This window comes from Sphingopyxis italica (assembly GCF_011926545.1).
Taxonomy (GTDB): domain Bacteria; phylum Pseudomonadota; class Alphaproteobacteria; order Sphingomonadales; family Sphingomonadaceae; genus Sphingopyxis; species Sphingopyxis italica.
Genome location: NZ_JAATIT010000003.1, coordinates 451459 through 503111, shown reverse-complemented (window position 1 = coordinate 503111; position 51653 = coordinate 451459). Strand labels below are relative to the sequence as shown.

At 65.9% G+C, this 51653-nt stretch carries 71 protein-coding genes and 1 tRNA gene (2 of these 72 only partly in view); 40 read left to right on the top strand and 32 right to left on the bottom strand.

What is annotated here, in order from left to right:
• Both GGR90_RS13740 and GGR90_RS13735 read left to right on the top strand, forming a co-directional pair.
• Nucleotides 1-682, top strand: the 3' portion of a protein-coding gene (locus tag GGR90_RS13740; protein WP_167922006.1) for an acetyl-CoA carboxylase carboxyltransferase subunit alpha. 266 nt of this gene lie to the left of the window's left edge; 682 of the gene's 948 nt are visible here — the last part of the coding sequence; its start codon lies off the left edge, out of view; its stop codon occupies nucleotides 680-682.
• A gap of 194 nt (nucleotides 683-876) precedes the next feature.
• Nucleotides 877-2373, top strand: coding sequence for a M48 family metalloprotease (locus GGR90_RS13735; protein ID WP_167922154.1), 1497 nt, complete (start codon nucleotides 877-879; stop codon nucleotides 2371-2373).
• 82 nt (nucleotides 2374-2455) lie between these two features.
• Here GGR90_RS13735 and GGR90_RS13730 read toward each other — a convergent pair whose 3' ends face one another.
• The gene (locus tag GGR90_RS13730) at nucleotides 2456-2617 is read right to left on the bottom strand and encodes a Flp family type IVb pilin (protein WP_037554190.1); all 162 of its coding nucleotides are present in this window, start codon (nucleotides 2615-2617) and stop codon (nucleotides 2456-2458) included.
• A 144-nt stretch (nucleotides 2618-2761) separates the two neighbouring features.
• Nucleotides 2762-2911: a Flp family type IVb pilin gene (locus GGR90_RS13725; RefSeq protein WP_342449940.1), complete on the bottom strand. Its 150-nt coding sequence runs from the start codon at nucleotides 2909-2911 to the stop codon at nucleotides 2762-2764.
• A gap of 86 nt (nucleotides 2912-2997) precedes the next feature.
• Here GGR90_RS13725 and GGR90_RS13720 point away from each other — a divergent pair, with 86 nt between their 5' ends.
• Nucleotides 2998-3426: a (deoxy)nucleoside triphosphate pyrophosphohydrolase gene (locus GGR90_RS13720; protein ID WP_167922004.1), complete on the top strand. Its 429-nt coding sequence runs from the start codon at nucleotides 2998-3000 to the stop codon at nucleotides 3424-3426.
• Here GGR90_RS13720 and GGR90_RS13715 read toward each other — a convergent pair.
• On the bottom strand, nucleotides 3423-4274 hold the full coding sequence (locus GGR90_RS13715; protein ID WP_167922003.1) for a methyltransferase domain-containing protein: 852 nt from the start codon (nucleotides 4272-4274) through the stop codon (nucleotides 3423-3425). The genes GGR90_RS13720 and GGR90_RS13715 overlap by 4 nt on opposite strands.
• 24 nt (nucleotides 4275-4298) lie before the next feature.
• On the opposite strand from GGR90_RS13715, the gene GGR90_RS13710 reads away from it, so the two are divergent.
• From GGR90_RS13710 to GGR90_RS13690, 5 genes are all read left to right on the top strand, one after another.
• A complete protein-coding gene (locus tag GGR90_RS13710; RefSeq protein ID WP_245198662.1) occupies nucleotides 4299-5177 on the top strand; it encodes a ComF family protein in 879 nt (292 codons plus the stop codon).
• Nucleotides 5178-5181: 4 nt separating this feature from the next.
• The gene (grxC, locus tag GGR90_RS13705) at nucleotides 5182-5442 is read left to right on the top strand and encodes a glutaredoxin 3 (RefSeq protein WP_167922002.1); all 261 of its coding nucleotides are present in this window, start codon (nucleotides 5182-5184) and stop codon (nucleotides 5440-5442) included.
• Between the two features lie 3 nt (nucleotides 5443-5445).
• Nucleotides 5446-5907, top strand: coding sequence for a DUF1178 family protein (locus tag GGR90_RS13700; protein ID WP_167922001.1), 462 nt, complete (start codon nucleotides 5446-5448; stop codon nucleotides 5905-5907).
• 49 nt (nucleotides 5908-5956) lie between these two features.
• Nucleotides 5957-6033 (top strand) — tRNA-Arg (locus GGR90_RS13695).
• A gap of 207 nt (nucleotides 6034-6240) precedes the next feature.
• Nucleotides 6241-6492, top strand: a complete 252-nt coding sequence (locus GGR90_RS13690; RefSeq protein WP_167922000.1) for a hypothetical protein — start codon at nucleotides 6241-6243, stop codon at nucleotides 6490-6492.
• Between the two features lie 11 nt (nucleotides 6493-6503).
• Here the strand turns inward: GGR90_RS13690 and GGR90_RS13685 are convergent, their stop codons facing one another.
• Together GGR90_RS13685 and GGR90_RS13680 are read right to left on the bottom strand one after the other, a co-directional pair.
• Nucleotides 6504-7010 (bottom strand): hypothetical protein, encoded by a 507-nt coding sequence (locus GGR90_RS13685; RefSeq protein ID WP_167921999.1) that lies wholly within the window; start codon nucleotides 7008-7010, stop codon nucleotides 6504-6506.
• Nucleotides 7011-7025: 15 nt separating this feature from the next.
• Nucleotides 7026-9485 carry a hypothetical protein gene (locus GGR90_RS13680; RefSeq protein WP_167921998.1) on the bottom strand — a complete coding sequence of 820 codons (2460 nt, stop codon included), beginning with the start codon at nucleotides 9483-9485 and terminating at the stop codon, nucleotides 7026-7028.
• Between the two features lie 112 nt (nucleotides 9486-9597).
• On the opposite strand from GGR90_RS13680, the gene GGR90_RS13675 reads away from it, so the two are divergent.
• The gene (locus GGR90_RS13675) at nucleotides 9598-9924 is read left to right on the top strand and encodes a hypothetical protein (protein ID WP_167921997.1); all 327 of its coding nucleotides are present in this window, start codon (nucleotides 9598-9600) and stop codon (nucleotides 9922-9924) included.
• Here GGR90_RS13675 and GGR90_RS19290 read toward each other — a convergent pair.
• The 17 genes from GGR90_RS19290 to GGR90_RS13590 form a co-directional block, all read right to left on the bottom strand.
• The gene (locus GGR90_RS19290) at nucleotides 9881-12259 is read right to left on the bottom strand and encodes a hypothetical protein (protein ID WP_209023749.1); all 2379 of its coding nucleotides are present in this window, start codon (nucleotides 12257-12259) and stop codon (nucleotides 9881-9883) included. The two genes, GGR90_RS13675 and GGR90_RS19290, sit on opposite strands and share 44 nt — an antisense overlap.
• On the bottom strand, nucleotides 12256-14283 hold the full coding sequence (locus GGR90_RS13665; RefSeq protein ID WP_167921996.1) for a hypothetical protein: 2028 nt from the start codon (nucleotides 14281-14283) through the stop codon (nucleotides 12256-12258). The genes GGR90_RS19290 and GGR90_RS13665 overlap by 4 nt, the downstream gene beginning before the upstream one ends.
• A 3-nt stretch (nucleotides 14284-14286) precedes the next feature.
• A complete protein-coding gene (locus tag GGR90_RS13660) occupies nucleotides 14287-14892 on the bottom strand; it encodes a hypothetical protein (protein WP_167921995.1) in 606 nt (201 codons plus the stop codon).
• Nucleotides 14889-15044: a hypothetical protein gene (locus GGR90_RS13655; RefSeq protein WP_167921994.1), complete on the bottom strand. Its 156-nt coding sequence runs from the start codon at nucleotides 15042-15044 to the stop codon at nucleotides 14889-14891. The genes GGR90_RS13660 and GGR90_RS13655 overlap by 4 nt, the downstream gene beginning before the upstream one ends.
• On the bottom strand, nucleotides 15041-15337 hold the full coding sequence (locus GGR90_RS13650) for a hypothetical protein (RefSeq protein ID WP_167921993.1): 297 nt from the start codon (nucleotides 15335-15337) through the stop codon (nucleotides 15041-15043). Before GGR90_RS13650 ends, GGR90_RS13655 begins: the two co-directional genes overlap by 4 nt.
• Nucleotides 15337-15852 (bottom strand): terminase small subunit-like protein, encoded by a 516-nt coding sequence (locus GGR90_RS13645; protein WP_209023748.1) that lies wholly within the window; start codon nucleotides 15850-15852, stop codon nucleotides 15337-15339. Before GGR90_RS13645 ends, GGR90_RS13650 begins: the two co-directional genes overlap by 1 nt.
• 24 nt (nucleotides 15853-15876) lie before the next feature.
• Entirely contained in the window at nucleotides 15877-16227 is a 351-nt protein-coding gene (locus GGR90_RS13640; RefSeq protein WP_167921992.1) for a hypothetical protein, read from the bottom strand.
• Complete coding sequence (locus GGR90_RS13635) at nucleotides 16224-16541, bottom strand: HNH endonuclease (RefSeq protein WP_167921991.1); 318 nt, start codon at nucleotides 16539-16541, stop codon at nucleotides 16224-16226. The genes GGR90_RS13640 and GGR90_RS13635 overlap by 4 nt, the downstream gene beginning before the upstream one ends.
• Nucleotides 16538-16990 (bottom strand): hypothetical protein, encoded by a 453-nt coding sequence (locus tag GGR90_RS13630; protein WP_167921990.1) that lies wholly within the window; start codon nucleotides 16988-16990, stop codon nucleotides 16538-16540. The genes GGR90_RS13635 and GGR90_RS13630 overlap by 4 nt, the downstream gene beginning before the upstream one ends.
• Nucleotides 16987-17157 carry an excisionase family DNA-binding protein gene (locus tag GGR90_RS13625; protein ID WP_167921989.1) on the bottom strand — a complete coding sequence of 57 codons (171 nt, stop codon included), beginning with the start codon at nucleotides 17155-17157 and terminating at the stop codon, nucleotides 16987-16989. Before GGR90_RS13625 ends, GGR90_RS13630 begins: the two co-directional genes overlap by 4 nt.
• Before the next feature lie 147 nt (nucleotides 17158-17304).
• On the bottom strand, nucleotides 17305-17520 hold the full coding sequence (locus GGR90_RS13620; protein ID WP_167921988.1) for a hypothetical protein: 216 nt from the start codon (nucleotides 17518-17520) through the stop codon (nucleotides 17305-17307).
• A 12-nt stretch (nucleotides 17521-17532) separates the two neighbouring features.
• Nucleotides 17533-18354, bottom strand: coding sequence for a hypothetical protein (locus GGR90_RS13615; RefSeq protein ID WP_167921987.1), 822 nt, complete (start codon nucleotides 18352-18354; stop codon nucleotides 17533-17535).
• Nucleotides 18354-18554 carry a hypothetical protein gene (locus tag GGR90_RS13610; protein WP_167921986.1) on the bottom strand — a complete coding sequence of 67 codons (201 nt, stop codon included), beginning with the start codon at nucleotides 18552-18554 and terminating at the stop codon, nucleotides 18354-18356. The genes GGR90_RS13615 and GGR90_RS13610 overlap by 1 nt, the downstream gene beginning before the upstream one ends.
• Entirely contained in the window at nucleotides 18551-18907 is a 357-nt protein-coding gene (locus tag GGR90_RS13605) for a hypothetical protein (RefSeq protein ID WP_167921985.1), read from the bottom strand. Before GGR90_RS13605 ends, GGR90_RS13610 begins: the two co-directional genes overlap by 4 nt.
• On the bottom strand, nucleotides 18904-19164 hold the full coding sequence (locus tag GGR90_RS13600; protein WP_167921984.1) for a hypothetical protein: 261 nt from the start codon (nucleotides 19162-19164) through the stop codon (nucleotides 18904-18906). The genes GGR90_RS13605 and GGR90_RS13600 overlap by 4 nt, the downstream gene beginning before the upstream one ends.
• Complete coding sequence (locus tag GGR90_RS13595; protein WP_167921983.1) at nucleotides 19161-19580, bottom strand: hypothetical protein; 420 nt, start codon at nucleotides 19578-19580, stop codon at nucleotides 19161-19163. Before GGR90_RS13595 ends, GGR90_RS13600 begins: the two co-directional genes overlap by 4 nt.
• A gap of 68 nt (nucleotides 19581-19648) precedes the next feature.
• Nucleotides 19649-19831, bottom strand: a complete 183-nt coding sequence (locus GGR90_RS13590; RefSeq protein ID WP_245198661.1) for a helix-turn-helix domain-containing protein — start codon at nucleotides 19829-19831, stop codon at nucleotides 19649-19651.
• Nucleotides 19832-19928: 97 nt separating this feature from the next.
• On the opposite strand from GGR90_RS13590, the gene GGR90_RS13585 reads away from it, so the two are divergent.
• The 4 genes from GGR90_RS13585 (at nucleotide 19929) to GGR90_RS13570 (ending at nucleotide 24797) form a co-directional block, all read left to right on the top strand.
• The gene (locus GGR90_RS13585) at nucleotides 19929-20864 is read left to right on the top strand and encodes a hypothetical protein (protein ID WP_167921982.1); all 936 of its coding nucleotides are present in this window, start codon (nucleotides 19929-19931) and stop codon (nucleotides 20862-20864) included.
• Nucleotides 20857-22014 (top strand): tyrosine-type recombinase/integrase, encoded by a 1158-nt coding sequence (locus GGR90_RS13580; protein WP_167921981.1) that lies wholly within the window; start codon nucleotides 20857-20859, stop codon nucleotides 22012-22014. The genes GGR90_RS13585 and GGR90_RS13580 overlap by 8 nt, the downstream gene beginning before the upstream one ends.
• Nucleotides 22011-22214 carry a hypothetical protein gene (locus GGR90_RS13575; RefSeq protein WP_167921980.1) on the top strand — a complete coding sequence of 68 codons (204 nt, stop codon included), beginning with the start codon at nucleotides 22011-22013 and terminating at the stop codon, nucleotides 22212-22214. The genes GGR90_RS13580 and GGR90_RS13575 overlap by 4 nt, the downstream gene beginning before the upstream one ends.
• Nucleotides 22215-22619: 405 nt before the next feature.
• The gene (locus GGR90_RS13570; RefSeq protein ID WP_167921979.1) at nucleotides 22620-24797 is read left to right on the top strand and encodes a TonB-dependent siderophore receptor; all 2178 of its coding nucleotides are present in this window, start codon (nucleotides 22620-22622) and stop codon (nucleotides 24795-24797) included.
• Between the two features lie 51 nt (nucleotides 24798-24848).
• On the opposite strand, the gene GGR90_RS13565 is transcribed toward GGR90_RS13570, so the two are convergent.
• Entirely contained in the window at nucleotides 24849-24995 is a 147-nt protein-coding gene (locus GGR90_RS13565; RefSeq protein ID WP_167921978.1) for a hypothetical protein, read from the bottom strand.
• Between the two features lie 252 nt (nucleotides 24996-25247).
• On the opposite strand from GGR90_RS13565, the gene GGR90_RS13560 reads away from it, so the two are divergent.
• The 12 genes from GGR90_RS13560 (at nucleotide 25248) to gp17 (ending at nucleotide 34007) form a co-directional block, all read left to right on the top strand.
• Complete coding sequence (locus GGR90_RS13560; protein WP_167921977.1) at nucleotides 25248-25727, top strand: hypothetical protein; 480 nt, start codon at nucleotides 25248-25250, stop codon at nucleotides 25725-25727.
• A complete protein-coding gene (locus GGR90_RS13555; protein ID WP_209023747.1) occupies nucleotides 25724-27040 on the top strand; it encodes a DNA-packaging protein in 1317 nt (438 codons plus the stop codon). Before GGR90_RS13560 ends, GGR90_RS13555 begins: the two co-directional genes overlap by 4 nt.
• Before the next feature lie 157 nt (nucleotides 27041-27197).
• Nucleotides 27198-27836: a hypothetical protein gene (locus GGR90_RS13550; RefSeq protein ID WP_167921976.1), complete on the top strand. Its 639-nt coding sequence runs from the start codon at nucleotides 27198-27200 to the stop codon at nucleotides 27834-27836.
• Between the two features lie 58 nt (nucleotides 27837-27894).
• Entirely contained in the window at nucleotides 27895-29013 is a 1119-nt protein-coding gene (locus tag GGR90_RS13545; RefSeq protein WP_167921975.1) for a phage portal protein, read from the top strand.
• A gap of 110 nt (nucleotides 29014-29123) precedes the next feature.
• Nucleotides 29124-29450, top strand: coding sequence for a DUF6127 family protein (locus tag GGR90_RS13540; RefSeq protein ID WP_167921974.1), 327 nt, complete (start codon nucleotides 29124-29126; stop codon nucleotides 29448-29450).
• 77 nt (nucleotides 29451-29527) lie between these two features.
• Entirely contained in the window at nucleotides 29528-29953 is a 426-nt protein-coding gene (locus GGR90_RS13535) for an HK97 family phage prohead protease (RefSeq protein WP_381449379.1), read from the top strand.
• 5 nt (nucleotides 29954-29958) lie between these two features.
• On the top strand, nucleotides 29959-31098 hold the full coding sequence (locus GGR90_RS13530) for a phage major capsid protein (RefSeq protein WP_209023746.1): 1140 nt from the start codon (nucleotides 29959-29961) through the stop codon (nucleotides 31096-31098).
• A gap of 103 nt (nucleotides 31099-31201) precedes the next feature.
• Nucleotides 31202-32623 carry a tail fiber domain-containing protein gene (locus GGR90_RS13525; protein ID WP_167921972.1) on the top strand — a complete coding sequence of 474 codons (1422 nt, stop codon included), beginning with the start codon at nucleotides 31202-31204 and terminating at the stop codon, nucleotides 32621-32623.
• The gene (locus GGR90_RS13520; RefSeq protein WP_167921971.1) at nucleotides 32620-32775 is read left to right on the top strand and encodes a hypothetical protein; all 156 of its coding nucleotides are present in this window, start codon (nucleotides 32620-32622) and stop codon (nucleotides 32773-32775) included. Before GGR90_RS13525 ends, GGR90_RS13520 begins: the two co-directional genes overlap by 4 nt.
• A gap of 16 nt (nucleotides 32776-32791) precedes the next feature.
• Complete coding sequence (locus GGR90_RS13515; protein WP_167921970.1) at nucleotides 32792-33073, top strand: phage fiber-tail adaptor protein; 282 nt, start codon at nucleotides 32792-32794, stop codon at nucleotides 33071-33073.
• Nucleotides 33073-33618: a head-tail connector protein gene (locus GGR90_RS13510; RefSeq protein ID WP_167921969.1), complete on the top strand. Its 546-nt coding sequence runs from the start codon at nucleotides 33073-33075 to the stop codon at nucleotides 33616-33618. The genes GGR90_RS13515 and GGR90_RS13510 overlap by 1 nt, the downstream gene beginning before the upstream one ends.
• Nucleotides 33615-34007 (top strand): tail completion protein gp17, encoded by a 393-nt coding sequence (gene gp17 / locus GGR90_RS13505; RefSeq protein WP_167921968.1) that lies wholly within the window; start codon nucleotides 33615-33617, stop codon nucleotides 34005-34007. Before GGR90_RS13510 ends, gp17 begins: the two co-directional genes overlap by 4 nt.
• Nucleotides 34008-34020: 13 nt before the next feature.
• Here the strand turns inward: gp17 and GGR90_RS13500 are convergent, their stop codons facing one another.
• A complete protein-coding gene (locus tag GGR90_RS13500) occupies nucleotides 34021-34359 on the bottom strand; it encodes a hypothetical protein (protein WP_167921967.1) in 339 nt (112 codons plus the stop codon).
• A gap of 47 nt (nucleotides 34360-34406) precedes the next feature.
• Here GGR90_RS13500 and GGR90_RS13495 point away from each other — a divergent pair, with 47 nt between their 5' ends.
• The 12 genes from GGR90_RS13495 to GGR90_RS13445 all read left to right on the top strand — a co-directional run bounded on the left by GGR90_RS13495 (nucleotide 34407) and on the right by GGR90_RS13445 (nucleotide 44009).
• A complete protein-coding gene (locus GGR90_RS13495) occupies nucleotides 34407-34814 on the top strand; it encodes a phage major tail protein, TP901-1 family (protein ID WP_167921966.1) in 408 nt (135 codons plus the stop codon).
• Nucleotides 34811-35122, top strand: a complete 312-nt coding sequence (locus GGR90_RS13490) for a GTA-gp10 family protein (RefSeq protein WP_167921965.1) — start codon at nucleotides 34811-34813, stop codon at nucleotides 35120-35122. The genes GGR90_RS13495 and GGR90_RS13490 overlap by 4 nt, the downstream gene beginning before the upstream one ends.
• A gap of 1 nt (nucleotide 35123) precedes the next feature.
• On the top strand, nucleotides 35124-35327 hold the full coding sequence (locus GGR90_RS13485) for a phage tail assembly chaperone (protein WP_167921964.1): 204 nt from the start codon (nucleotides 35124-35126) through the stop codon (nucleotides 35325-35327).
• On the top strand, nucleotides 35320-35883 hold the full coding sequence (locus GGR90_RS13480) for a tail tape measure protein (RefSeq protein WP_167921963.1): 564 nt from the start codon (nucleotides 35320-35322) through the stop codon (nucleotides 35881-35883). Before GGR90_RS13485 ends, GGR90_RS13480 begins: the two co-directional genes overlap by 8 nt.
• The gene (locus GGR90_RS13475; protein ID WP_167921962.1) at nucleotides 35883-38222 is read left to right on the top strand and encodes a DUF2460 domain-containing protein; all 2340 of its coding nucleotides are present in this window, start codon (nucleotides 35883-35885) and stop codon (nucleotides 38220-38222) included. Before GGR90_RS13480 ends, GGR90_RS13475 begins: the two co-directional genes overlap by 1 nt.
• The gene (locus GGR90_RS13470) at nucleotides 38222-39037 is read left to right on the top strand and encodes a DUF2163 domain-containing protein (RefSeq protein ID WP_167922149.1); all 816 of its coding nucleotides are present in this window, start codon (nucleotides 38222-38224) and stop codon (nucleotides 39035-39037) included. Before GGR90_RS13475 ends, GGR90_RS13470 begins: the two co-directional genes overlap by 1 nt.
• Before the next feature lie 34 nt (nucleotides 39038-39071).
• Nucleotides 39072-39431, top strand: coding sequence for an NlpC/P60 family protein (locus tag GGR90_RS13465; protein WP_167921961.1), 360 nt, complete (start codon nucleotides 39072-39074; stop codon nucleotides 39429-39431).
• Between the two features lie 10 nt (nucleotides 39432-39441).
• On the top strand, nucleotides 39442-41442 hold the full coding sequence (locus GGR90_RS13460; protein ID WP_245198660.1) for a phage tail protein: 2001 nt from the start codon (nucleotides 39442-39444) through the stop codon (nucleotides 41440-41442).
• 1 nt (nucleotide 41443) lies between these two features.
• Complete coding sequence (locus GGR90_RS19510; RefSeq protein WP_245198659.1) at nucleotides 41444-41620, top strand: hypothetical protein; 177 nt, start codon at nucleotides 41444-41446, stop codon at nucleotides 41618-41620.
• 9 nt (nucleotides 41621-41629) lie between these two features.
• On the top strand, nucleotides 41630-42082 hold the full coding sequence (locus tag GGR90_RS13455) for a DUF2793 domain-containing protein (RefSeq protein ID WP_167921960.1): 453 nt from the start codon (nucleotides 41630-41632) through the stop codon (nucleotides 42080-42082).
• 130 nt (nucleotides 42083-42212) lie between these two features.
• On the top strand, nucleotides 42213-43328 hold the full coding sequence (locus tag GGR90_RS13450; protein WP_167921959.1) for an OmpA family protein: 1116 nt from the start codon (nucleotides 42213-42215) through the stop codon (nucleotides 43326-43328).
• 243 nt (nucleotides 43329-43571) lie between these two features.
• Nucleotides 43572-44009 (top strand): ExbD/TolR family protein, encoded by a 438-nt coding sequence (locus GGR90_RS13445; RefSeq protein WP_167921958.1) that lies wholly within the window; start codon nucleotides 43572-43574, stop codon nucleotides 44007-44009.
• Nucleotides 44010-44030: 21 nt separating this feature from the next.
• On the opposite strand, the gene GGR90_RS13440 is transcribed toward GGR90_RS13445, so the two are convergent.
• The 3 genes from GGR90_RS13440 to GGR90_RS13430 all read right to left on the bottom strand — a co-directional run bounded on the left by GGR90_RS13440 (nucleotide 44031) and on the right by GGR90_RS13430 (nucleotide 46776).
• Entirely contained in the window at nucleotides 44031-44567 is a 537-nt protein-coding gene (locus tag GGR90_RS13440) for a DUF1993 domain-containing protein (protein WP_167921957.1), read from the bottom strand.
• A gap of 30 nt (nucleotides 44568-44597) precedes the next feature.
• Nucleotides 44598-46397 (bottom strand): ABC transporter transmembrane domain-containing protein, encoded by a 1800-nt coding sequence (locus tag GGR90_RS13435; protein WP_167921956.1) that lies wholly within the window; start codon nucleotides 46395-46397, stop codon nucleotides 44598-44600.
• A 121-nt stretch (nucleotides 46398-46518) separates the two neighbouring features.
• Nucleotides 46519-46776 (bottom strand): YjhX family toxin, encoded by a 258-nt coding sequence (locus GGR90_RS13430; RefSeq protein ID WP_167921955.1) that lies wholly within the window; start codon nucleotides 46774-46776, stop codon nucleotides 46519-46521.
• A 275-nt stretch (nucleotides 46777-47051) separates the two neighbouring features.
• Here GGR90_RS13430 and GGR90_RS13425 point away from each other — a divergent pair, with 275 nt between their 5' ends.
• A complete protein-coding gene (locus GGR90_RS13425; protein ID WP_167921954.1) occupies nucleotides 47052-48272 on the top strand; it encodes a polyhydroxyalkanoate depolymerase in 1221 nt (406 codons plus the stop codon).
• Between the two features lie 16 nt (nucleotides 48273-48288).
• Here the strand turns inward: GGR90_RS13425 and GGR90_RS13420 are convergent, their stop codons facing one another.
• Entirely contained in the window at nucleotides 48289-48684 is a 396-nt protein-coding gene (locus GGR90_RS13420) for a YkvA family protein (RefSeq protein ID WP_167921953.1), read from the bottom strand.
• A 24-nt stretch (nucleotides 48685-48708) separates the two neighbouring features.
• Between GGR90_RS13420 and GGR90_RS13415 the strand changes: the two genes are divergently transcribed.
• The gene (locus GGR90_RS13415; protein ID WP_167921952.1) at nucleotides 48709-49707 is read left to right on the top strand and encodes a dipeptide epimerase; all 999 of its coding nucleotides are present in this window, start codon (nucleotides 48709-48711) and stop codon (nucleotides 49705-49707) included.
• On the opposite strand, the gene GGR90_RS13410 is transcribed toward GGR90_RS13415, so the two are convergent.
• The gene (locus tag GGR90_RS13410; protein ID WP_167921951.1) at nucleotides 49704-50168 is read right to left on the bottom strand and encodes a pyridoxamine 5'-phosphate oxidase family protein; all 465 of its coding nucleotides are present in this window, start codon (nucleotides 50166-50168) and stop codon (nucleotides 49704-49706) included. The genes GGR90_RS13415 and GGR90_RS13410 overlap by 4 nt on opposite strands.
• Before the next feature lie 64 nt (nucleotides 50169-50232).
• Nucleotides 50233-50628, bottom strand: a complete 396-nt coding sequence (locus GGR90_RS13405) for a VOC family protein (RefSeq protein WP_167921950.1) — start codon at nucleotides 50626-50628, stop codon at nucleotides 50233-50235.
• An 85-nt stretch (nucleotides 50629-50713) separates the two neighbouring features.
• Here GGR90_RS13405 and soxR point away from each other — a divergent pair, with 85 nt between their 5' ends.
• On the top strand, nucleotides 50714-51184 hold the full coding sequence (soxR, locus tag GGR90_RS13400) for a redox-sensitive transcriptional activator SoxR (RefSeq protein ID WP_167921949.1): 471 nt from the start codon (nucleotides 50714-50716) through the stop codon (nucleotides 51182-51184).
• A 149-nt stretch (nucleotides 51185-51333) separates the two neighbouring features.
• Here the strand turns inward: soxR and GGR90_RS13395 are convergent, their stop codons facing one another.
• Both GGR90_RS13395 and GGR90_RS13390 read right to left on the bottom strand, forming a co-directional pair.
• Nucleotides 51334-51624 carry a putative quinol monooxygenase gene (locus GGR90_RS13395; protein WP_167921948.1) on the bottom strand — a complete coding sequence of 97 codons (291 nt, stop codon included), beginning with the start codon at nucleotides 51622-51624 and terminating at the stop codon, nucleotides 51334-51336.
• Nucleotides 51625-51638: 14 nt separating this feature from the next.
• Nucleotides 51639-51653, bottom strand: partial view of a carboxymuconolactone decarboxylase family protein gene (locus tag GGR90_RS13390; protein ID WP_167921947.1) — the 3' portion only. The gene runs 582 nt beyond the window's last position; only the last 15 of its 597 coding nucleotides appear in the window; its start codon lies beyond the right edge, outside the window; its stop codon occupies nucleotides 51639-51641.

The window sequence follows — 51653 nt, the reverse complement described above, 5'->3', positions numbered from 1 at the left end:
CAATTTCGCCGACGATCAGGCGATCCTCGGCGGGCTCGCGCGCTTTCGCGGCCGCCGGGTGATGGTGATCGGCCATGAAAAGGGCGACGATATCCCGTCGCGCATGAAGCATAATTTCGGCATGGCGAAGCCCGAGGGCTATCGCAAGGCGATCCGCCTGATGCAGCTCGCCGACCGCTTCGGCCTGCCGGTGGTGACGCTCGTTGACACTTCGGGCGCTTTTCCGGGCATTCAGGCCGAGGAGCGCGGGCAGGCCGAGGCGATCGCGCGCTCGACCGAACAATGCCTCGCGCTTGGCGTGCCGATGGTTGCGGCCGTGGTCGGCGAGGGCGGTTCGGGCGGGGCCATCGCGCTGGCCGCCGCCAACCGCGTGCTGATGTTCGAACATGCGGTCTATTCGGTGATCTCGCCCGAAGGCTGCGCTTCGATCCTGTGGCGCACGTCGGACAAGGCGGCGGATGCCGCCGCGGCGATGAAAATGTCGGCGCAGGACCTGCTCGGTCTCAAGGTCATCGACCGGATCGTCGCCGAACCCGTCGGCGGCGCGCACCGCGCGCCCGAAGCCGCGATCGCTTCGCTGGGCGATGCGATCGAACAGGAGCTGGCCGCGCTGGCGGGGTTGCCGCGCGATACGCTGCTCGCCGCGCGCGAGGAAAAATTCCTCGCGATGGGACGCGCCTGACCGGCCGGAACCAGAACACGGAAGCTGGCGTTTCCTTCCTGGCTATGGCTATTTCTATCCACCGTTCGCCCTGAGCTTGTCGAAGGACTGTCCTTTCCCTTTGGCTTGGCCGAAAAAGGACGGTGCTTCGACAAACTCAGCACGGGCGGTATGGTTGAATGACGGTAAGGCAGGGAGGTGCATTGATGGCCCGGATGACGACGACGATGGCGCTGGCACTGGTTCTGACGGGCTGCGCGATGGCAGGGGGCAGCAGTCCCGCCGACGCGCAGCTGAAGGCGATCAAGACCCAGACCAATATCTCGCCCGCCGAACGCAAGCAGGGCGACGAGGCGCATCCGCAGCTGCTCCAGGAATTCGGCGGCGCGTACAAAGGGCCACAGGCCGCTTATGTGAACCGCGTCGGACAGAATATCGCGATGCAATCGGGCCTGTCGCGGTCGCCCAGCGATTTCACCGTGACGCTGCTCAATTCGCCGGTGAACAACGCTTTCGCGATCCCCGGCGGCTATATCTATGTCACCCGCCAGCTGATGGCGCTGATGAACGACGAGGCGGAGCTTGCCGGCGTCCTCGGGCACGAAGTCGGCCATGTCGCTGCGCAGCACAGCAAGAAGCGCCAGTCGGCGGCGACGCGCAATTCGATCCTCGGCGTGCTCGGCGCGGTGCTCGGCAGCGCGATCGGCGACAATGGCGGGCTGCTCGGCGGGCTGGGCGGGTTGCTCCAGAATAATTCGATGCGCGTCGCGCAGCTCGCGACGCTGGGCTTCTCGCGCAGTCAGGAGTTGCAGGCCGACCAGCTGGGTGTCCAATATCTCCGCAGTGCGGGTTACGATCCGCTCGCGCTGTCCACGATGCTCGCGAGCCTCGCCAATCAGACGAACCTCGACGCGCGCCTGTCGGGCGGCGATGCGCGGTCGCTGCCCGAATGGGCGAGCACGCACCCCGACCCCGCCTCGCGCGTGCGGAACGCGCAAACGCTGGCGAGCCGCGTCGGTGCGCGCGGCGGTAACCGCAACGCCGACGCCTTTCTCGCGTCGGTCGACGGCGTGCTGTACGGCGACGACCCGGCGCAGGGCGTTATCGAAGGACGCGATTTCCTGCACCCCGATCTCCGGCTGCGCTTCACGGTGCCGAACGGCTACGGGATGCAGAACAGCGCCGATGCGGTGTCGATCAGCGGCAATGGCGGACAGGCGCAATTTTCGACCGGAGCGTATAGTGGCGACATGAACGCCTATATCTCGGCGGCTTTCCGGGCGGTCGCCGGCAATGCGTCGATCAGCCCGAGCGCGATCCAGCGGACGACCGTGAACGGCATCCCGGCGTCCTATTCGACCGCGCGCGTGAACAGCCAGTCGGGTCAGGTCGACGTCACCGTCTTCGCCTATGAATTTTCGCGCGGGCAGGCGTTCCACTTCGTCGCGCTGACACAGGCGGGCCGGGGCAGCGCCTTCAATTCGATGTTTACCAGCGTGCGGAGGTTGAGCTCGGCCGAGGCGGCGGCGATCCGGCCGCGGCGCGTCGACGTCGTCACCGTCGGCCGCGGCGATACCGTCGCCAGCCTGGCGCGGCGGATGGCGTACAGCAATTATCAGACCGAACGGTTCCAGGTGCTCAACCGGCTGACCGCTTCAAGCCGGCTGACGCCGGGGCAGAAGGTCAAGGTCGTGGTCTACGCGAACCGATAAGTCCGAAACCACGAAAAAGGGCGGTGGGATGACCCACCGCCCTTCCGTTTTCGTTGCGCGCGAAGCGCGCAAACCAACGCGATTAGTCGAGGTTCGACGCAACCGAATTGAAGGTGTTGCTGACGCTGTTGCCGACGAGGCCCATGGCCGAGATGCCGGCGACGGCGATGAGAGCCGCGATCAGGCCATATTCGATGGCGGTGGCGGCTTTGGTGTCGCGGACGAACTTTTTGATGAACTTCATGACTGGTCTCCTGATTTCACTTACCCTGTTGACGGTCTGGTCTGGGTCAACATCTGCGGTTTAGGGCGAATAGGTTTTGAAAATCTTAATGTCGCGCGAGGGGACGGGCCCCATGGCCGCCCCGAAAAGGGACAGCCGCCGCGGCTACATATTCGCGTCCGCGGCGGTCGAAACCTTGCCCCACATATTGCCGGTGGAGTTGGCGACGTTGCTGACCGCGACGACGGCCGCCAGAAAGACGAGGGCCAGGATCAGCCCATATTCGACGGCCGTGGCGGCCCTGGTCGACCGCATCAGCCTGTAAAAGTTTCGCATTGTTCCACCCCCGACTGAAATATAGTTCCCGAGGAATCCAGCATTCGCATAGGAAGGTTAACAATTTGTCCGCGCTCATCCCCGGAAAACCGCCAAAAACATCGCTGGTTGTCGTCGCCGCGGCGCTGGTCGACCGCGACGGGCGGCTGCTCGTCCAGCAGCGCCCCGAAGGCTTGGCGATGGCGGGACTCTGGGAGTTTCCGGGCGGCAAGCTCGAGCCGGGCGAAACGCCCGAGCAGGCGCTGATCCGCGAACTGGCCGAGGAACTGGCGATCGATGTCGATCACGCCTGCCTCGCGCCCGCCTGCTTTGCGAGCGACATGCTGGGCGACCGGCATCTGCTGCTCTTGCTTTACGTATGCCGCAAATGGCACGGAACGCCGGTCGCGCAGCATGCGAGCGCGCTTCGCTGGGTGCGCCCGGTAGAACTACACGGCCTCGACATGCCGCCCGCCGACAAGCCGCTGATCGGGCTGCTCGAGGCACTGATCTAGCCCTTCGGCTTGAGGGCCTCCGTCAGCGAAGCGGTGCCGCTGCCGCGTCGCGCGGGCTGCGGTTGATCGGGATGCGGCGCCCAGCCGCTGAAATGGACGAGGCGAAAGCTTTCGCCGATGCGGCCGTCGGGGTCGGCTTGCGCCGCGAACGCCGCGGCGATCCGCGCCGCCTCGTCGCGGGTCAGCGGCGGCGGTGCGGGATCGAGGCGGCTCGACAGGCCGGTTGCGCGCAAGTCGCGTGCGAGCGCGAACCAGTCGCCATAGCGCACGATCAGCGCCTCGACATCGACGACGGGAAGCGCGAAGCCGACGCGCTGGAGCAGATTGCCCATCGCCGCGAGATCGATCTGCGGGTGCAACCGCGCGATCGACCGCACGCCGTCGGCCATCACCGCGCGGCGCAGGCGCGGCAGGCTGCCGTCGCCGACGAAGGCGCCGAGCAGCAGGCCGTCGGGCGCGAGCAGCGCGCGCAGTCGTACGAGCGCGCCGGGCACGTCGTTGACGCTGTCGAGCCCGCCCGGCCAGACGATGAGGTCGAAGCTGCCGAATGGCAGGTCGACCGCATCGGCCTCGACCGCGATCGCCGCAGTCCGGCTTGCGAGCCGGGGCGCCGCCTCGATGATTATGAGGTCGGTGCCGGTAGCGCGAAGATGGTCGATCAGCGCGGGGTCGTGCGCGCCGACGAGCAGGGTTCGGGGAAATTCGCGCGTCACCATCGTCAGCCGGTCGAGCAAGGTTTCGGCGATGATCGGCGCGAGGAAATTGGCGGCCGCGGGCAGGCGCGCCATGCGGTCGCGCTGGGCGCGGTGGCGGGCGGGCGAGAAAAGCGAACGTGGGGCTTGCGACATGCGCCGCTTGTGCAGCCCCCGGCGATGCTTCACAACCCGCGGATGGCAAAGGCGACGGGGGAAGCCGAAAAAACCGACGCGCCGGCCGAGGCATGGCTGGGCGGTCTGCGCGCCGCGACGCGCGCGATCGTCGACTATGCGCTGCCCCCGCGTTGCCCGGGTTGCGGGGTGATCGTCGGCGACGATCGCCAATTCTGCCTCGCCTGCTGGTCGTCGCTCGATTTCCTAGGCGGGCCAGGATGCGCCCATTGCTCGATCCCTTTGCCTACGGCCGCGCCTGGCGTGGCGCTGGCGTGCGGGGCGTGCCTTGCCGATCCGCCGCCCTTCCAGGGCGCGCCGTCGGCGCTCGCCTATGGCCCCGTCGCCCGCACGGTCGCGCTGCGGCTCAAATATGGGCGGCGGACCGGGCATGCGCGGCTGATGGCGCGGTTGATGGCGCGCCAACTCGTCGTGCTGGGCGATATCGATGCGGTCCTGCTCGTTCCGGTGCCCTTGCACCGCTGGCGGCTGTGGTCGCGCGGGTTCAACCAGGCCGCGCTGCTCGCCGACGAACTCGCGCGGCTGACGGGTGCGCCGCGCGATCATCATCTGCTGCTCCGCGTCAAGCCGACCGCATCGCTGCGCGGCAAGGGGCGCAAGGAGCGCGAGCGCATCGTTGCTGGCGCCTTCGCGCTGGCGCCCGATGCCAAGGCGCGCGCGGCGGGAAAGCATCTGGTGCTGGTCGACGATGTTCATGCGAGCGGGGCGACGCTGCGCGCCGCGGCGCGGGCGCTGCGACGGAGCGGCGCGATGCGGGTGTCGGCGCTGACCTGGGCGCGCGTCGTCCCCGACGCGGTGGGGGGCAACATATTTGACTTTGCTTCGTTGGATTCCGATATGCAGACCGAAAGGATGACAGGATAGCCGCATGGCCCAGATCGAAGTTTATACGAAGGCTTTCTGCCCCTATTGCACGCGGGCGAAGATGCTGCTCGACGGCAAGGGCGCCGATTTCCGCGAAATCGACGTGACGATGGACCGCGCAGGGTTCGACGCGATGGTCGCCCGCGCGAACGGGCGCCGCACCGTGCCGCAGGTCTTTATCGGCGGAAAGCATGTCGGCGGCAGCGACGACCTCGCCGCGCTCGACGCGAAGGGCGAACTCGACGCGCTGATCGGAGCCGCCTGACCCATGATCGTGTTCGATCTTTGCTGCGCGGCCGGCGATCACCGGTTCGAGGCCTGGTTCGCGAGCAGCGACAGCTTCGCCGACCAGCAGGCGCGCGGCCTGATCGCCTGTCCGGTCTGCGGCGACAGCGCGGTGACGAAGGCGGTGATGGCGCCGCGGGTCGGCGCGAAGTCCAATCAGGCCTCGATCGTGCCCGTTTCGGCGCCGGCGGAGCCCGAGCCCCGCCCCGAACTGGTGCGCAAGCTGCTCGCCGGCATCGCGGCAAAACAGGCCGAAATGCTGCCGCAATCGCGCTGGGTCGGCCGCGATTTCGCCAATGCCGCGCGCGCGATGCACGAGGGACGCGCGGCCGAGGACCTGATCCACGGCCAGGCTTCGCCCGACGAGGCGGAGGCGCTCCGCGACGACGGGATCGCCGCGATGCCCTTGCTGGTGCCGATCGTACCGCCCGAGGCGGCCAATTGATCCAAGCCGATTGACGCTCCGCGCGCTCCGCCGCTACACGAGCGGCGGCGCACCCGTAGCTCAGCAGGATAGAGCATCAGATTCCTAATCTGGGGGCCCCGCGTTCGAATCGCGGCGGGTGCACCATTTTTCAATGACTTAACGTGGGTCAGTGGAATTTTCGTGTTCCATCCTGTTCTCCCTGTTTCTCGCTGTTTCCCGTCCGTTCCCCGGCATTACCGGCGAATCCATGCAACACGGATGGAACACCATTGAGGGTATCGCGCGCTGCAATAGACTTGCTCTCGCAGTCGGCTTATCGTCCCGTCGATATTCCATATGAAAGGAACTGACTTGGACGAAGATGCTCTCGCTCGGCGATTTGGCCACGAGATGGCGATCCGTTATTTAGTCGCAGACCTATACACCGAGATATGCCGAACCAAGGACGACCCGCGAGCTTATGCGGAAAAATGGCGAAATCGCAGCATCGACGCCGTTGACGCTTTACTCGACAAGGGCGGGCATCCGGTGCTGAGCCACGCGGCACTCCACGAGGTAGAAACCTTCTGGAAGACAGTCCTGCACGCCTTTCCCGCAGAATAACGTTTCGCTGCCTACCCGAACTGCTGGCTGCGATACCGCGAATATTGCGTCGCGGACCCGAGCAGGGTTGAAGCGACCGCGAAGCCCGCGGCAACCTTGGCCTGCTTGCTTTCCGCCCGCGCGGCACGGCTCTCGCTTTCGTAATTCCACGCATCCATCGCCCGAGCGCGAACCTCGCGGCGGTTGTTCTCCGACAGCGCCGCCGAATCCTCCGCGCCGATCATCTCCGTATCGAGGATCACGCGGCTCGCGCTGCCGAATGTGGGATCGATGTTGTTCGCCCCCATCCGTGCCTCTTGCGCACCAACCCGCGCGGCCACATCTCGCCCGAGCTGGCGCTGTTGTTCCTGCCCTCGCACGATAGCGTCGTTCGCCGCCTCGCGGGACGCCTGCTTGTTCTGCTCGGCGACCTGCGCCTTGTATCGGGACATTTGCGAGGCATAGATACCGCCCTGGATTTGGCCTGCGGAGGTGACAGCCGCCGAAGCGATCGTCAGCCCTAGAACCGGATCACACATAGATATTTCCTTTCGTCATTCGCCGCCCAAGGCGTTCTCAAGATCGGGACCGCGAGACGGCGCATCCGCCCCCGGTTCCCACCAAAGGCCTTGTCCATTCTCGGCGGCCCATTGTTCGACACGCGCGCGGCTCGCGCCATATTCGGGGTCATAGGCCTCCGAGAGTTGATCGAGGATCATCCGCTCGTAGGCGGCGCGCAGATACCAGATGTTCCCACCGGGGGAGTAGCGCTTGAGCATCCGCGTTGCCTGCCGTGCGGGGTTCGCCGGTTCGCCGGTTTCCTCATTGTCGAACATGCCCGAGACGGCGGAGCGCGTGTCCTTGACCAGCCCATAGAAGGGGCCGAGCGCGAAGCCCGCAAGGCTGTCGATACGGTCGCTTTTGAAGCTGCCGACGATGTCACCAAAGATGCCCAGCCCGCCGCCCTGCAAAGCCGCGTCCGCCCAAAACTCGGGATCATCCATCGGGCGCGGGTCGCGGCCCTTGGCGATCTCGCGCAGTTGTATCGCGGCGGCGCCGAATAGCGACATGCCGATGAACAGCTGCGCCCCGTAGACACCGGCCCGATACGGGCCAAGCTCGCGCAGCACCTGCGCTTGCGACATCAGCATGGAAACCGCGAAGCCCTTGAACTGGAAGCTGTTGCGCAAGGCCTCGCCGGTCAACGTTCCCGGCCGCGTGCCGCCCTGCATCAAGGCCCTGGCGCTCGCGGTATTCTCCTGCACCGCGCGGGACGTCTCGGCGAGCACCATTTCCTGCACCTGATCGGCGATCCGGCGATCGGCAATGTTCCGCGCGTTCACGAATGCGGCGCTGCCCCGGCGCTCGGGTTCGGCCTTGCGGATGGCATTCCATTCGGTGACGCCGATGCCGTAGCGGGTCATCGTCCCCCGGATCGCGTCGGGGAGGGCGTCGAACGTCTGCCCCCGCAAGTCGCCGAGCGTGCCAAGGAAATCCAGCCCGAACGCCCGCTGGCCTGCCTCCGTCCATTTGTTGAGGCCAGCCAGGCGCAGCACGTCGTCGGCAATAACCTGCGTCAACTGCGGGCCGTGCGTCTCGCCATAGAAGCGGGACATGCCAAGGAGCGAATGGCTGGCGTCGCGCATCCCGAGCCCGAGCCGGATCGCGAGCTTGCGGTCTGCCGAACTCGCCGGGTTGAGCTGCTTGAGATAGGACCACAGCACCTTCGTCTGCGGTAGCCCGCTGAGTTTGCGCGTCATCAACTGGGTATTGACGTCGCTGATCGCCGAGATCGGAGACGAGCCAAGCAGCGCCGACGTCAAAAGGTCGCGCGTGCCCGCAATCCCCCGGATCGCATAGTAGCTCGGGCGCTCAAGCCAGCCCTCGGCAAACACCGGCACCGACGTCTCGCCGTTGAGATAAGCCCACAGTCGTTCGGTCGCTGCCCGCCCGCCCGACGAGCCGGTGACGGCACCGGGCGCGACCTTGTCTGACTGCGCCTCCAGCCGGTCGACCGAATCGAGCAAGAACTTAACGGTCGCGTCGGGATTGGGACCGAACCGCTCCAATGAGGCAATGTCGTGCGACATGCCCCGGATATGGCCCATTACCGTCGTGAAGGCGTCGCCGCTGCCATATTTGGCCTGATATTCCAGCCACGCATCGCCATCCTTGAAGACGAACACGCGATGATAGGCGCGGGCGTTCGCGAGTTTCGGCTGCGACATGAAGGGATCGAGCGGCTCGGCGCTGAGCCCGTTGGTGCGGATCGACTCGTAACTGCCGCGCAGCACTTCCTCCAGACGGGCAGGGGTCATGCGAAGGCCGGTGTCGGGATCGCGCATCGCCGCCGTGTCTAGCCCCTCGCGCAAATCCTCGCGCCATTGGGGATAGCCTGCACGGCGGACCTTGATCGCGTCATGGCGGTGCGTGATGCCCCAGCCCCGCAGCTTGCCGATGTTGCCCCCGGCCGCGTTGAAGCGAAGGCGCAAGCTGTCCAGCGTATTCGCCAGCGCGTCGGCGTAGGTCTTGGCGCGCGGGTTGCCGCTGCCGTGACCGTGCAATTCTTGGATGACCTCGCGCAGCCCCGCGCGGTTGGTGGCCTTACCGAGAAAATTGCGGCGGTGCGTCTGGATGAACTCCGAAATCTCGGCTTGTGCCTGAAACTCGATATTCTCGGCGCGGGTGACGACATTCTCATAGGGCGCTTGCAGATCGCGATCCATCATGGCGCGGATCGCCGCATAGGGCGAGCTGCCCCGATATTTCCCGATGTCATCGCGGGCACGGCGCTGCGAAGCCGCCTGCAACAGTGTCTGTCGGCGCTTCAATGCCGCCGCATCGGCCATCTGGCGTAGCGTCTGCTCGCTCGCTTCGGCCGCCGCCGTCTCTGGCCCCATATTTTGCCGATAACCGCTCTCAAGCTGGTCGAACAAATCGGACATGCGCTTGGCCCGTTGCGGGTCAATCTCGCCGCGCTCGACCATGCCGGGAATGCAATTTCGGAGAGACATTTAGGGCCTTTCGTGCGATGAGCCGCCTATGGGCAAATCAGCTTCGTGGATGGAATTGGAGCGGCGGCGCGATCGATGGACCGCCGCTGGGCTTGCATGGGCTTTCCTCGGCGTGCCGCTGGTCGCTATTGCCGCGAGCGTCGACAAGGAGCTTGGCAAATGGCTCCTCATGATCGCGATATCCCCGATCCTGCTCGCCGGTATTGCCATCACCGTATTTATCGGTGCCGCCCCGCTGTTCGTGCGCAAGCCGATGGCGCGCCTCATTGCCGTGCCGATCATCGCCTTCATCGCATATGCGCTCGGCGGCGAAACCTTCGCGCTGGCATATATCGCCGCTCTGCTGGTCGCGTGGGCCGCCGTCTCGGCGTGGCGGGCGCTAATGCCGGGCAAGATCAAGCCCCCCGCTTCGGCGCCATACAGGCGCGCGCAGCAATAAGAGCGGCGTCGTCGGCGTCGAGATCGTCGAGCACATCGGCAAGCCGCACGTCACTTTCATCGACCCGCATCAGCTCGTTGGGATTCTCCGCGACAACCATCCGTAGATCGTGCTCAAGGCTGTCCGTCACCGAACGGGCACCGGGACCGTTGACCCCATCGTCAAACCGCTCGGCACCTTCCGCGCGCAGCGGGGCGGAGCGTTCCCGCCATGCGCTGACGAATGCAGCGCCGTCCGGTGTAAGATCACCGCGCCCCGCCATGTTGTCGATCGGCAAGCCAGCTTCCCGCGCGATGTTATACATTCTCGTCGCGATGCCCTTGCGGCGGATATCTGGCGAGACATAGCTGATCACGCCGCCGAAATTCTCGACCGCCTCGGGGTGCGTCGGGATCAAAAGGCCCGCCTTGGCCCTGCCATCGTGACCGCGCAGCACGACGGTAGCAAAGGAGCCGTCGTCCGCCTGCTCGATCCGGTAGCCCGATGGGCCGGTTTCGGGGAGCATGTGGCGCGAGATAATCCAATCGTCGATCGCATCGGGGGCCACCGTCGCCCTTGGCGCTGGTTCGACGCGCTGCTCGATCGCGTCGGCAACCTCGTTCGCGATCCGGCGCTGTCCCGAACGCAGCGGGGCCAGCTCGGCGAGACGTGAGGCGGGAACGTCGACCGAGTAGACCGCCCCCGCCTCACCGGCAGTAGCACGTGCTACCGCTTCATCTTCGACGTAAGCGCGCGATGCTGCCCGGCGCCCGGGGGTGTCCGCGCGGAACAGCCGGACAGTCTCGCCCTCGGGCCAGATATCGAATTCCATCGGCTCGGCGTCGTCGAACTCGGTTCGCAAGGATGCTTCAATCTCGCCTTCCTCGCGCGCCCTGATATTCGACAGCGCAGCCTCGGCCGCATCGACCTCGCGCTGCGCTGCCGCCCATTCCTCATCGCTGCCGAACTCGTCGCGGCGCAGCGAAGGGCCATCGGGATCGCCGCCGACCTTGCGGTGCGCCCAGCGAATCACGTCATCGGCGGTCATATCCTTAAGGAACGGGTTTGCCGCGACTGCCCGCTTGCCGAGAATGCGCGATACCGGCGTGTCGGGGGCTGCGCGCAAGATCGCTTTCGCCCCGCCCGATCCGGCGAAATGCGCGAGATAGAGATTCCCCGGCGTGGCGCGGGCGCCGATCGAGGCGAGGGCGCGTTCGTTGTCGCGGATGAGATCGTCCATCAACGCTTCTTGAAGCTGCCCGTCGCTGCGCTTGGCGAGGATCTGATCGTCGCTCAGTCCCTGCGAGCCATAGCGGCGCTTGTAATAGGTCAACCACGTCTTCGAAACGAACTGATAGCGGCCATATGCCGATGACGTCGCCGCCTGAGCCGTATCGTCGCCGCTGGACTCGGCACGGCGGATGCGGGCTTTCAGGGCTTCCCGCGACACGACAGGGTCGACAGGGCGGGCAGGGCGGGGCGGCTGCTCGCCGTTCAATACCCGCTCTGCTTCGGCCACGCGCTCGCGGTGAGCCTCCGTTGCTGGACCGGGACGGAAGGGGCTGGTCGCGTCGACTTCGGCCTCGCGCTCGACGACGTTGACGGCGGCGCGCTCGGTCGGGGTCAATCGTCCCTCGCGGCGGCGTTTCAGGAAGGCGCTCGCAGGCTCGACGATACCGCCCTGGATCACAGCACCCGCCACACCGGCAACAGCCACATTGGTGACAGCCTCGCCGGTCGTGAGCGTCTCGCCGCGCTTGGCGCGTTCGGCCGCAATCATCGGCTGCTCGACGGCCTCGGTAGCGACGTTGACGGCGGCTTCACCGATAATGCGGCGCGCCACCGTCGAACCCATCCCGCCAGCGGGGAGGGTCATCAGGTTTATGGGGTCAAGCGCGGCCCCCGCGAAGCCGCCCGCATAGCCTGCAATACCTTCGGTGCGTTCAAGGGTCTGCGCGTCGACCGCTCGGCGTTCCTTCGTCCGCGCGGTGACGCTGGCGCGGAACGCATCGGGGGTGTCGGGAATGTCGGGCAGGAAATCGGGATTGCGCGCGCGGACCTTGGCGAGATCGGCGAACACGGCGGTTTCGTTGATGCCGCCCGAATTATGCCCGACCCAGACGTAGGAGCCTTCGTCCTTACCGGTTTCAGGCTTGAGCGCGGCGAGGATCGGGCCGTAGGCGGCAATCAGCTCGTCATTGCTCTGCCCCGGCCAATCATCGCGGGCGGTGCGGAAGCCCGCCTTGAACCCCTCCCAGCCGGAAGCCGCGGGCATGTCGTCGACGTCCTGCGCCACCGGAAGGGCGGGCGGGCCTTCAAGCTCGTAAAAGCTGGTAGGGTCCTGCTCGTTCCTCATTTCGCCGGAACCTTGGCGAGGTCGAGGGTATACGGGCGCCCCGACTTCGTGCCGACGAGCCGACCGGCGCGCGTCTGAAACCCATAGCGCGTGCCGCCGAGCCGAACGGGCACAAGATCACGCAACTGGCCAACCGTGACCGTGCTGCCATCGGGCCACACCGCCGCATCGCTAACCGCCGATTTCTTCGTGTCGGGCCCGGTGAGGCTGGCAACACGCCGGAATACTCCCTCGCTGGTCCAGCCGGGGGGCAGGGACACCCACTTGTCCTTGTAGCGAACAAGGCCGCCATACTGCCGGCCGCCCTTCGTCTCGCCGCCAAGGGCCGCGTTGATCGACGAGCGCCACAGATTGGCATCCCACGCGGTTTGTCCCTGTTGGCGGGCACGCTCGGCATAGACGGCCTTCGCCGCATCGAAAACGTCTCGCGTGTAGTCGGGGGGCAGGCCAGCCAAGGCGCCGGCCGATCTGTTGAACTCATACTGCGCAAGGCTGGTGCTGAACGCCTTCTCGCTCGTCGCGAGCGCATCCTTGCCGCGCAGCACTTCAAGGGCCAGCTTCTCGCCGCCGGGCGAGGTGATGAGAGTAGCAGCCACGCGGAAGGCGCCGTCGCTATCCCCGGTCAATTGGCGAGCTGCACCCTCGATCGCGCGGGGGTCACGGAACAGGGAGATCGTGCGAAGGGCCTTCAACCGTTCCGCGCTCTCCCCGGCCACGCTGCCTTCCAGCTTGCGCAATTCCTCGCCGAACAGCGGCTCGACGCGCCCGCCCTGCCGCGATGCCGCCGCCACTGCGAATTGACCGCGAGCGCGGAAGCTGTCGGGATCGTTGAAATCGAGCGCGGCAACGGGCTTCCCGGTCGCATACTGTTCCTGCGCCATCGCCCCGCCTGGCTGTTCCAGCCGCGAAGCCGTCTGCTGCCGCACGCTGCGAAGGCCATTCAGACGCGATGCCTGATCGGGCGAGAGTTTCCCCTGCTTGGCCTCCAGCGCGGCGATATCCTGATCGATCTGGGTGAGGGGAGCACCACGGTAGCCCTCGGCTGCCCGCGTCTCGCCCGCCTTGGCGCGGGCAGCCGCTGCGTTCGACGTGTCACCGATCGCACGGTAGCCTTCGGACAGGGCAATCCAATCGGCGGACGAACCGGCGCCGGTGTCCAGTTGAACCCGCATGGTTTCGAGCCGCTCGCGTTCCTCTGACTTCGCTGCCGCAGCTTGGGCGCGTGCCTCTGCCGCCACCCTGCGTTCGTCGGCGGCGATGGCCTCCCGACGAACGCGGATGGCACCTTGCACCGCGCGCGCATCGTCGGGGTCGAAGGCGGCCTCATGCTTTTTGAAATACGCCTCACCGGCATCGGGACCAAGGTTCGCCACGCGGGCGAGGGAGACGTCGCGGCGGGTGTTGGATTCCCCCCGCTCGATTTCATTCTGCGCCCATACGACCGACTTGTCGCGGTTCGCCATACGCGCGATGACGCTGGCGGCGGTCGCAATGCCGATTTCGATCTGCTCGTCGTCATCCCAAGCGCGACCAGCATCCCTGAAACTCGTCTCGACCAGCGCCTTGTCGGTCGTGTCCTCATAGGCTTGCCGCTCGCGAACAACGAAACCGCCCACCTGCCGACGTAGGGTTTCCATGCGGGCAGCCGCGTTGTCGTCGAACATGCGTTTTGCCAGCGGCGATTGCAGTCCCGCCGACAGCTTGGACGCCTCCTTGCCGAGATCCTCAAGCGTGCCTTCATACGCGTCGAGCGCGGCCTTCCCCTGCAATCGAAACAGACCTGTCTCGGGGTCGTGGACGCGCTCGCCCTCCAGCGCGGCAAACTTTACCGCGGCATCTTTGGCGGAGTATTCGGCCTTCCGGGTCGACAGGTCTTGCAGTCCGTCCGCAAGGCCCCCGAGCGACTGCCCGAAACGCTCGACCGCATCGCCAACGAAATTGCGGGATTCGGTGTAGCGCAGCGGGCGCGCGTCAAGCGGCTGGACCTGAACGCTGCGACCAGCGGGGATCGGAACCCTCGCCACCGATCAGTCCGTTTCCGCAACCGCGTCGACAACCGCGGCGACCTTCTGCAAAGCTCGGTCACGGTCCTTCGCAACACGGCGCGCAAAGTCGATTACTGTCTGCAAGCTCTCGCCCACGTCTGGTGTCTGAAGAACGCCAGCACCCACCAGAAAGGACTCCTGGGGCGTAAACGACGCAAGGATGCCTGTCGGGATCGGTTGCGCCGGGAACACTCTTGCCGACGCACTGCCGATGTCGTCGGCAAGCTGCCCGATCTGATCCCAAACGGGCAACATCTTCGTCGCCATTGCTTCCAACTCGGCGAGGGCAGAGACGTGACTCTCCATGAGCGAGCGGACCTCCTCCGCCGCCGCCCTCCGAGCAGCCACACGCGAGGCGCTCTCGGCCGCTCGCTCGTTTTGTTCGACCTTAAGGGAACCGTAGCCGAGCCCCGCCAGCTTCGCTTCGATGCGGTCGATCTTGGCCATTTCGTCCAGCATCGGTTGCTCGTCGCCGCCGAGCGCCGCCTGGAGCTGAAACTCCTTAAGCCGGTGCCGAGCGAACTGGAGACCGTCGAGAAGCTTTTCCTTGGCCTGCTCGATTTCGGCGCGGGTGATGTCGTCGCTCATCGCTCTTCCAATTCTGCATAAGGGTCGTGCTTGGGAACGGGAATATGCAGCGCCGGCTCATACCTCTGGCGGTAGTATGGCTTGATGCCGACCTTCTGCATGTCGTCCAGAAACTGCTCTCGCCACGCGATCTCTCTTTCTTCGTTCGTCATGCTGCGATCTCCTCTTTCTGTAGTCCGCAGGAGGCGCAGCACCCATTTCTGAGGCGCTCCCGCGCTTGCTTCAACTGACCTGCGTAATCACCCAACCCGGGCGAGACATACAGCTCGGCGACGTCCATCAACCCCGGCGGGTCGGGAAGCGCGTTGATGTGATCCTGCAACAGTGCTTCCTCGGCAGCGTCTCGCTGATCGCGCCCCTTCATGCGGGACAACAATGCGACCATTTCCGCGATCTCGGCGGCCTTCATCCCGGCGTAAAACTGCATCCACTGCTTCGTAACCATCATGACTCTCCCGCCGAAAATTTCTGCGCCGCCGCACTAAGCGACGCGAGACGCACGAACATCTCTTCGTCAGTATAATCTCGGCGCAGCCTACCGCCGTCCGCGTTGGCGTGGCGGAGGCGAATGTCATCGCCGTATTTCTTCGGTGCGAGCTTGCTGGAGACCCACTTGCGGGCATCAACGCGGAGGCGCGACCGCTGAACGTGCTCGGCGTCGAATGCCGTATCTTTCTCACCGTCCTGCCGCAGCTTTTCGACATAGTCGTTCCTGCCGTCGTCGGCGATTTCGATGATCTCGTCGAAGATCGCATCGGCCTGCGCCTCGCGCGCGCGCGCGTATTGCTCCGAAAACGCCAGCGCCTCGTCACTGTCCTCTGCCAACCAGCGAAATACCGTGCTCATCGCAGGCATGTTATCGGCAGCGCAGATCGTGCGCAGACTGTCCCCCTCGATCAGTCGCTCGCAGATCGCGGTCTGGACTGCTTTTCGTTCGGTTGCTTTGAATTGCTTGGCCATCACAGGCTACCAAATGACACATCATCACGCGGCGCGGCGCGAACCTGCACAGATATTTGCAATGCGATCGCTGAACGCGCGAAAGGCCGGGTCCTCCGCGTGCATGGCCTTGGCATCGGCGAGCCATCGCTGAACGGTGGAATGGTCCCGGTTGAAGGCGCGGCCGAGCTGCTCCAGCGTGGCCGATGTGTGCCATTTGGCTGCCGTGATGATGGCCCTGCGAAGCCACATCGTTTCGCGGTCAATGTCCGCGCTTCGCAGGAGCCTCACCGTCTCGGCGTCGTTCTCGGCCGCGGCAAACATCAATCGCACCACCGGCAAGGGCACGTTGGCATGTTTAGCCAGGTCGTGCGGATCGAGCGGTGGTGCCGTCACGCATCCGCCTTCATCTTTGCCCGAGCGCGACGACGGGCGTTGCGGATCATGGCACCTTCCCGGCCCGTCTTCGACCGGGCGTGCGCGACACATAGCGGCTGGTAATTGGTGCGCTCGTCACCGCCGCCAAGGCATTTCGGCTTGATATGGTCGGCGTGCGACGCCTTCGTCGTCCTGCCTTCCTTGGCGCATTCCCGGCAGTTGGGTTCATCCCGAAGCATGGCGCGGCGGATGCGACGGTGGAGCGTCCCGTAGCCGCGAGATTCGGGCGAGCCGATCGGGCGCCAGCGGTGCGATTTCGCCGGGGCGGTCATGCTGCCGCCTCCGGTCCATACTTCTCCGCTAGCGGGTGCGGGGACGACGTGACGCCCGCGAGGTCCGCGATGGGTATTCCCATATTGGCAGACAACGCCTCTGCACGCTGCACGACAACCGCCGCGTCGGCGAGCGGGTATGTCGCCATCCACTGCCAAGGCTTCCGCTCGCCGCCCTCGTGCGGGGACGCCGTCCACGGTCCCGCGACCGACAGGAGCAGCAAGTTTTGCCCATACTTCTCAATCGGAAATATCTCGACGAGTTCGAAGGGGTGCGGCTGCCCGCGCAGGAACGGACGGAAGGGAACGACATTCGAAACCTCTGGCGCATCCGCCTCCCCGCTGGTATCGTCAGCGCCGGAACCGGAAATCGCAGTCCATTCCACATCGATGCCCAGCCCGGTAGCGACCCCGGTGCTGGGCATTTCGTCATCAGGCGGGCCGCTCATGCCGCTTTCGCCTTCAAGAAATCCCGCAGACTGTCCGCATAGACAAGCCGACGTCGACCGATTTTCAGCGATCGAACCTCGCCGCTCGCCGCCATTCGCTCGATCGTGCGGAGCGATAGCGAGGTGATTTCGCTCGCCCGTTTGATGGATAACGTCAAATCTTCCATGGTCTTCTCCTTTGCCGAATCAGCCTACGCCGGTGGGTATCGACGCTCAAAAATCTGGCGGTGCTGGTGCCGTCAGGGGCCGTCCACACCCGCCACCCTAAGACCAAGGCTATCGACACTCGGAATCGGAACTCAAAATCGCCGGGGTCAGTCGCCTTCGGCCTCCAGGCTGCCCGCTTCGTGCAACTCGGCCGTCGCGACGATGCGCAGCGCCGCGACCATCTGGTTCGCATCCTCGGGCGGCATTTCGCGGCGGGCGGCGATCAGTTCCGCGACGGTCCACTCTGTCTGATAGCCGACGCGATCGAGCACGGCCTGAGCCTCGGCGAGCGTCATGGGGTGAATGTTCGATACGTTTTGCATTGTGTTTCTCCTTCAAAATGGTGCGATCTCGCCGAACAGGCGGGCCGCCTGCTGGCCAGTCGGTTCGCCGGCGAATGCTTCGGATATGGCGTCGAGCAGCGATGCGATCTCGGTGCGCTCGGGCGTCGGGATGCGGTCAGGATCGCCGCCCATGGCTTTGAATGCCCGCTCGATGGCAGGCACCTGAGCGTAGGAGGCTAACTTGTCGAATAGCTTGGGAAGGTGCTGTTTGAGGCTGACCATTGGTAGCCCGCGTTCACGCGGGTCTAATTCCGAAAAACCAAAGTGCGCACCTTCAGGTGAATTTAATTCCTTTGCTTCAGCAACATCTAATCCCTCTCTTAGAGAACTATAATGGTGACGCTGATCCGGTAGGAATTCTGCGGGCGGCAGCGCATTCGAACGTGCCGTTTGGTCATATTGACCATCATCATTTATGTCGGTTCGGTCATATTGACCGGCGCCCAAAGTTGCAGCCTCGTCATATTGAACGTCGCCGCGGGGGACATTGTCGGGCGGATCGTATCGAACGCGGATGGCTGTCAGACCTTTGCCCCCGCGTCGATCTTGCTTCTCGATCAGGTCGAGCCGTTCCAGCTTGGTGATGGATCGGCAGAGGGCGGCGTAGCTGCACTGCGCCTCCCTCGCCAACGTGACGTTGCTGGCCGTGCAGCCGGCCCCCATAGATTTGCCCTGGGCCGCTTTCAGCAATGTCATGCCGTCGTGAAGCCCGATCAGCCCGAGCACCCGCCAATCAAGCGCGGTGAGCTCGGGCATGAACAGTGCCTTCGTTGCGACTGTGGCGAACAGTCTCTTTTCGAGGCCCTTCGCCATCAGCCACCGACCCCGGCGAGATCGGTGACGGGAAAGCCGGTCGCGTCCGAAAGCACCTTCGCCGACATTTTCGCCATCGCGTGCGAGACGAACGTCGAAGGCACGACGACGGCGGTCGGGCCAGCCTCGGGCGGGATGATCTGAACGCGAAAGATCGGGCCGTCCTTGCGGACGTGGATCGCAGGTTCGGGCGCGCTCATTGACCGCACCTTTCAAGCGCGTTCATCACGTCCATATTCAGTCCGACGCCGCCCTTGGCCATTTGCAACAAGCCCCGGATCGCCGGATTCCCATGCACCCCGAATGCCGTCAGCTTCTCGAACTGCTCGGCGGGCATGACGTGGAGCATGGCGAGCAACAGCCACCGTTCCGGCGTCATGGGGTGGATGGCGCTGGCGATCCCCTCGGCCTCCCGTTCCGTGGGGAACCGATAGTCGAATGCAATGCCCTGCTGCTCGCGAAGGGCCGCCCGCGAGGCGCGACCCTCCTTGTTCATCGGCTGGCGCACCATGCGACGGGCTGCCGTGGGCAGCTTCACGACGGCGGCGCTCACGCTGCAACTGCCTTCATGACTTGCTCGATGCGCTTTTCGGCGCGCTCGATCCGGCAGATCATCTCCGAAAGCAGGGTTTCAGCCTTGTGCAGATCCCAGAGAAGAACCTTGTTCGGCGCGTCGCCGTCCGGTCGCACCACGCTCTGGGCGCCCTCTAGAAAGAGGTCCGCTGCATCCTTGAACGTCCGTGCGACCTCAAGGTCGGCGAGCGCCATTTCCAGTTCGGAATCGTCGATGCGCTTAGCCGGGACATTCATGCCACACCCCCTTGCGCGCGAAGCGAGCGCAGGGCCGAAAGCAAGAGGCGGTCGCTCCAGTCGCGATCGGCGCCTTGCGAAATGAAGTGATCAAGGTCCGCGCTATAATAGTGCGGCTCATCGTCGAAGCCGTCGAACAGGGCGCTGTCGAGCACGTATGCCGCCGCCGTCCACAGTTGCAGCTCGGCACCGCGGGCGGTGATGGCAACCGCGCTGCAAATTTCCTCCTCGGCTGCGTCGATTATATCCCATTGCGCCGCCTGTTCGGGGGTCATGCCGTCCGTCGACGGCCGGTCGGGCAATCCACGCGCTATCTTGAAGGCTGCCGATCTGCGATCAAATGCGGCTATAATCGCCGCGTCGGGATTGAGGGCAGGGGATTTGCCTGCCGGTGTGTTCGTGGTAATGGTGTCCATGTCGAATTTCCTTCCAGGTTTTCGATGTGGCCGGGATGAGGTTGCACCCTCGTTCCGGCCTTTTCTTTTCAGGCGGCCTCCGAACGGAAGGCGGCTTCAAGCTCGCTCTTGCGAAAATAGAGCCGATTCCCTTTGCGCACGACGGGCAGTTCGCCGCGTTCCACCATGTGATAGATCGCGGTTCGACTGCGGCCGATGTAATCCCCAGCCGCTTTCGCGCCGGTCAAAAGATCGTCTTTAAGCATTGCCATTACTCCCTTCTTGAATAAGAATGACCTTATCCTTCTCGCAGATTCGCGTTGAAGTTGCAATAGGAGAAGATCGACCTTCTCCTTCAAAGGAGATTTGATGCCCCGCTGCTCATTCACATTCGGCCAAATTGAAGAGATCTTGGCGGCTGTGCATCATATCGCGCCCGAGCGGCGCGTCGCATTCCAGGGCCGACTAAAACATTTTCAGCGCGAGAATTTTCCCACCGGACAGAAGCCGGGAAAGGGCAAGGCATTAAAATATGGCGCTGACCATTTGTTCAAAATGGTGATCGCTATGGAGCTGGTGCAATCAGGGATGACGCCGAAGCTCGTTGTTCAAATTGTAGAACACAATTGGTCCCTCCTTCAGACGACAACCTATCTGAGCACCGGATCGCGCGAGGAGCGGCGGGCGGCTGGCGGAGATGAAGAAGATTGGTGTTGGCTAATTCGCCCTGAAGCGATGCGGGAACTCACTGTTGAGGGGATCGGGGAATATGACCAATATGAAGCTGTAATGCCCGCCAAGACAGACGACCTCGGGAAATATCTGGGCGAGGGGTTCGGCGCAGCAACGGGTTCACCGTGGCGCACGCTCGTCATTAATGCTGGTTCGCTGGTGCGCGGCGTCCTCGGTGTCATCGACCTGAAAATGAACTTGGCGTCGGCCGGCGACATCAAGGCTGATCTCATGGACCTGATATCCGACCAGCAACGCGCCGCCGAACAAGCTATGGCTTCGATAGACGACACGATGAAGAACTGGACGCCCCCGCCGCCAAAGCCGCTTCGCGAACGGTATCCTCCAGCGATAATAGAGAGGGCGGAGAATCTTCTCGCAAACCACCGCGAACTTCTCGCGACCATTTTTCCGGGCGGTGACGTCGGCGAAGGCGTGACGGTCGAGCTATCGGCTGATGATGTGCGCACTCTTAGGGATAGCGGCATCATGGAAATTGCCGCCGAAGGGATGTTTCTGACAACAATCGGCGCTCTCGCTGTCGAGCTTTCGAAAGAGCCCTATTATGGCTAGCATCCGTAAACGAACCTGGACGGCTCCCAACGGCGAGGAAAAGACCGCGTGGCTCGTCGATTATCGAGACGGGGCGGGAAAGCGCCGGTTCAAGCAATTCGCCCGCAAAAAGGATGCCGATGCGTGGATCACGCAAGCGGCTTGGGAAGTCAGCAAGGGCGTTCATACCGCCGACTCGCAGAGCGTCACCGTCGCAGCCGCCGCTGACATCTGGATCAAGGTCGCGGAGAGCAAGAACCGCGAGCGCGGGACGATCGACCAATATAAGCAGCTTCGCGATCACCACATCGTGCCGCTGATCGGCGCTGAGAAACTGTCGAAGCTGACAACTGCCAAGGTCGTGTCGTTCGTGGACGACCTGCTCGCAACCCGCTCGGATGATTTGACGCACAAGGCTCTTCGCGCGCTCTCGCGAATCCTGATCGAAGCACGACGCCGCGGCCTGGTCGCTCAGAATGTCGCCGCCGACGTCAAGGTCGAGCGATCCGGTCGAAACGAGGAAGTCGTCATCCCGACCAAGGAAGAGTTGCGCGCGCTGCTCGCCGCCGCCGATGATCGGTGGAAGCCTCTGGTGCTGACCGCTATTCTTACCGGCCTTCGCGCGTCCGAACTTCGCGGCCTCCGCTGGAAGGACGTCGATTTCAAAGGCGCCACGATTTCGGTAGCGCAGCGCGCCGACAAATATTGCGATCTTGGGCCGCCGAAATCGAAGGCCGGCCGCCGCACAATTCCCGTAGGCGATGCCGTCGTGACAGAGTTGAAGAAATGGAAACTCCGCTGCCCGAATGGAGATGCGGGGCTGGTCTTTCCCAATTCAGTCGGTGCGGTGCAGGACTATGGCCATATGCTGCGCCGGGGGTTCTATCCGCTCCAGATCAAGGCGGGCGTCTGTGACCCGCAATTGAAGGATGGAAAGCCGGTGCTCGATGCGAAGGGCAAGGCGGTTATGGTGCCCCGTTACGGCTTCCATGCTTTGCGTCATGCCGCTGCCAGCGCATGGATCAAGCAGAAGATCGATTTGAAGCGCCTGACCACTTGGCTTGGGCATTCGAGCGTAGCGATCACCCTCGATATTTACGGACACCTTATCGTCGACAAGGATGAAGACGCTCGGCTCGCCGCCGAGGCGCAAGCGGAGTTGCTGGCATGACCATCAACTGGATACCGATCGCGGAGCTTCCACCGGCCTTCCTCGACGGACGCCCGACGCTGCTTTGGACCAGCATCGGCCCCTATGTGGGCGGGATGGAGCGTGCGACCGCCGGCGGCGAAAAGTCGTGGCACACCCTTCCGGATGGATTGCAAATTGAAGGCGTGACTCACTTCGCGGCGATTAACACGCCGTCCTGACGAAAACCCTGATGCAACACAGATGCAACACGGTGGCCGCAACCAGCGCAAAACCGTGCCTCCGAGAAACTTCCTAATCTGGGGGCCACTGGTTCGAATCCAGTCGGGTGCACCAAATCGTCCGGATACCCTGTCGGGACCGTATCGCCTCTTCCAGAACTTTCAGGTTTTCGCGTCGATGAACCGGTTGCGGTGTGTCGCCATTCGCGGTGATATTCCAGACCCACGCAGCAAAATGCCCGCTCGATCTCCGCGTCAAGAGTGAACAGCGGGCCGGCCCGGGGCAGATGTGGGCATAGCGCGCTTTCGTCAAAAGACGTGGCGAGCGACCATGGATTCACCTCTATTGCGTCGCAGTCGCAATTAATCTAGACGCCCGGTCATTGCAGAACAGCCGGGGGCATCATGTTTCGTTCGTTTCGTCCAGTCTTCAAATTCGCGCTGCTCGCTGCCAGCGCCCTTTCGGTTCCGGCCTTCGCGCAGGACGCCGCTTGGGCGCCGGAGGAGGGCGAGGCGAGCGGCCGCAAGGACGACACGATCGTCGTTTATGGCAGCGGCATCGACCGCAATACCGCCGCCACGGGGCTCGACCTGACCCCGCGCGAGACGCCGCAGTCGATCACGATCATCACGCGCGAGCAGATCGACGACCAAGCGGCGTCGACGGTGGCCGACGTTCTGGAATATACCACCGGGCTTTCGGTGAAGCGCGTCGATCGCGGGCGCAACCTCCTGTCGGCGCGCGGCTTCGACATCACCGCCTTCCAGCTCGACGGCCTGCCCTTCGCGACGGGCAATGTCGGGCTCGAGGAAACCAGCACCGCCATCTACGACCGGATCGAGGTCATTCGCGGCGCGACCGGGCTGCTCCAGGGCGCGGGCGAGCCCTCGGCGTCGATCAACATGGTCCGCAAGCGCGCCGACGCCCGCGAGCTGACCGGCGAAGTGAATGTCGAAGCGGGTTCGTGGAGCCATGTTTCGGGGCTGATCGACATCGGCGCGCCGCTCACCGCCGACGGATCGGTGCGCGCGCGGCTGGTCGCCGAAGTCTATTCGCAGGACGCCTTCGTCGACATCGAAAGCAGCAACGGCTTCACCCTTTATGGCACGATCGCCGCCGACCTCGGTCCCGGCACGCGGATCAATGCGGGGGCGAGCTATCAGCGCGACGAGCGCGACGGGGTGATGTGGGCGCAATTGCCCTATTGGTATGCCGACGGCTCGCGCCCCGACTGGTCGCGTTCGAAGACCACCGGCGCCGACTGGAACGAGTGGGACACGACGGAAAAGGCGGCCTTCGTGTCGCTCGAGCAGGATCTGGGCGGCAGCTGGCAATTGCGCGGCGATGTTTCCTATTTCGAGCAGGTCGAGGATTCGAAGCTGATCTGGCTGTCGGGCAACCCCGACCGCGAGACCGGGCTGGGCATGGAAATATGGCCCTATTGGTATCTCACCAAGCCGAAGCAATGGAGCGCCAATCTGCGGGTCAAGGGCGACTATCAGCTGTTCGGCCGCCGGCACGAACTGGTCGTCGGCGCGATGTACAGCCACCAGAAGGGCGGCTGGACCAATCGCGATCCCGACCCCGCGAGCGTCGCGCCGGTCGGCGATTTTCACGCATGGGACGGCAGCTATCCGGAACCCACCTGGGGCGACCGCTATCGCATGAGCGGGTTCGGCACGACCGAACAGACCGCGATCTATGGCGCGACGCGCTTCCAGATCATCGACCGGCTCAAGCTGATCGCCGGCGGGCGGTTGAGCAGTTGGACGCGCGACGAGGAGGAGGCGCTCTACACGCCCGAGCCCTATCGGATCGAGCACAAGAATATCTTCACGCCTTATGCGGGGTTGATCCTCGACTTCAATAATTTCCTCTCGGCCTATGCGAGCTACACCAGCATCTTCAATCCGCAGACCGCGCGCGACCGCACCGGCCGCTATCTCGACCCGGTCGAGGGCGACAATTACGAAGCGGGGCTGAAGGCCGACCTGATGGACGGCCGGCTGCGCGCGTCGGCCGCGGTGTTCCGCGTCGAGCAGAGCAATTTTGCGGTTCCCGACATCGACCCCGAAACGGGCGATCCCTATTTCATTCCGGGGACGACCGACGTCGCTTCGCGCGCCGCCAAGGGCGTCGTGTCGAAGGGCTATGAACTCGAAATGCAGGGCGAGCCGCTTCGGGGCTGGGACATCAGCGTCGGGTGGAGCCATTTCAAGGCGAAGGACCCCGACGGCATCGACGTGCAGGCGCATCAGCCGCGGCGCGTGTTCCGCATGGCGACGAAATATGAATTCGGCGGCGCGCTGGGCGGCTTCAGCCTTGGCGGGTCGCTGCGGTGGGAAAGCCGGCCGCCGCAGACGGCGAAAAACCCCGCCACCGAAGCGATCGAACCGGTAGGGCAAAAATCCTATGCCTTGGTGAACCTGATGGGTGCCTATGATCTGACCGAGGCGCTGTCGCTTCAGGTCAATGTCAACAATGTCTTCGACAAGGCCTATTATAACACCAATAGCTGGTTCGGCGGCTTCATCTATGGCGAACCGCGCAATGCGCGCGTGACCTTGCGCTACGGGTTTTGATCGCGAAATAGTCGCCGCTTGGCGCAGCCGTCGACCCTGCGCCAGCTCGTCCTAGAGGTCCTTGAGGTCCTTGCGATACCGCCCACGCATGATGTCACGACGCCGCGCCCGCTCGCGCCTGAACCGGGCGATGAGATAGATTGCGGCGCCTACCATGATGGCGATGATGGCATAGGCGGCGAGGATTCTCGGTTCCACGGTGGTTACTCCAGTCTGGAATGATCGAGACCCCGCTTCGATACGCCCGCCATCCCATTAGGTTCCGCCGCGATGGTTCAGGAAGCCGGAGAGCATCCCGCCTTCCTTCGGTATAACCATATTGGTTATTTTAACTTGACATCGTCACGCTGATATGGCACAAGTATCACATCATGAAGAATTGCGAGTCGGGCCGGCGGCCTTCCGTTTGCGGGAGGGCGTTCCGGCCCGCATCTTTCCGGGAGAAGCGCGATGGGACGGATCGGCAAGGCGGCCGAAGGTGGCAAGGCGCGTCCGAGCGGACGGCAGATGGACATTTTTCTCGATGCGCTCGCCGAATCCTCGAACGTTGCCGCCTCGGCCCGCGCGGCGGGAGTATCGGCGAACGCCATGTACCGCGAGCGGCGGCGCAACCCCGGCTTTGCGGCGCGGTGGCACGAGGCGCTGTGCGAGGGCTTCGCGCGGCTCGAAGCCGAGCTGTTGTCCGAGGCGCTGATCGCGCCGAGCGGCAATGTGAAGGATGCGACGCTGAAGTCGCGGGCGCAGAAATACCGGCTCGGACTTTCGCTGCTGGCGGCGCACCGGGCGGCAGTGCGGGGAGGCGCCGCTGCGCCCGCCGCACAAGCACTCGCGGGCGATGCGAAGGCGCGCCTCGCGGTCAAGCTGCGCGCGATGCAGGCGCGGTTGCATAAGGAGCGCGAGCGTCGTGCCGATGGGGACGATGGATTTTGAAGCGCGCGATCGAGTGGGCGGCTGGATCGTCCAAAGATCTCGACGCCTGGCTGCGACGCCTGACCCCCGAGGAGGCCGCGGAGAAGTATAGCGACTGGCGCTTCTGGGCGCGCGACGACCAACTGCCGCCACTTGGCGACTGGCGCGTATGGCTGATATTGGCAGGGCGTGGCTTCGGCAAGACACGCGCGGGTGCCGAATGGGTGCGCGCCTTTGCCGAGGCGACGCCGGGGGCGCGGATCGCGCTGGTCGCGGCTTCGCTGCACGAGGCGCGGCAGGTGATGGTGGAAGGCGAGAGCGGTTTGCTGGCGGTCGCCCCGACATGGATGCGGCCCGACTATGAAAGCAGCCTCAGGCGACTGACTTGGCCCAATGGCGCAGTCGCAACGCTGTTTTCGGCGGCTGAGCCGGAGAGCTTGCGAGGACCCGAACATGGTGCGGCGTGGTGCGACGAGATCGCCAAATGGCCGCTGGGTGAGGCGGCGTGGGACAATCTGATGCTGACGATGCGGATCGGCGAGGCGCCGCGCATCGTCGCAACGACGACGCCGCGCGCCGTGCCGCTGGTACGGCGGCTGAAGGACGAAGCGGGGGTGTTGACGACGGGAGGGAGCACGCGCGCAAACGATCTGCATCTTTCGGAGCCGTGGCTCGCGGCGATGCGGGGGCTATACGGCGGGACGCGGCTCGGGCGGCAGGAGCTGGATGGCGAATTGCTCGAGGATGTCGAGGGCGCGCTGTGGACGCGCGCGCTGGTCGAGCGGTGCCGGGTCGCGGCCGACGCCACGGCCAAGCCGGCGCGCGTGGTGATCGGGGTCGACCCGCCCGCGACGGCGAAGGGCGATGCGTGCGGGATCGTGGTCGCCGCGCTGCTGCGCGACGGGCGGATCGCGGTGGTCGAGGACGCGAGCGTCGAAAACCCGCCGCCGCATGTGTGGGCGCAGGCGGTGGCTGCGGCGGCGGTGCGCTGGGGCGCCGACCGGGTGGTCGCCGAAAGCAATATGGGGGGCGATATGGTCGAGAACACGCTGCGCCAGGCGGACCTGACGCTGCCGGTGCTGCCGGTGCATGCGAGCGCCGGCAAGGCGCGGCGCGCCGAGCCGGTCGCGATCGCGTATGAACGCGGGCGGGTTGTGCATGCGGGCGTGTTCGCCGCGCTGGAGGACCAGCTTTGCGGGTTGCAGGTGGGAGGCGGCTATGCGGGGCCGGGGCGGTCGCCGGATCGGGCGGATGCGTGCGTTTGGGCGCTGGCGGCGTTGCTGGACGGGCTGAAGACGGGGCGGGAGCCGGGGGTAAGAACGCTGTGGAAATAAAGGAACATTTTCGTGCGTATGTCGTTTTTCAGATGTCGTTCATCGAATGTCACGTACGTATTTCGTCAACTTTTGGTTGATATAACGCTCGGGACGGTCCATTTGAACCTCGTGGACTCGTGAAGCCCAGCTTCAGTTTCACGTTTAAGGAGAAAACATGCGCAAGCTTCGTCAAGCGACTTCGCGCGGAATTTCAGCGGTTTCGCATGCGATTCAGCAGCAGCCGGACTATTGCTCGGAAGTGTCGGACGAATATGTCACGGCGCTCCAGAATCACGTCAATAAGAGCAAGCCGAAGGGCTTTAAGCTGACTCCGATTTCGGAGCCGGGGGTGGTAACGTACAGATTTTTCCCGTTTTCCACCGCTCCTGCTCCATATGACGTCGTGTGGAGCAATTTTCCAACAGTTGAAGACCCTAAAATGCCCGCACCGAAGCCAAGACCGGCTTTGGTGCGACAGGCGTTTCAAGACCAAGATGGAAATCCATGGGTCAAGGTCGTCTATGGCACCTCAAAGGACCCGTATCGCGGCGGACCCGCCGATTTTTCGATTGTCACGCTTTCAGAAATGCAAGTCTGCGGCCTCAAGCAGGCTACTAGGTTCCGATTAGATCGGGAACTTGAGCTGCCTTGGTCGCGAGAGTTTTTCGAATGTCTGGCGGATAAACCTACACCAATTATCGGCCATATGCCTGCATATGAAGTCCGAAAATTGCAAATCCAAATTGCGCACCTTCAGAATTTGATAGCCCGCTTGCAAGAGGCGACCGCCTCAGACGAGGGCGACGAGCAATAGATTATTGCTGATGTCGAGGCTCCGTCTTCTGTCGGAGGAACGGCAAGAGGAGATCATCATGAACTGGTTTGGCCGTAAGGCCGCGCAGCTTCCTGCGCGGCCCGCTTTGTCGCGTGTGTATGGGACGTATGGGATGATGGGGAGTGCGCCTGCGCCGCTCAGCTGGGAGGCGCAGGTGCGCGAGGGGTATCTGGGCAATGCGATCGTGCAGCGGGCGGTGCGGCTCGTCGCGGAGGCGGCGGGATCGGCGCCGTTGGTGGCGAGCGATCCGGCGCTCGTGGCGCTCGTTTCGGCGAACTCGGGCGGGCAGGGGCTGGTCGAGACGCTCGCCGCGCAGCTGTTGCTGCACGGCAATGGCTATGTGCAGATCCTGACTGATGGCGCCGGGGCGCCGGCGGAGCTGTTCGCGCTGCGGCCCGAGCGGGTGACGGTCGAGGCGGATAGCCGCGGGTGGCCGGTCGCCTATCGTTACAAGGCGGGCGGATCGGCGGCGGTGCTGCCGGCCGAGGATGGCGCGGGGCGCGTGGCGGTGGTGCATGTGAAGGCGCTGCATCCTTTGGACGATCATTATGGCGCGGGATGCCTTGGCGCCGCAGCGGGGGCGATCGCGTCTCACAACGCCGCCGCGAAGTGGAATGCAGCGCTGCTCGAGAATGCGGCGCGGCCTTCGGGGGCGCTGGTGCATGATCCGGGCGACAAGGGGATGCCGCTGTCGGCCGAACAGGTCGATCGGTTGCGCGAGGAGCTGGCGGAGAGTTTCGCGGGCGGGGCGAATGCCGGGCGGCCGTTGCTGCTCGAGGGCGGTTTGAAATGGCAGGCGTTGTCGCTGTCGCCGGCGGAGATGGATTTTCTGGCGCTGAAGGATTCGAGTGCGCGCGAGATCGCCATGGCGTTCGGGGTACCGCCGATGCTGCTCGGGCTGCCGGGGGATGCGACCTATGCCAATTATCGCGAAGCCAATCGTGCGCTGTGGCGGCTGACGGTGCTGCCCTTGTGCGCGAAGATTCTAGGCGCGATTTCGCAGGGACTGGCGGGGTGGTTCGCCGGGGCCGAGTTGCGGGTCGATCTGGATAAGGTGCCCGCGCTCGCCGAGGACCGGATGGCGCTGTGGCGCGAGGTGTCGGCGGCGGACTGGCTGACGGCGGACGAGAAGAAGGCGCAGCTGGGACTGGGTTAGCCTTTGCGGGGCGCGGCCCCACCCCCACCCAGCTTCGCCTAGGCAGCAAGCTGCCAAGGCTGCGCAACCCTCCCCCGTCCCAGGGGGAGGGATTTCATGAGGAAATCGACATGGATGAAGATGAAGCGCTGGCGCGGTTGATCGCGCTGGCGGGGACGAGTGCGGTCGGCGTTCCCGGTCAGCCCGACGCGGCGTTGCTGCGCGCGGTGGTCGAGGAGGCGAGCGAGCTGGGTGCGCGGCGGGCGCTCGCGCGGCTCGGGCTGGCGGACGAGGCGGCGCGGGATGATGTGAGCGATTTGCGCCAACTGCTCGGCGCGTGGCGCGACGCGAAGAAGAGCGTGTGGGCGGCGGTGGTCGACTGGGCGGTGCGCTGTGTGCTGGCGCTGGTCGTCGTCGGGCTGGCGGTGAAGCTGGGGCTGCCGGGGCTGCTGAAGTGAGGGCGGGGGCGGAACAGGCCCTTCCCCAACCCCTCCCGCAAGCGGGAGGGGGGATCAGGTTCGCGGGCTATGCGTCGGTGTTCGATCGCGTCGATCGCGGGGGCGATGTGGTGCGCGCGGGGGCGTTTGCGGCGAGCCTGAAGGAAGGACGCGCCGTGCCGCTGCTGTGGCAGCACCGGCCGGGGGTGGCAATCGGGATGATCGAAGCGCTGGCGGAGGATGCGCGCGGGCTGCGCGTCGTGGCGCGGGTGACGCATCCGACCGCGGCGGCGCTGGTGGCGCGCGGGGCGCTGACGGGGCTGAGCTTTGGATATCGGGTGTGCGGCGCGCGGGGAGAGAATCCGCGCGAGCTGACGGCGCTCGACCTGGCGGAGGTGAGCCTGGTGGCGGCGCCGATGCAGCCGGCGGCGCGGGTGATTGCAATTGAATCAGCGGCGGCGGGCGACAGGCCCTCCCCCAACCCCTCCCGCAAGCGGGAGGGGAGTCTTTCGGTGAAGGAGTGACAAGCATGGACGATATGGAAGTGAAGGCCGACGCGCTCGATGGGGCGTTCGATGCGGTGCTGGCGGCGGAGGCGGTCGATGAGTTGAAGGCGTCGGTGGCGGCGCTGAAGACGCAGGTGGACGCACAGGCGGTCGCGGCATCGCGGTTGCCGCTCGACGGGGCGAAGGCGGCCGATCCGGCGCGCGACGCCTTTGTCGAACGCTATCTGCGGCGCGGGATCGATGCCGGCGTCGAGATGAAAAGCCTGTCGGGGGCGTCGGGTGGTGAGGGCGGCTATGCGGTGCCGCGCGAGATCGACGGCTCGATCGCCGCGACGCTGAAGGCGCTGTCGCCGATCCGGTCGATCGCGACGGTCGTGCAGACGGGGACGAGCGGCTATCGTAAGCTGGTCGCGACGGGGTCGATGGGCGCGGGCTGGGTCGGCGAGACGGCGGCGCGGCCCGAGACCGCGACGCGCAGCTTGGCCGAGATCGCGCCGCCGTCGGGTGAGCTTTACGCCAATCCGGCGGCGAGCCAGGCGATGCTCGACGATGCGATGTTCAACGTCGAGGACTGGCTGGCCGAGCAACTGGGACGCGAGTTCGCGGTTGCTGAGGGCGGCGCGTTCGTGAACGGCAGCGGGACGAACCGGCCCAAGGGCTTTCTGACCTATGCGACGACGAACGAGGCCGATAGCGTGCGCGCCTTCGGCACGCTCCAGCATCTCGCGACGGGGGCCGCCGGCGCCTTTCCGGCGTCGAACCCGCAAGACAAGCTGGTCGAGCTCGTTCACTCGCTGAAGGCGCCGTACCGACAGGGCGCGTGCTGGGCGATGAATTCGGACACGCTGGCGCGCATCCGCAAATTCAAGACGACCGACGGCGCCTTCATCTGGCAGCCGGGGCTGGTCGAGGGGCAGGCGGCGACCTTGCTCGGTTATCCGGTGGTCGAGGCCGAGGATATGCCCGACGTCGCGGCGAACAGCCTGTCGATCGCGTTCGGCAATTTCCGCGCCGGTTACCTGATCGCCGATCGCGGCGAGACGCGCATCTTGCGCGATCCGTTCAGCAACAAGCCCTTCGTGCATTTCTATGCAACCAAAAGGGTCGGCGGCGCGATCATCGATTCGCAGGCCATCAAGCTGATGAAATTCGCCGCCAGCTAAGCACTGGCGCGCGAGGGGCGCCCGGCCCGTCCAACCCTTTCGGGGCGGCGCCGGGCGCCAATCTTTTCAGATCTCCGATTCTTTTGGAAAGGATGGCCCTGCCATGCCGACCCCCTTTTTTGCCGACCTGGTGCGCGAGCTCGCCCAGGAGGGCGGGACCGGACCGCTGACGCCGACCGGCGCGGTTCCCGGCCATCGCCGTTTTGCCGACGCGGTGCCGCCCGGCGTTTCGTTTCACTATGCCGTGGCGGGGATCGCCCGTCCCGAACAATGGGAGGTCGGGACCGGCCGGATCGGCGGCGACGGCCGCCTGCTTCGCGATGTGGTGGCGGCATCGTCGGCGGATGGCGCGGCGGTCGATTTCGCGCCCGGCTTGAAAACGATCGCGCTGACCGTCGGCGCCGGATGGTTCGCGGCGAGTGAAACACAGGCGGCGGCGCTGGCGTCCGGCATGACGACGCTGGGCGATGAGCTGGCCGGGCTGACGGACGCGATCGATGCGAAGCAGCCGCTATCGACGGCGCACGGCAGCGCGGGCGCGGGCGAAGCCACCGATGCGGTGACGGTTCGCCGCGGTGCCGGCTGGGTCAATATCCCGCTGTCGGCACTGGCGTTTCGCGGTGCCGACGGCCGCTATGCGCTGGATGGCGCGCTGGCAGCGACATCGGGAAATGCCGTGGACGTGCGGCGCGCCCACGATGGCGACGCGCTCGATGTCGGCAGGGATGGCGGGCAGCGTCTGCGCGTTTTCGCGAATGCGGATATGATCGGGCTGTTCAATGTGGCGGGAGCCGGCGCGGGCCGGGACGGTCTTCGCATTCTCGACGGCGGGGTCGCCTTTGACATTGCGGCGAGCGAACGCGGCAGATTCAATTCCGCCGGCCTCGAACTCACCATGCCGAACGCGGGAAAGATGTTCGCCGAGCAGGCGGGTTCGAGCTCGGTCAAGCTACGGTCCTCCGCGACGATGCAATATGACGTCGCGGCGGCGTCGAGCCATCAGTTTCTGGTCAACGGAACGCAGGTCGCGCAGATCACCAGCGGGGGAATGTTGCAGCCGGGCGCCGACAATGGGCAAACACTGGGATCGGGTCCCTTTCGATGGTCGGTCGTCTACGCCGGGACGGGGACAATCAACACGTCCGACGCGCGCGAAAAGACATGGCGCGGCGCGGCGACCGAGGCGGAGCTGCGCGCCGCGTGCCGCATTGTCGGTGAGCTGGGCTTTTTTCAGTGGAACGATGCGATCGCCGTGAAAGGCGCGGACGGCGCGCGGATGCACTTCGGCGCGCGTGCGCAGGCGGTGTGGGCGATCATGGCCGACGAAGGGCTGATCGAGCCGATCGCCGAAGGCGCGGCGCCGAGCAGCCGCTATGCCTTTCTTTGCCATGACGAATGGGACGAGGGAGCGGCCGGTGAAGGCCCGCCCGCGGGCGACCGCTTCGGCATCCGCACCGACCAGCTGGCGCTGTTCCTGATCGCGGCGCAGGAGGCCCGCCTCGCGGTGCTGGAGGCCGCGGCATGATGGACGGGTCGGCCTTGGCTGCGCGCGCGATCGGCGATGCCGCGCGGCGCGATCTGCCAAGCGAATGGGCCGGGCCCGAGCCGGCGGCGCCGCAGACGGCGCTGCCGCTGGCGCGCGAGGCGGCGCGGCGCGTGACGTTGCGCAAACCCTGACGGGAAGGGGGAGACGATGACGATGATGGTGAAGGATCCCGGCACGCGGATCGATTTCGAGTTCGACTGGGGGGCCGCCTATCCGGGCGGTCAGGTGGTCGTCGCGAGCGACTGGTCGGTCGCACCGATGGAGGAGGGCGGCGTGACCGTGATCGGCGGCGCGCACGACCTGATGGAAGTCACGGTCACGCTGGCGGGCGGGATCGCGGGGCGCGTCTATCGCGTCACCAACCGCGTAACGATGAGCGACGGGCAGATCGACGAACGGTCGATGACCTTGCGGGTGCAGGAGCGATGATGGCGGAAAGCCTGTTGCCGGGCGAGGCCCCGGTGAGCCTGAACGAAGCGCGCGGCTGGCTGCGGCTGGGCGCGACGATCGACGACGCGGTGATCGCGGGGCTGGTGCGCGCGGCGACCAATATATGCGAGGCGTTCATCGGGCAGTGGCTGGTCGTGCGCGCGGGCGAAGAGGTCGCGCCGCTGCCGGCGGAGTGCATTGCGCTGCGCGCGCGTCCGGTTGTCGCGGTCGACGGCGTAGCACTGGTGTCGCAGGACGGCACGGAAAGCCCGCTCGACGAAGCGGCGTATCGCGTGACGATCGCGCGCGACGGCAGCGCCCGCATCACGGTGCCCGATCCGGGCGACGCGGCGCGCGTGCGCATCGCCTATCGCGCCGGCATGGCAGAGGGTGCGAACGGCGTTCCCGAAGCGATCCGCCAGGGCATCGTGCGGATGACGCAGCATTTGCACGACGCGCGCGACGGCACGGGGGCGGGGCCGCCGGCGGCGATAGCGGCGCTGTGGCAGCCGTGGCGGCGGCTGACGCTGGGAAGCGGACGATGAGCGGTGCCGAGCAGGCAGTGCGCGCGAAGGCGCTCGCTCTGCTGGCGGGCGATTCGGAACTCGCGGGGCTGGTGCATGGTGTGTTCGACGGCGTGCCGCCGCGGGCGAGCGCGCCCTATGTCTCGGTGGGCGGGGCCGAAGGCCGCGACTGGGGAACCAAGGACCGGACGGGGCGCGAGGTGCAGTTGACGTTGGTGCTGAACGGCGTCGGCGAGAGCGCCGATCGCGGTGCCGTCGCGCGGATCGAGGCGGCGGCCGAGGCCTTGCGCGGCGCGGCGGGCGGCTGGACGGTCGTTGGCGCGCGGACCGTGCGGACGCGGTTCGCCTTTGGACGCGATGGGGGCTGGCGCCGCGAAACGATAGTGCGGTGTCGCTGTCTGGCGGGATAGGGCGAGGTTTTCGCTATTCGCCCGGCATCGTGTTCGTCGACTTATAGTCCTTGAACTTTTCGGTGAAATTGGCGTGGTAATCCTCGATCTGCAGGTCGGCGTCTTCGGTCGCGACCGCTTCGGAATCTCCGCTCGCGCGGCCGAGCGCGATCACCGCCTTGCGAAAGGCGTCGCGTTCGGTTCCGCAGTTCGATTTCACCTGCATTTCATATTGGACGTCTTCGACCTTGGCCTCGAGCGCCTTCTTCATGTCCTCGCGCAGGCATTTGGTGAAAGAAACGCGCGTCGTGGCGACCGTCGCCGCGGGCGACGACTGCACCATGGCGGCCAAAAGCAATGTCGTGATCAGCATCCTGCGACTCCCCATTCCGCATGACTATATTTTGAGGAGGTTAGACGATGGCTATCGAAAATGGGAGCGATTTTCTGCTCAAGATCGGCGACGGTGAAGCGCCGCCGACATATCGCACGGTCGCGGGCCTGCGCACCACGCAGATGTCGGTGAACGGCGAGGCGGTGAACGTCACGACGAAGGATTCGGGCGGGTGGCGCGAGCTGTTGTCGGGGGCCGGCGTCCGGTCGGTTTCGGTGAGCGCGGCGGGCATTTTTACCGGGTCGGACGCCGAGGTGCGGCTGCGCGGCCATGCCCTGTCGGGGACCATCGACGATTATGAGCTGAGCTTTGAAAGCGGCGAGCGGATGCGCGGGCGTTTCCTCGTCACGCGGCTCGACTATGCCGGCGATTATAATGGCGAGCGTAATTACACGCTGAACCTGGAATCGAGCGGCGCGGTGGTGAACCTGTGAGCGGGGCCAATGCGCTTCGCGGCGAGGCCGAACTGATGGTCGGCGGGCGGCGGCTGGTGTTGCGGCCGAGCTTTGCGGCGCTGGTCGCCGCCGAGGCCGAGTTGGGGCCGCTATTTGGCCTGGTCGAGCGCGCGGCCGACGGGCGCTTGGGGCTGGGCGAGCTGGCCGGGCTGTTCTGGCATTGCGTCGGCGAGAGGCCCGAGGTGCTGACGCGCGAGGCGGTGGGCGAAGCCGTGGTCGCGCAGGGGCTGGCCGCGGTGACTCCGGCGCTGCGCGTGCTGCTGGGGCAGATATTGCAGGGACGATGAGGTGGCGGACGATCGGCTGGGACCTGCGGCGATCAGGCTCGCGGGGGTGATGGCGCGCGTCGCGGGATGGCGGCCGGGCGAGTTCTGGGCCGCGACGCCCGCCGATGTTCGCGCGGTGCTGGCGGGGTGGGTCGATGGCGCGGAGGAGCCCTGCTTTGACGGCGCGGCGCTGGCGGCGATGATGGAGAGATTTCCCGATGGATGAGGTGGACGAAATGGTCGTCGCGGTGCGCGCCGATACCGGGGCGTTCCGGCGCGACGTCGCGGCGCTGCGCGCCGAGCTGGGCGGGCCGCTGGTTGTGGAAGCCGACCGGGCGGGGCGAGCGATCGAGCGGGCGCTGTCGCGGGCGATCGTCAGCGGCAAGATGGGGTTCGAGGATCTGAAGCGGCTCGCACTATCGGTGATGGCCGATATTGCGCGGGCGGCGATTGCGAACGGCATCGGTGCGGCTGGCGGCGGATCGGGCGGGGGATTGCTGTCGCTGGGCACGTCGATCGCGACGGCGCTATTCGGTGCACCGGGCCGCGCGACCGGCGGGCCGGTGAGCGCGGGGCGCGCCTATCGCGTCGGCGAGCGCGGACCCGAGCTGTTCGTGCCGACCGCGAGCGGGCGGATTGAAGCGGCGGGCGGAGCCGTACGCAATATCGCGATCACGGTGAATGTGCGGGGCGAGGCGGGCGGCGAGCCGCAACGGCTGGCGCAGACGGGGCGGCAACTGGCGCGCGCGGTGCGGCGCGCGGTCGTGGCGGGAGAGGATTGATGGGCTGGGCGCTGGTGGCGGCCGCCGAGCCGCATCACCGGAAAGGCTGGCTCAAGCGGTTCGACCCGCGGTTCTGGACGGTCGATTTCGCGCGGCCGATGATGGCGAGCGTGATGAGCGAGGTGCCGGGCACGCTGCGCGTCGAGGCGGTCTTTTATCAAAAGCAGGATCTGGCGGGGCTGATCTGGGAGAGCGCGGACCGGTGGGATCATCCTTTGCTCGCCTATGAGACGAAGCGCGATTTCCGCCATACGAAGCTCAGCTTTCGCTGGCGGTCGGGCGGGGTGAAGCCGCTCGACGCGTTGCACGGGCCGACGCTGACGATCGAGGGGCGCGACGCGGCGGGCAGCCCGCGCGCCTGGTATGTTCGGCTGTGGAATTATGCGGTGGGAACGGCGGACGATGCCGTCGTCACGCTCGATTTCGATGCGCTGGTCGGCGGCTTCCTGCTGCCGGGCGAAGCCGATCCGGTGTGGGCGGGCGATATCGACCGGATGTTCATTTCGCTCGTGCCGCCGGACTATGACGGCGGCGATGCCGTGTTGCCGGCGCCGGCGCGGGGCTGGGCCGAGATGAGCCAAATCGCCTGCACGGGGTCGGGATCGGTGCTGGCGATCGGCGATGTGGTGATGCCCGAGCACGGCCTTGGGATCGCGGGCGGCTATGACGACAGCTATCATCTCACCCCGGCGCGGCTGGTGCGGCAGATGGTGCAGCTCGGCTATCGCGGCGACGTCGTCCACTATGTCGGGATGAGCCACTATATGCGGCTCGAGGCGGCGGACGGCGCGTTTCACGCGAGCGTGACGGGCGGGGCGCTCAACGCGCCGTGCGCGGCGTGGCATGCGGGGTTCGCGGCGGCGTGCGAAGCGGCGGGGCTGGGGGTGATCTGGTCGCTCTCATACGAATTGTTCGATGCCTATTGCCCGGAAGACTGGAAGCAGCGCGCGAGCGACGGGTCGCCGGCGCTGACCGGATGGGAGCCGCCGTCGACTTTGTTGTCGCCTGCGAACGCGGAGGCGATGGGATATTTGCAGGCGGTCGCGCGCGCCTTCGTCGCAATCGGTGCGGCGGCGGGGCTGGCGCTGAAATTCCAGGTTGGCGAGCCGTGGTGGTGGATCGCGGGCGAGCGCCGGATCTGTGCCTATGATGCGGCGGCTACGGCGATGTTGGGAAGCGCGAGCGTGCCGATCGCCGATGTGCGAGAGGCGCTGGATGCGCCGCAACTGGCGATGCTCGATGCGCTGGGGGCTTTGCTGGCCGGGTCGACCGCGGCACTGGTCGCGGCGGCGCGCGATGAGGCGGGGACGGCGGGGCTGGTGAGCCATTTGCTCGTCTATCTGCCGACGGTGCTCGACCTTGCGACGCCCGCAGTGCGGCGCGCCAATGTGCCGCTGGGGTGGGCGGCGCCGGCCTTCGAGGTGCTGCAGCTCGAGGATTATGACTGGGTGACCGGCGGGCGCGGGGCGGAAACGATGGCCGCGCGGGCGGCGATGGCGGTGCGGCTGGGATATCCGGTCGATGAACAGCATTATTTTGCGGGCTTCGTGCTGTTGCCCGAGCAGCGGGCCGCGTGGGCGGAGATCGCCGAGGCGGCCGGCGCGGCGCGGCGTGCGGGGGTGGCGCGCGCCTTTATCTGGGCGCTGCCGCAGGTGGCGCGCGACGGTTTCGTGGCGTTTGACGAACGGGGTGGTGACGGGGAGGATGATGTGCAGGCTTTCGATGCGGTGGATTTCCCGCTCGCGATCGGGCGCGAGGCGGTGGTCGCGACCGAATTTTCGACGCAGATCGTGAGCTCGCCGTCGGGGCACGAGCAGCGGGCGAGCGAATGGGCCGAGGCGCGGATGCGCTATGATGCGGGGCCGGGTATCCGGTCCGAGGCCGATGTGCGGGTGTTGACCGATTTCTTTCGCGCGCGGCGGGGGGCGGCGCGGGCGTTCCGGTTTCGCGATCCCTTCGATGGCAGTTCGGCGGCAGACGGCGGCCTGCCGACGGCTACCGATCAGCTGCTCGGACAGGGCGACGGGGTGCGGCGGCAATTCGCGCTGGTGAAGCGTTATGGCGCGGGCGATGCCGAGCAGGTCCGTCCGATCCGGCTGCCCGTCGCAGCGAGCGTGCGCGTCTCGGTCGACGGGATCGAGACGGCGGCGTTTCTGATCACCGACGAGGGCGACGTGTCGCTGGACGCCGCACCTGGGCCGGGGATCGCGGTGCGTGCGGGCTTTCTGTTCGATGTGCCGGTGCGCTTTGCCGAAGACCGGTTGGAGGCGAGCCGCGCGACTTTCCTCGCAGGCGAGTTGGCGAGCGTGCCGCTGATCGAGGTGCGGGCGCCATGGTGATGATGGAAGCGCCCGACTGGCTGCGCGAGGAGCTGGTGACGCTCGCCTGGTGCTGGCGGCTGGCGCGGCGCGACGGCGTCGCGATCGGGTTCACGTCGCATGACCGCGACTTGGTAATCGGGGGGCTCGCGTATCGCGCGGCGCCGGGGATGAAACCCTCGGCGATCGAGACGAATGACAGCCTCGACGCCGCGACGATGGATCTGGAGGGCGCGATCGCGAGCGATGCGATCGCCGCGCGCGATCTGGAAGCGGGGCGCTGGGACGGCGCGGAACTTGAGCTGTTCGTGACCGACTGGACCGCGGCTGACGTCGCGCCGGTGACGGTCGCGCGCGGATCATTAGGCGCAATCGAGCAGCGCGGCGCGGCCTTTGCCGCGGAGTTGCAAGGCGTGACACGGCTGCTCGACCGGCCGGTGTGCCCGGCGACCTCGCCATCGTGCCGCGCGACGCTGGGCGACCGCGCGTGCCGCATCGACCTGGCGCGGCGCACGCATGTCCAGCGGGTGACGGCGGTCGATGGGCGCGTGGTGACGCTCGACGCGGCGGTGGGCGGCATGGCGTTCGGTAGCTTGTCGTGGATCGAGGGCGCCAATTGCGGATTGGAAAGCCCGGTGATTTCCGCTGACGGCGTCAGCCTCCACCTCGCCGAAGCGCCGGCGTTCGAGCCGCCGGGTCCGGTGCGTGTGCGACTGGTCGAGGGGTGCGACAAACAGCTCGCGACGTGCCGCGACCGTTTTGCCAATGCGATCAACTTCCGCGGTGAGGCGCATCTGCCGGGCAACGACTTGCTGACGCGCTATCCCGGTGGCTGATTGCGGTAAGGCCGCCTTTCGCGCGGCCCGCGCGATGGTGGGCGTTCGGTTCCGCCCGCAGGGGCATGATCCGGCGACCGGGCTGGACTGCGTCGGGCTGGTCTGGGCGGCCTATGCGGCGGCGGGACGGCGGCTGGTGCGGCCGGTGGATTATCCGCTGCGCGGCTGGGGATTGGAGCGGATCGAGGGTGCGCTCGGGGCCACGGGTTTCGTCCGCGCCGATGATGCGATGCGCGCCGGCGATGTCGTGCTGATCGCGCATCCGGCGCGGCAATATCATCTCGGCCTGATCGGATCCGAGACTTTCATTCATGCTCATGCGGGGCTGCGCAGAGTGGTCGAGACGCCGCTCGACTTGAGCGTGCGCAGCGCCGGGCAATGGCGGCTTTCATAAGGGGACGGCAATGGCGACGTTGGTGCTGACGGTGGTAGGCGGGATCGTCGGAGGTCCGGTCGGTGCCGCGATCGGCGCGGCGGTCGGGCAGCAGGTCGATGCCCAGATATTCAAGCCCAAGGGGCGCGAGGGGCCGCGGCTCGCCGATCTGAAGGTCCAGGCGTCGACCTATGGCCAGCAGGTCCCGCGATTGTTCGGGACGATGCGCGTCGCGGGCAGCGTGATCTGGGCGACCGATCTGATCGAGCGGCGGAACAAGCGCGGCGGCGGCAAGGGCCGGCCTTCGACGACCGAATATAGCTATGCCGTGTCGCTGGCGATCGCGCTGTCGTCGCGGCCTATCCGCGCGATCAAGCGCATCTGGGCCGACGGTAATTTGCTGCGCGGAACGAGCGGTAGTTTTCAGGAACGCTGCACCTTTCGCTGGTATGACGGAAGCGAGGATCAGGCGGCCGATCCGCTGATCGCCTCGGCGTTGGGGGTCGCGTCGGCGAGCGCGTTTCGCGGGCTTGCCTACGCGGTGTTCGAGGAACTCGAACTGGGCGCGTTCGGCAACCGGATTCCGTCGCTGACCTTCGAGGTCGAGGCCGATGCTGGGAGCGTCGATGTCGGGCTGATCGGCGATGAGTTGCTCGCCGATGCGGGACGCTGCCGCGGTGTGTGGCCCTTTTCGGGCTATGCGGCGTCGGGCGACCGGGCGCGCGATGCGCTGGCGCCGCTGTTCGAGACCGACGGCGTGCGATTGGCCAGCGGGCCCGATGGCTGGCGGTTGGCGCCGGCAACGGGAGCGGGCGACGTGCCGGTGCTGAGCGATTTCTGCGAGGGGGGGCGGAGCGATGCCCCGAGCGATCGGGCCGAACGGCGGCGTGCACCCTTGTCGTCGCTGCCGGGGACGATCCGGCTGCGCCACTATGAACCGGAACGCGATTTTCAGCTCGGCCAGCAGACAAGCCAGGTCGCGGGCGGCGGCGGGCGCGAGGAGCGGATCGACCTGCCGGCGGTCCTGCCGGCGACCTCGGCCCGGGCGTTGGCGCAGCGCCTCGCCTCCGCGGCCGCGGACGAGCGCGAGACGTTGATCCGGCACGCCGATCTGGCCGCATTGGCATTGACCGTCGGGCAGGTCGTGGTGGGCGCCGACGCGAGCCGCTGGCGACTGGCGGGACGGACAGTGCGCGGGAACGAAATTTCGCTCGAACTGCGGCGTTATCAGCCGCTGCCCGCGACCGAGCTTCCCGCGGCCCCCGGCGCACCCGTCGGCGCGCCCGACTGGCCCGACGCGGTCGGCACGGTCCAGCTGTTCGATCTTCCGAATCTGGGCAGTCCTGCCGCCTCGACCCCAAGAATATTGATGGCCGGGGCCGGCAGCAACGATGGCTGGCGCGGCGCCGATTGCTGGTTTGTCGCGTCGCCCGGGGGCGAGCCGATTCCGGTAGGATCAGCGCGTCCGGCGGCGGCGCTCGGCCTGCTCGTCGAACCGCTGGCAGCTGGGAGCGATTGCCTGTTCGATCTTTCCGGCATCGTCGTGGTCGAACTGGCAAATCCGTCGATGACGCTCGAATCCGTCGATGAAGCCGCGCTGCTCGCTGGCGCGAACCGGGCGATGGTGGGCGGGGAGCTGGTTCAATTCGGCGACGCCGAAATCGTCGAGCCGGGCATATGGCGGTTGTCGCGCCTGCTTCGCGGGCGTGCCGGGACTGTGAGCGCGATGAGTCATCCGGCGGGCGAGCCATTCGTTCTGCTCGACGATCCGGCGTTGCTGATGCTGCCCGACGATCTTGCCGCGATGACGGGGGGGGGGCGGGGCGACGCTGCAATGGGCGCCGCGGAACGGCGCCGCGCTGACCGAGATCGGCATTGCCGCCGCCGGACAAGCGCTGCGACCGCTTTCGCCCGTGCACGGGCATATCCGTCCGGACGGCGCGGGCGGCGTGACGATCGGATGGACGAGGCGAAGCCGCGTCGACACCGGCTGGCGCGACCATGTCGATCATCCACTGGGCGAAACGCGTGAATTGTGGCGCGTTTCGCTGGTGCCGCCGGTTCCGGGCGTCGGGCCGTGGGAGGCGGCGTCGCCCGCGCTGAATATCGGCGCCGGCGAACTGGCTTTGCTGGCGCCGGGACACGCGCTGGAAATTCGCCAAACGGGCGATTTCGCACAGTCGCCACCGCTTTTCCTGGCTTTGACATAAGGACAGATTATGACCGACATGCCGATCACGCCGCGCTTTGCGTTACCGTTACTTGCCGTTGCGCAGGCGCAAAAGGAGGTAACGCACAATGAGGCGCTCACCTTGCTCGATGCGCTTGTCCACGCGGCGATCGAAGCGGGCCCGCTTGCGACGCCGCCCGCGAGCCCCGCCGTTGGGCAATGCTGGATCGTCGATGCTGCCGCGACCGGAGCCTGGACCGGCGAGGGCAATGCGATAGCCATCTGGACCGCGGGCGGCTGGAGATTCGCCGCGCCGCGCGCCGGGGTGCAGGTAACCCGTCTCGCCGACGGTGCGCGGCTGCGATTCGACGGCGGCGCGTGGACGGCACCGGCGACGATCGGCGCGCCCGCAGGTGGGGCGACGGTCGATTCCGAAGCGCGTAGCGCGATCGCGGCGTTGATCCTCAACCTCGCCGCGCAGGGTCTTCTGATTTCAGGCTGAATTTCCGTTCGCTGGCGAACAAAGTGCGACTTTTTGGCAACAGATTGACGATTTGTTCACTTGCACGGAACCAAAGCGGCGAGTAGGACGTCTGCCGAGACGTATATCTCAAATTGAAAGGGGAATTACTATGAGGAAGCTTGCCGTCGCTGTGGCGTTGGCCTCCACCACCCTGGCGTCGCCGGTTCTTGCGCGCGACAACTCCTGGTATGTTGGTGTTGGTGCCGGCGCAATGCTCGTCGAGGACCTGGACCTCGATATCGGCACCTTCAACAATGCCGGTACGCTCGATCATCGTGCTGGCTACGATGTCGAAGGCACCGTCGGTTACGATTTCGGCGGTTTCCGCGCGGAAGTCGAAGTCGGTTTCCGTGAAGCCGACATCAAGTCGGGCCGTTTCACGACCCCTGGCATCCCGACGACCGCCGGTGGTGCCGGTAGCTTTACCGGTAACACCGATCTGAACGGCGATTCGAACGCGCTCAGCTTCATGGTCAACGGTCTGCTCGACTTCGGTGACGACGACGGCCTTCAGGGCTTTGTCGGCGGTGGCGCCGGTGTCGCCCGCGTTTCGGTCGAACCCGTTTTCGCGGGTCCGTTCCTCGACGATTCGGACACGGGCTTTGCCTGGCAGGCGATCGCGGGCGTCCGCGCTCCGCTCAGCGACAACATCGACGTTGGCCTGAAGTATCGCTTCTTCAACGCCGACAACCTCGATCTGGTCGATCAGGCGGGCCGCGACGTTTCGACGCGCTTCCGTTCGCACTCGATCCTCGGCACGCTGACGTTCAACTTCGGTGGCGCCGAACCGGCTCCGGAACCGGCTCCGCCGCCTCCGCCCCCGCCGCCCCCGCCGCCCCCTCCGCCTCCGCCGCCGCCGCCGGTCGTGGAATGCGCACCTGGGCCGTACATCGTGTATTTCGACTGGGATCAGTCGAACATCACGCCGGAAGCGGCTTCGACGCTCGACAACGCGATCAGCGCCTACAACCGTGGTTGCACGGGTACGCAGGTCATGCTCGCCGGTCACGCCGACCGTTCGGGTTCGGCCACGTACAACGTCGGCCTGTCGAACCGCCGCAACGACGCGGTTCGCAGCTACCTGACCGCTCGGGGCATCTCGGATGGCTCGATCAGCGCGCAGGGCTTCGGCGAAACCCGTCCGGCCGTTGCGACCGCCGATGGCGTCCGCAACGACCAGAACCGTCGCGTGGAAATCACTTACGGTCCGAACTCGGGCATGTAAGACCGGTTTCCATCCCCGACGGGGACTGGAAGAAAAGAGGGGCGGCATCGAAAGGTGCCGCCCTTTCTTTATGCGCGATTTGTGCGGGACCAGTCGTTCGGCGCCCTTTCCCGATTTCTCTTGCCCGCTTGATATTGTGATATACTATTACGTCTGGGGGTGCGGGATAATCCCGCGCCCCTGATGCGGGGGCGGGGCGTCCGTTGATTGCGGCGTTCTTTCCTCAAGCGGGAGAGAGAGACGATGCGCAAACGCAGCATGTTCCATCGCAGCATTTTTCGTGCCGATCCCAATGGCGATCCCGACATCAACACCACGCCGCTGATCGAGGTCATGCTGGTGATGCTGGTGATGTTCATCATCACCATTCCGCCGCCGACGCACAGCGTCGATGTAACGCTCCCTGTGGGACCGATCGAGCCGGGCAAGATACTCAACGAAAACCGTGTGACGATCGACACGACCGACGTGATCCGCTGGAACGATGAGGCGATCGATCTCGCCGAGCTGGGCCTTTTGGTAAAGCAGGCATCGGAGCGTGCCGAGCCGGCCGCGATCCTGCTCGAGCCCGATGCACGGGCGCGCTATCTGCGCGTCGATGAGGCGATCGGTGCGATCCGGCGCAACGGCGGGACGAAGCTCGCCTTTCCCGGAATCCGGAATTACGCGGGGCTGATCTGACGATGCGGCGCTTGCCGTGCGTCAGGCGGCAGGCGCTGTTCCCGGACGCAGGTGGCGCATCATATAGCTGACATAATCGGCCTTGCCGAGCGGAACCCCCATATGGCGCAGGATCGCATAGGCCATGGTGCGGTGAAAGGCGAATTGCGGCGCCGCCCAGTCGCGGACATAGTCGAAAGCACTCAGGTCGAAGACCATGCCGTTGGGCAGTTCGAAGCTGACCATCCGGTCGAGGTCGCCGTCAAGCGCCGCACGATCGATGCTGTCGAGGAGGGCGAGCGTCGCTGCGATCTGATCCTGCATTGCGGCAAAATCGGTCGCATCCTCGGCAAATTCGGGAACCGCGATGCCGCCGAGGCGGCCCAGCGGCTGAAGCGCCTGGACGCACGCAAAGCGCACCTGCGCGGCGAGCGGAAACATATCGGGCGCGAGACGTGCGACGGCGAACTGCAATTCGCCGATGCCGTTGGCGGCGCCCCAGGCGAGCGCGCGGGAAAGCTCTCCGGACAGGGCGTTCAGGCCATCGCGACAGGCCGGTACGGTCAGGTCGTAGAGCATGGTCATTTCCTTCGGTCGATCGAATCTGCGTCAAGCGGCGGCGAGATTGTCCTGGAACTGGAGACGTGCGAGGCGGGCGTAGAGGCCATCCGCGGCGACGAGCTCATCATGCTTGCCCTCTTCGACGATGCGGCCGTCGTCCATCACGATGATGCGGTCGGCGGCGCGCACGGTCGCGAGCCGGTGGGCGATGACGATCGTCGTGCGGTCGGCCATCAGCGTTTCGAGCGCGTCCTGCACCAGCTTTTCGGATTCGGCGTCGAGCGCCGAGGTTGCTTCGTCGAGCAACAGGAGCGGGGCGCGGCGCAGTAGCGCGCGCGCGATCGCGACACGCTGGCGCTGGCCGCCCGACAGGCGCGCGCCGCCTTCGCCCATGAAGGTATCGAGGCCTTGCGGCAGCTTGCGCAGAAATTCCTCGGCATTGGCGGCGCGCGCGGCGTCCCACAAATCCTCGTCGCTTGCGTTCCAATTGCCATAACGCAGATTGTCGCGCGCCGAGGCGGCGAAGATCACCGTTTCCTGCGGCACCATCGCGATGCGCGCGCGGATGTCGGCGGGATCGGCTTCGGTCAGCGGCACGCCATCGAGCAGGATCTGCCCCGTCTGCGGATCATAGAAACGTTCGGCGAGCTGGAAGAGCGTCGATTTTCCGGCGCCCGACGGGCCGACGATCGCCACCGTCTCGCGCGGACGGATCGCGAGGCTGAAATCGTGGAGCGCCGGCGCATCGGGACGCGTCGGATAGTGGAACTCGACCTTCGCGAACTCGAGCGTGCCGACCGGCGGCTCGGGAAAGGCGCTTGGCTTTGCGGGCGGGGCGATCGTCGCTTCGGCATTCAGCAACTCGCTCAATCGCTCGGCGGCGCCAGCGGCGCGGAGCAGGTCGCCATAGACCTCGGTGAGCGCACCAAACGCCCCCGCGACGAGCCCGCCGGTCAGGACGAAGGCCGCGATCGTGCCGCCGGTGATTGTTCCCTGCGCGACGCCTTCCGCGCCGTACCAGAGTAAGGTGGTGATCGCGCCGAACAACAGGCCGATGACCGTCGCGGTGATGATCGCGCGAAGGCGGATGCGGCGTTTCGCGGTCGCGAAATTGGCCTCGACAGCGGCCGAGAAACGATCGGCTTCGCGCGCTTCCTGGCCGAACGCCTGCACGATCTTCATCGCCCCCATCTGTTCGGCGGTGGTCGCGCCGATGTCGGCGACGCGGTCCTGGCTGGTCCGCGAGACATTCTGGAGCCGCCGGCCGAGCAGCACGATCGGCAGGATGATGACCGGGATGCCGAGGAGGATGCCCGCGGTGAGCTTTGGCGACAGGCTGAACAGATAAAGGATGCCGCCGACGCCCATCACCAAATTGCGCAGCGCGACCGACACGGTGGTGCCCACCACCTGCTCGATGATCGCGGTATCCGAGGTCATGCGCGAGGCGATTTCGGACGGGCGATTTTCCTCGAAGAAACCGGGGGCGAGGCGCAGCAGGTTGCGCTGGACCGCTTGGCGGATGTCGGCGACGGTGCGCTCGCCGAGCCAACTCACGAAATAGAAGCGCAGCGCGGTTGCGAGGGCGAGCGCGACGCAGATGGCGTAGAAAAGCCGGAAATGCGGCGCGACATCGCCGCCGCCGGCGATGAAGCCGCTGTCGATCATTTCCTTGAATTGATAGGGGATCGCGAGCGTTGCGAGCGCCGCGATGCCGAGCGCGATCGCGGCGACGATCAATTGCAGCGGATAGCGGCTGGCATGTTGCCATACCATGCGCAGGCTACCGAGCTTGCGGCGGGGTTCGGCGGAAGCGTTCGCGGCGGAGAGATCGGACTGGCTGGCCATCGCACCGGCCCTAGCAGCGGCGGGGACCGGGCTCAACGACGCAGAATGATGCTGCGCTTCAGATGCTTTGAAGCGATACTGCAAGGAAGCGCGGCGGTGGCGCCGCGCTTCCCCCTTTTTTTCAGCGATTATCGAGCTGCGCACGCACGGCGCGAAGCCCCGCCTGCGTGATGCGGTACGGCGCGCCGCCATGCGAGGCGATGAAGCCGCGGCGCCGCAGCCGGTTGAACAGCGGCAGGCCGGTGTTCGCGAGAATATGGCCGTCGCGCGTGAAGCAAAGCGCCTCGACGATATGGCCGCTTTCGCCGCGCCGATGGCGGATCATGCCGCCTTGCGCCAGCACATGGAGCACGCGCTGCTCCGCTTTCGAGATATTCATGGGATATGTCCGGATATTGCATGCAATAACGGCGCACCGACACAGGGTCGGCGCGCAGCGCACATCCCGTTTTCGCCGGGATGTTAGCGGTTGCCCGCAATCTCAGACATAATCACTCCACCGGCGCATCATGCGCCTTGCCGCGCAGATTATTCGCTATCGGCACGATCCGCAATGATTTTGACGCATTGCACAATGAGACGGAGCCCCTAGACTGCTAACCAATGAGCGGGCGCCGAAGAGCGCCGCCGGGCTACGCAAGGAATGATCCGAATATGCTGTATCACGCGTTTGACATGCAGAAGAATTGGCTTGCCGGGGCGAGTGCGCTGGCGACGGCGGGCGCGCAGGTGATGCAGCATCCGGCGAATCCGCTCGGCTATTTCGGCGGCAGCCCGATGTTCGCCTCGGCACTCGAAGTCTTCGCGCATGCGGCGGCACCGCGCGGCAAGCCGGGGTTCGAGCTGTATGAAACCGTCGTCGACGGCGAGACGGTGCGCGTCGCCGAAGCGATCGAGGCGCGGAGGCCCTTCGGCCAACTCAAGCATTTCAAGCATAAAGGGACGAAAGACGCTCCCAAGCTGCTGATCGTCGCCCCGATGTCGGGTCATTATGCGACGCTGTTGCGCGGGACGGTCGAGCGGATGCTGCCCGGGCACGACGTTTGGATCACCGACTGGCGCGACGCGCGCAACGTGCCGCTCGAAGCCGGCAAGTTCGACCTCGACGATTATGTCGATTATCTGATCGCGTGGCTTGAGCATATCGGCCCCGGCGCGCATATGCTGGCGGTATGCCAGCCGTCGGTGCCGAGCCTCGCCGCGGCGGCGATCATGGCGGCGAACAAGCACAAGTGCCGGCCCAAGACGCTGACGATGATGGGCGGCCCGATCGACACGCGCAAGGCGCCGACCGCGGTCAACGACCATGCGATGACGCGGCCGCACGCCTGGTTTCAGGAAAATGTAATCGCGACCGTTCCGGCCTATTATCCGGGTGCGGGGCGCCGCGTTTATCCGGGCTTTCTGCAGCTGGCGGGCTTCATGTCGATGAACCTCGGCAATCACATGATGAGCCATTGGGAGATGTTCAAACATCTGGTCGACGGCGACGGCGAGAGCGCCGACAAGACCAAGGAATTTTACGACGAATATCGCGCGGTGTGCGACATGACGTCCGAATTCTACCTCCAGACGGTCGATGTCGTGTTCCAGCGCCACCTGCTGCCGAAGGGCGAGATGACCCACCGCGGCCAGCCGGTCGATGTCGGCGCGATCGAAGATATCGCAATCCTCGCGATCGAGGGCGAGCGCGACGATATTTCGGGAATCGGCCAGACCAAGGCGGCGCTGACGATCGCGAAGGCGTTATCCGCCGACAAGAAGAAATATCTGATAGCGAAGGGCGTCGGCCATTACGGCATCTTCAACGGCCGCAAATGGCGCGAAGAGATCGCGCCGGTGGTCGAGAAATGGATCCGGACTCACGGCGGCTGACGACTGGAAGCGCCGATCAATGCCAGGGCGAAGTCCGCACGCCCCAATAGACGATATAGAGCAGCCCTGCCCACAACAGCAGGATGAACGCCATGCCGGCGCGGCTCGACGGGCGCTCGCTTGCGGTCTCGGCGGCGGCGTGGAGTTCGGTCCATAGCGGTGCGGGGATCGACCGCCGGACCGCGAGCAGACCCAGCGGAACGATGACGAGGTCATCGAGCCAGCCGAGCACCGGAATGAAATCGGGGATCAGGTCGATCGGCGACAGCGCATAGGCGGCGACCGCGACCGCCAGGATGCGCGCGAACCAAGGCACGCGTGGGTCGCGCGCGGCGAGCCAGGCGGCGTGCGCCTCGACCGCGAGGCGGTGGCCGAAATCGCCGATGCGTTCGGAAAGGGATTTGCCGGTCATACCGATCTACACTAGCCTTCCTGCATGGCTATCCAACTGAAAAGCGCGCGCGTCGAACGCTGGGCCGTCGCCGGCGAGTTCGTCATCAGCCGCGGCGCCAAGACGCACGTCGATGTCGTCGTCGCCGAAATCGAGAGTGGCGGCGCCGTGGGGCGCGGCGAAGGCACGCCCATCTATTATCTCGGCGAGGATGCGGCCGGGTGCCGCGACCAGATTCTGCTCGCCGCGCCGCATATCGCGGAAATGGACGCCGCCGAGGCGCGCGCCGCGGTGCAGCTGTTGATGGCGCCGGGTGCGGCGCGCAACGCGCTCGACTGCGCGCTGTGGGATCTGGAAGCGCGGCAACGCGGCCTCCGGCTCTGGCAGCTTGCGGGGTGCGACGGGGCGCCGACCGCGCGGGTCACGGCCTATACGATCTCGCTCGGCACGCCGGGCGCGATGGCCGAGCAGGCTGCGACGGCGGCGGCCGACGGCTACCGGCTGCTCAAGATCAAGCTCACCGGCGAGGGCGACCGCCTCCGCGTCGCGGGGGTACGCAAGGGCGCGCCCGAGGCGCGGCTGATCGTCGATGCGAACGAAAGCTGGGGCGAGATCGATATTTTGAGCGAGGCCGAAGCGCTTGCCGACATGGGGGTCGAGATGATCGAGCAGCCGGTGCCGGTGGGCGCCGATGCGCTGCTCGATCCTATTTATGCGCCGCTGCCCTTTATCGCCGACGAAAGCTGCCAGACCGCCGCCGATGTCGCGCGGATCGGCCCCTTTTACGACGGGGTGAACATCAAACTCGATAAGGCGGGGGGACTGACCGAGGCGCTCAGGATCGCCGACGCCGCCGACGCGGCGGGTCTATCGATCATGGCCGGGTGCATGCTGTCGACCAGCCTCGCGATCGCGCCGGCATTCGTGCTCGCACAGCGCGCACGCTGGGTCGACCTCGACGGTCCCGCCCTGCTTGAGTGCGACCGCGAGGGCGGGTTCGAATTTCGCGACGGGCGGATCGGGCCGCCCGCCATCTCGACCTAGAGCGCCACTTCGGTGTGCTTGCCGAGGTCGCCATCCTTCATCGTCATGCCGGTAGCAAGCTTGAACATCCCCTTGACGCCGGGGTCGGCAGTCCAGATTTCGGCATCGTCGAGGTCGAAACGCAGCAGGACGAGTTTGGGGTCATCTTTGCCGCCCGGATACCAGGCCGCGATGCTATTGTTCCACAATTTGTCGAGCACCGCGCGATTATTCTCCCGCACCAGCGTGCCCGAAATACAGGCGAACAGCTCGTGACCCTTGGCCGCGAATTGCGCCATCGCGGGACCGCCCGCCGCCAAACGGTTGTCGGTGGCGGTGAAGAACCAGAAGGCGCTGTTCGCGTCCTTGTCGAGCTGCGCGTTCATCGGGATGTGATGTTCGCGTTCGCCGGTCGCGCCGAGCATGACATAGGGGCTGTCGGCCAGGGCTTTCCAGAACTGCTGTTTGATATCGTCGCTCATCGAAAGGCTCCTTCATGCCCCCCGATAATCGATCAACGCCGCAGATGGCCGGTTGTTGCCCGATTCAGCGCGGCCGCGGCTCCGCATAGCTGACCACTTCATATTCGATGCCGTCGGGATCGAAGAAATAGAAGCGGCGGCCGGGTTCGTAATCGCCATGGTTGACGGGGGTGAGGCCGACCGCCTTCACACGCATTTCGATCGTGTCGAGATCGTCGACCTGCACGCCGACATGGTTGAGCGGTTCGCCTTTGGGATAGCGCGCGTCCGCATGCGGGCCGTCGGGGCCGGTGTAGAGCGCGATATAGGCGGCGTCACTGCCGAGATGTATCGTGCGCCCGCCATCGCGCGCGGGGCCGCGCCAACGTTCGTGCCAGCCGAAGATCGCCGAGAGGATGCCGGCGGTGCGATCGGGATCGCTGACGGTCAGATTCACATGTTCGATGAAGGGGTGCGTCACGTAAGGCTCCTGATTCGGGTTGACGCAGCAACTTATGAAAGCTCAAGTGAGGTTTAGATCAAGCGAAAAGCGAGGAATGCGGATCATGCACCGAACCGACCTCATTGCCATCGGCGAGCTTGCTGCGCGCACCGGCGTCGCGGTGTCGGCGATCCGTTTCTATGAGACCAGGGGGCTGGTTGAGGCGCTGCGCACCGGCGGCGGGCAGCGCCGCTTCCTGCGCGCCGACATCCGCCGCGTCTCCTTCATCCTCATCGCGCAGCAGATGGGGCTGAGCCTCGAGGAGATCGCGGGCGAGCTGGCGCGATTGCCCGCGGGGCGGACGCCCAATGGCGCGGACTGGACGCGGATCAGTACCGGGCTGCGCGCGCGGATCGACGCGCAGCTCGCGGCGCTGACGCGCACCCGCGAACTTCTCGACCAGTGTATCGGCTGCGGCTGCCTGTCCCTCAAGAAGTGCGGGCTTTACAATCGCGAGGACAAGGCGGCGCAGCGAGGGGCTGGGCCGCGCTATCTGATCGGGGACCGGGCGGGGGAGATCGCCGAGATCGGCTGACGACTTAGGGGTGGTGAGCGGACACACCAAAGATTCGTCATTCCCGCGAAAGCGGGAACCCAGTGTGGGATCAGCCTACGCGCGCTCTGGGTCCCCGCTTTCGCGCGGATGACGATCTACGACGACTGCTACCGGTCGATACCCGCCACTCAGGCTGCGCTTAGCGTCTCGATTTGGGGGGCGCCCGCGAGGCAGGGGCCGAGCTTGGCGCCGAGGGTGCGGAAATGGTCCGAGGCGCGGTGCGCTTCCACCGCGGCCTCGTCGTCGTAACATTCCATGACCTTGTAGACGCCCGCCTCGGCGGCGCGGAACAGCTTGTAATAGCTGTTGCCGGCTTCGTTCGCGCGGACGGCGGCGGCGAGTTCGGCGAAGACGCCTTCGAAGGCCTCTTCCTTGCCGGGCTGCACGCGCAGCGTTGCGATGACGCCAATCCCACTCATAACACTCTCCCTTTTCAGGCTTTCAAATC

What these genes read in the sequence shown, in the direction of transcription:
- GGR90_RS13645 (WP_209023748.1), bottom strand. Translation starts at nt 15,852, where the DNA reads ATGGCCAAGCAATTCAAAGCAACCGAACGAAAAGCAGTCCAGACCGCG.
- GGR90_RS13650 (WP_167921993.1), bottom strand. Translation starts at nt 15,337, where the DNA reads ATGGTTACGAAGCAGTGGATGCAGTTTTACGCCGGGATGAAGGCCGCC.
- GGR90_RS13435 (WP_167921956.1), bottom strand. Translation starts at nt 46,397, where the DNA reads ATGGCCAGCCAGTCCGATCTCTCCGCCGCGAACGCTTCCGCCGAACCC.
- GGR90_RS13410 (WP_167921951.1), bottom strand. Translation starts at nt 50,168, where the DNA reads ATGAGCGACGATATCAAACAGCAGTTCTGGAAAGCCCTGGCCGACAGC.
- GGR90_RS13500 (WP_167921967.1), bottom strand. Translation starts at nt 34,359, where the DNA reads ATGCTGATCACGACATTGCTTTTGGCCGCCATGGTGCAGTCGTCGCCC.
- GGR90_RS13430 (WP_167921955.1), bottom strand. Translation starts at nt 46,776, where the DNA reads ATGAATATCTCGAAAGCGGAGCAGCGCGTGCTCCATGTGCTGGCGCAA.
- GGR90_RS13460 (WP_245198660.1), top strand. Translation starts at nt 39,442, where the DNA reads ATGGCGACGTTGGTGCTGACGGTGGTAGGCGGGATCGTCGGAGGTCCG.
- GGR90_RS13515 (WP_167921970.1), top strand. Translation starts at nt 32,792, where the DNA reads ATGACGATGATGGTGAAGGATCCCGGCACGCGGATCGATTTCGAGTTC.
- GGR90_RS13635 (WP_167921991.1), bottom strand. Translation starts at nt 16,541, where the DNA reads ATGACCGCCCCGGCGAAATCGCACCGCTGGCGCCCGATCGGCTCGCCC.
- GGR90_RS13560 (WP_167921977.1), top strand. Translation starts at nt 25,248, where the DNA reads ATGGGACGGATCGGCAAGGCGGCCGAAGGTGGCAAGGCGCGTCCGAGC.
- GGR90_RS13475 (WP_167921962.1), top strand. Translation starts at nt 35,883, where the DNA reads ATGGGCTGGGCGCTGGTGGCGGCCGCCGAGCCGCATCACCGGAAAGGC.
- GGR90_RS13710 (WP_245198662.1), top strand. Translation starts at nt 4,299, where the DNA reads ATGCTTCACAACCCGCGGATGGCAAAGGCGACGGGGGAAGCCGAAAAA.
- GGR90_RS13495 (WP_167921966.1), top strand. Translation starts at nt 34,407, where the DNA reads ATGGCTATCGAAAATGGGAGCGATTTTCTGCTCAAGATCGGCGACGGT.
- GGR90_RS13550 (WP_167921976.1), top strand. Translation starts at nt 27,198, where the DNA reads ATGCGCAAGCTTCGTCAAGCGACTTCGCGCGGAATTTCAGCGGTTTCG.
- GGR90_RS13450 (WP_167921959.1), top strand. Translation starts at nt 42,213, where the DNA reads ATGAGGAAGCTTGCCGTCGCTGTGGCGTTGGCCTCCACCACCCTGGCG.
- GGR90_RS13580 (WP_167921981.1), top strand. Translation starts at nt 20,857, where the DNA reads ATGGCTAGCATCCGTAAACGAACCTGGACGGCTCCCAACGGCGAGGAA.
- GGR90_RS13735 (WP_167922154.1), top strand. Translation starts at nt 877, where the DNA reads ATGACGACGACGATGGCGCTGGCACTGGTTCTGACGGGCTGCGCGATG.
- GGR90_RS13425 (WP_167921954.1), top strand. Translation starts at nt 47,052, where the DNA reads ATGCTGTATCACGCGTTTGACATGCAGAAGAATTGGCTTGCCGGGGCG.
- GGR90_RS13545 (WP_167921975.1), top strand. Translation starts at nt 27,895, where the DNA reads ATGAACTGGTTTGGCCGTAAGGCCGCGCAGCTTCCTGCGCGGCCCGCT.
- GGR90_RS13575 (WP_167921980.1), top strand. Translation starts at nt 22,011, where the DNA reads ATGACCATCAACTGGATACCGATCGCGGAGCTTCCACCGGCCTTCCTC.
- GGR90_RS13540 (WP_167921974.1), top strand. Translation starts at nt 29,124, where the DNA reads ATGGATGAAGATGAAGCGCTGGCGCGGTTGATCGCGCTGGCGGGGACG.
- GGR90_RS13465 (WP_167921961.1), top strand. Translation starts at nt 39,072, where the DNA reads ATGGTGGGCGTTCGGTTCCGCCCGCAGGGGCATGATCCGGCGACCGGG.
- GGR90_RS13630 (WP_167921990.1), bottom strand. Translation starts at nt 16,990, where the DNA reads ATGAGCGGCCCGCCTGATGACGAAATGCCCAGCACCGGGGTCGCTACC.
- GGR90_RS13415 (WP_167921952.1), top strand. Translation starts at nt 48,709, where the DNA reads ATGGCTATCCAACTGAAAAGCGCGCGCGTCGAACGCTGGGCCGTCGCC.
- grxC (WP_167922002.1), top strand. Translation starts at nt 5,182, where the DNA reads ATGGCCCAGATCGAAGTTTATACGAAGGCTTTCTGCCCCTATTGCACG.
- GGR90_RS13520 (WP_167921971.1), top strand. Translation starts at nt 32,620, where the DNA reads ATGATGGACGGGTCGGCCTTGGCTGCGCGCGCGATCGGCGATGCCGCG.
- GGR90_RS13715 (WP_167922003.1), bottom strand. Translation starts at nt 4,274, where the DNA reads ATGTCGCAAGCCCCACGTTCGCTTTTCTCGCCCGCCCGCCACCGCGCC.
- GGR90_RS13655 (WP_167921994.1), bottom strand. Translation starts at nt 15,044, where the DNA reads ATGACGAACGAAGAAAGAGAGATCGCGTGGCGAGAGCAGTTTCTGGAC.
- GGR90_RS13625 (WP_167921989.1), bottom strand. Translation starts at nt 17,157, where the DNA reads ATGGAAGATTTGACGTTATCCATCAAACGGGCGAGCGAAATCACCTCG.
- GGR90_RS13615 (WP_167921987.1), bottom strand. Translation starts at nt 18,354, where the DNA reads ATGGCGAAGGGCCTCGAAAAGAGACTGTTCGCCACAGTCGCAACGAAG.
- GGR90_RS13590 (WP_245198661.1), bottom strand. Translation starts at nt 19,831, where the DNA reads ATGGCAATGCTTAAAGACGATCTTTTGACCGGCGCGAAAGCGGCTGGG.
- GGR90_RS13510 (WP_167921969.1), top strand. Translation starts at nt 33,073, where the DNA reads ATGGCGGAAAGCCTGTTGCCGGGCGAGGCCCCGGTGAGCCTGAACGAA.
- GGR90_RS13395 (WP_167921948.1), bottom strand. Translation starts at nt 51,624, where the DNA reads ATGAGTGGGATTGGCGTCATCGCAACGCTGCGCGTGCAGCCCGGCAAG.
- GGR90_RS13525 (WP_167921972.1), top strand. Translation starts at nt 31,202, where the DNA reads ATGCCGACCCCCTTTTTTGCCGACCTGGTGCGCGAGCTCGCCCAGGAG.
- GGR90_RS19290 (WP_209023749.1), bottom strand. Translation starts at nt 12,259, where the DNA reads ATGAGGAACGAGCAGGACCCTACCAGCTTTTACGAGCTTGAAGGCCCG.
- GGR90_RS13700 (WP_167922001.1), top strand. Translation starts at nt 5,446, where the DNA reads ATGATCGTGTTCGATCTTTGCTGCGCGGCCGGCGATCACCGGTTCGAG.
- GGR90_RS13585 (WP_167921982.1), top strand. Translation starts at nt 19,929, where the DNA reads ATGCCCCGCTGCTCATTCACATTCGGCCAAATTGAAGAGATCTTGGCG.
- gp17 (WP_167921968.1), top strand. Translation starts at nt 33,615, where the DNA reads ATGAGCGGTGCCGAGCAGGCAGTGCGCGCGAAGGCGCTCGCTCTGCTG.
- GGR90_RS13595 (WP_167921983.1), bottom strand. Translation starts at nt 19,580, where the DNA reads ATGGACACCATTACCACGAACACACCGGCAGGCAAATCCCCTGCCCTC.
- GGR90_RS13570 (WP_167921979.1), top strand. Translation starts at nt 22,620, where the DNA reads ATGTTTCGTTCGTTTCGTCCAGTCTTCAAATTCGCGCTGCTCGCTGCC.
- GGR90_RS13600 (WP_167921984.1), bottom strand. Translation starts at nt 19,164, where the DNA reads ATGAATGTCCCGGCTAAGCGCATCGACGATTCCGAACTGGAAATGGCG.
- GGR90_RS13660 (WP_167921995.1), bottom strand. Translation starts at nt 14,892, where the DNA reads ATGAGCGACGACATCACCCGCGCCGAAATCGAGCAGGCCAAGGAAAAG.
- GGR90_RS13470 (WP_167922149.1), top strand. Translation starts at nt 38,222, where the DNA reads ATGATGGAAGCGCCCGACTGGCTGCGCGAGGAGCTGGTGACGCTCGCC.
- soxR (WP_167921949.1), top strand. Translation starts at nt 50,714, where the DNA reads ATGCACCGAACCGACCTCATTGCCATCGGCGAGCTTGCTGCGCGCACC.
- GGR90_RS13620 (WP_167921988.1), bottom strand. Translation starts at nt 17,520, where the DNA reads ATGCAAAACGTATCGAACATTCACCCCATGACGCTCGCCGAGGCTCAG.
- GGR90_RS13445 (WP_167921958.1), top strand. Translation starts at nt 43,572, where the DNA reads ATGCGCAAACGCAGCATGTTCCATCGCAGCATTTTTCGTGCCGATCCC.
- GGR90_RS13610 (WP_167921986.1), bottom strand. Translation starts at nt 18,554, where the DNA reads ATGAGCGCGCCCGAACCTGCGATCCACGTCCGCAAGGACGGCCCGATC.
- GGR90_RS13480 (WP_167921963.1), top strand. Translation starts at nt 35,320, where the DNA reads ATGGATGAGGTGGACGAAATGGTCGTCGCGGTGCGCGCCGATACCGGG.
- GGR90_RS13440 (WP_167921957.1), bottom strand. Translation starts at nt 44,567, where the DNA reads ATGCTCTACGACCTGACCGTACCGGCCTGTCGCGATGGCCTGAACGCC.
- GGR90_RS13725 (WP_342449940.1), bottom strand. Translation starts at nt 2,911, where the DNA reads ATGCGGTCGACCAGGGCCGCCACGGCCGTCGAATATGGGCTGATCCTG.
- GGR90_RS13455 (WP_167921960.1), top strand. Translation starts at nt 41,630, where the DNA reads ATGACCGACATGCCGATCACGCCGCGCTTTGCGTTACCGTTACTTGCC.
- GGR90_RS13530 (WP_209023746.1), top strand. Translation starts at nt 29,959, where the DNA reads ATGGACGATATGGAAGTGAAGGCCGACGCGCTCGATGGGGCGTTCGAT.
- GGR90_RS13730 (WP_037554190.1), bottom strand. Translation starts at nt 2,617, where the DNA reads ATGAAGTTCATCAAAAAGTTCGTCCGCGACACCAAAGCCGCCACCGCC.
- GGR90_RS13420 (WP_167921953.1), bottom strand. Translation starts at nt 48,684, where the DNA reads ATGACCGGCAAATCCCTTTCCGAACGCATCGGCGATTTCGGCCACCGC.
- GGR90_RS13680 (WP_167921998.1), bottom strand. Translation starts at nt 9,485, where the DNA reads ATGTCTCTCCGAAATTGCATTCCCGGCATGGTCGAGCGCGGCGAGATT.
- GGR90_RS13685 (WP_167921999.1), bottom strand. Translation starts at nt 7,010, where the DNA reads ATGTGTGATCCGGTTCTAGGGCTGACGATCGCTTCGGCGGCTGTCACC.